General features: G+C 54.4%; 65 protein-coding genes and 1 tRNA gene (2 of these 66 running past the window's edge). 44 read left to right on the top strand and 22 right to left on the bottom strand.

Annotated features, from left to right (window positions below; translation table 11 throughout):
- Both TGAM_RS10955 and TGAM_RS04495 read left to right on the top strand, forming a co-directional pair.
- Positions 1–165, top strand: the final stretch of a protein-coding gene (locus TGAM_RS10955; RefSeq protein WP_015858499.1) for a hypothetical protein. 507 nt of this gene lie to the left of the window's left edge; only the last 165 of its 672 coding nucleotides appear in the window; the start codon falls outside the window, past its left edge; its stop codon occupies positions 163–165.
- Positions 166–206: 41 nt separating this feature from the next.
- On the top strand, positions 207–407 hold the full coding sequence (locus tag TGAM_RS04495) for a hypothetical protein (RefSeq protein ID WP_015858498.1): 201 nt from the start codon (positions 207–209) through the stop codon (positions 405–407).
- Here the strand turns inward: TGAM_RS04495 and TGAM_RS04490 are convergent.
- Positions 394–1,158 carry a tRNA (adenine-N1)-methyltransferase gene (locus tag TGAM_RS04490; protein ID WP_015858497.1) on the bottom strand — a complete coding sequence of 255 codons (765 nt, stop codon included), beginning with the start codon at positions 1,156–1,158 and terminating at the stop codon, positions 394–396. The genes TGAM_RS04495 and TGAM_RS04490 overlap by 14 nt on opposite strands.
- Positions 1,139–1,789 carry a DUF257 family protein gene (locus TGAM_RS04485; RefSeq protein ID WP_238516254.1) on the bottom strand — a complete coding sequence of 217 codons (651 nt, stop codon included), beginning with the start codon at positions 1,787–1,789 and terminating at the stop codon, positions 1,139–1,141. Before TGAM_RS04485 ends, TGAM_RS04490 begins: the two co-directional genes overlap by 20 nt.
- Positions 1,790–1,833: 44 nt before the next feature.
- Here TGAM_RS04485 and TGAM_RS04480 point away from each other — a divergent pair, with 44 nt between their 5' ends.
- Positions 1,834–2,163 carry a signal recognition particle protein Srp19 gene (locus TGAM_RS04480; protein ID WP_015858495.1) on the top strand — a complete coding sequence of 110 codons (330 nt, stop codon included), beginning with the start codon at positions 1,834–1,836 and terminating at the stop codon, positions 2,161–2,163.
- A gap of 1 nt (position 2,164) precedes the next feature.
- Here the strand turns inward: TGAM_RS04480 and TGAM_RS04475 are convergent, their stop codons facing one another.
- The gene (locus TGAM_RS04475) at positions 2,165–2,407 is read right to left on the bottom strand and encodes an Lrp/AsnC family transcriptional regulator (RefSeq protein ID WP_015858494.1); all 243 of its coding nucleotides are present in this window, start codon (positions 2,405–2,407) and stop codon (positions 2,165–2,167) included.
- Positions 2,408–2,644: 237 nt separating this feature from the next.
- On the opposite strand from TGAM_RS04475, the gene TGAM_RS04470 reads away from it, so the two are divergent.
- The 5 genes from TGAM_RS04470 to TGAM_RS04450 all read left to right on the top strand — a co-directional run bounded on the left by TGAM_RS04470 (position 2,645) and on the right by TGAM_RS04450 (position 8,990).
- Positions 2,645–4,792, top strand: coding sequence for an ABC transporter substrate-binding protein (locus TGAM_RS04470; RefSeq protein ID WP_015858493.1), 2,148 nt, complete (start codon positions 2,645–2,647; stop codon positions 4,790–4,792).
- Positions 4,793–4,858: 66 nt separating this feature from the next.
- Entirely contained in the window at positions 4,859–5,860 is a 1,002-nt protein-coding gene (locus tag TGAM_RS04465; protein WP_015858492.1) for an ABC transporter permease, read from the top strand.
- Between the two features lie 11 nt (positions 5,861–5,871).
- Positions 5,872–7,032, top strand: a complete 1,161-nt coding sequence (locus TGAM_RS04460) for an ABC transporter permease (protein ID WP_015858491.1) — start codon at positions 5,872–5,874, stop codon at positions 7,030–7,032.
- Positions 7,025–8,005 (top strand): ABC transporter ATP-binding protein, encoded by a 981-nt coding sequence (locus tag TGAM_RS04455; RefSeq protein ID WP_015858490.1) that lies wholly within the window; start codon positions 7,025–7,027, stop codon positions 8,003–8,005. Before TGAM_RS04460 ends, TGAM_RS04455 begins: the two co-directional genes overlap by 8 nt.
- 10 nt (positions 8,006–8,015) lie before the next feature.
- Complete coding sequence (locus tag TGAM_RS04450) at positions 8,016–8,990, top strand: ABC transporter ATP-binding protein (RefSeq protein WP_048811131.1); 975 nt, start codon at positions 8,016–8,018, stop codon at positions 8,988–8,990.
- On the opposite strand, the gene TGAM_RS04445 is transcribed toward TGAM_RS04450, so the two are convergent.
- A complete protein-coding gene (locus tag TGAM_RS04445; protein ID WP_015858488.1) occupies positions 8,985–9,548 on the bottom strand; it encodes a hypothetical protein in 564 nt (187 codons plus the stop codon). The genes TGAM_RS04450 and TGAM_RS04445 overlap by 6 nt on opposite strands.
- 72 nt (positions 9,549–9,620) lie before the next feature.
- Here TGAM_RS04445 and TGAM_RS04440 point away from each other — a divergent pair, with 72 nt between their 5' ends.
- The gene (locus TGAM_RS04440; protein ID WP_015858487.1) at positions 9,621–11,783 is read left to right on the top strand and encodes an ATP-dependent DNA helicase; all 2,163 of its coding nucleotides are present in this window, start codon (positions 9,621–9,623) and stop codon (positions 11,781–11,783) included.
- Here the strand turns inward: TGAM_RS04440 and TGAM_RS04435 are convergent.
- Complete coding sequence (locus TGAM_RS04435; RefSeq protein ID WP_394295130.1) at positions 11,776–12,123, bottom strand: hypothetical protein; 348 nt, start codon at positions 12,121–12,123, stop codon at positions 11,776–11,778. The two genes, TGAM_RS04440 and TGAM_RS04435, sit on opposite strands and share 8 nt — an antisense overlap.
- 91 nt (positions 12,124–12,214) lie before the next feature.
- Between TGAM_RS04435 and TGAM_RS04430 the strand changes: the two genes are divergently transcribed.
- A complete protein-coding gene (locus tag TGAM_RS04430; protein ID WP_015858485.1) occupies positions 12,215–12,787 on the top strand; it encodes a dephospho-CoA kinase in 573 nt (190 codons plus the stop codon).
- On the opposite strand, the gene TGAM_RS04425 is transcribed toward TGAM_RS04430, so the two are convergent.
- Positions 12,756–13,562: a ZIP family metal transporter gene (locus TGAM_RS04425; RefSeq protein ID WP_015858484.1), complete on the bottom strand. Its 807-nt coding sequence runs from the start codon at positions 13,560–13,562 to the stop codon at positions 12,756–12,758. The genes TGAM_RS04430 and TGAM_RS04425 overlap by 32 nt on opposite strands.
- Positions 13,563–13,632: 70 nt before the next feature.
- Here TGAM_RS04425 and TGAM_RS04420 point away from each other — a divergent pair, with 70 nt between their 5' ends.
- From TGAM_RS04420 to TGAM_RS04380, 9 genes are all read left to right on the top strand, one after another.
- Positions 13,633–14,049 carry an RNA-binding domain-containing protein gene (locus tag TGAM_RS04420; protein WP_015858483.1) on the top strand — a complete coding sequence of 139 codons (417 nt, stop codon included), beginning with the start codon at positions 13,633–13,635 and terminating at the stop codon, positions 14,047–14,049.
- Between the two features lie 83 nt (positions 14,050–14,132).
- Entirely contained in the window at positions 14,133–14,588 is a 456-nt protein-coding gene (locus TGAM_RS04415; protein WP_015858482.1) for a 30S ribosomal protein S15, read from the top strand.
- 28 nt (positions 14,589–14,616) lie between these two features.
- Positions 14,617–16,047, top strand: a complete 1,431-nt coding sequence (locus TGAM_RS04410; protein ID WP_015858481.1) for a single-stranded-DNA-specific exonuclease RecJ — start codon at positions 14,617–14,619, stop codon at positions 16,045–16,047.
- Positions 16,037–16,297: a KEOPS complex subunit Pcc1 gene (locus TGAM_RS04405; RefSeq protein WP_015858480.1), complete on the top strand. Its 261-nt coding sequence runs from the start codon at positions 16,037–16,039 to the stop codon at positions 16,295–16,297. The genes TGAM_RS04410 and TGAM_RS04405 overlap by 11 nt, the downstream gene beginning before the upstream one ends.
- A 15-nt stretch (positions 16,298–16,312) precedes the next feature.
- Positions 16,313–16,915 carry a 30S ribosomal protein S3ae gene (locus TGAM_RS04400; protein WP_014121360.1) on the top strand — a complete coding sequence of 201 codons (603 nt, stop codon included), beginning with the start codon at positions 16,313–16,315 and terminating at the stop codon, positions 16,913–16,915.
- 98 nt (positions 16,916–17,013) lie between these two features.
- Positions 17,014–18,051, top strand: coding sequence for a lysyl aminopeptidase (locus TGAM_RS04395; protein ID WP_015858479.1), 1,038 nt, complete (start codon positions 17,014–17,016; stop codon positions 18,049–18,051).
- A 48-nt stretch (positions 18,052–18,099) separates the two neighbouring features.
- Positions 18,100–18,663, top strand: a complete 564-nt coding sequence (locus TGAM_RS04390; protein ID WP_048811129.1) for an archaemetzincin family Zn-dependent metalloprotease — start codon at positions 18,100–18,102, stop codon at positions 18,661–18,663.
- A complete protein-coding gene (gene cyaB / locus TGAM_RS04385; protein ID WP_015858477.1) occupies positions 18,660–19,208 on the top strand; it encodes a class IV adenylate cyclase in 549 nt (182 codons plus the stop codon). Before TGAM_RS04390 ends, cyaB begins: the two co-directional genes overlap by 4 nt.
- Positions 19,168–20,013: a hypothetical protein gene (locus TGAM_RS04380; RefSeq protein WP_148206264.1), complete on the top strand. Its 846-nt coding sequence runs from the start codon at positions 19,168–19,170 to the stop codon at positions 20,011–20,013. Before cyaB ends, TGAM_RS04380 begins: the two co-directional genes overlap by 41 nt.
- Here TGAM_RS04380 and TGAM_RS04375 read toward each other — a convergent pair.
- Positions 19,963–21,432 carry a TrkH family potassium uptake protein gene (locus TGAM_RS04375; protein ID WP_015858475.1) on the bottom strand — a complete coding sequence of 490 codons (1,470 nt, stop codon included), beginning with the start codon at positions 21,430–21,432 and terminating at the stop codon, positions 19,963–19,965. The two genes, TGAM_RS04380 and TGAM_RS04375, sit on opposite strands and share 51 nt — an antisense overlap.
- Before the next feature lie 96 nt (positions 21,433–21,528).
- On the opposite strand from TGAM_RS04375, the gene map reads away from it, so the two are divergent.
- On the top strand, positions 21,529–22,416 hold the full coding sequence (gene map, locus TGAM_RS04370; RefSeq protein ID WP_015858474.1) for a type II methionyl aminopeptidase: 888 nt from the start codon (positions 21,529–21,531) through the stop codon (positions 22,414–22,416).
- 280 nt (positions 22,417–22,696) lie between these two features.
- Here map and TGAM_RS04365 read toward each other — a convergent pair.
- Positions 22,697–22,783, bottom strand: a tRNA-Ser gene (locus tag TGAM_RS04365).
- Positions 22,784–23,079: 296 nt separating this feature from the next.
- Between TGAM_RS04365 and TGAM_RS04360 the strand changes: the two genes are divergently transcribed.
- Positions 23,080–23,283: a 30S ribosomal protein S17e gene (locus TGAM_RS04360; RefSeq protein WP_014121354.1), complete on the top strand. Its 204-nt coding sequence runs from the start codon at positions 23,080–23,082 to the stop codon at positions 23,281–23,283.
- A gap of 45 nt (positions 23,284–23,328) precedes the next feature.
- On the opposite strand, the gene TGAM_RS04355 is transcribed toward TGAM_RS04360, so the two are convergent.
- Entirely contained in the window at positions 23,329–23,919 is a 591-nt protein-coding gene (locus TGAM_RS04355) for an ArsR/SmtB family transcription factor (RefSeq protein WP_015858473.1), read from the bottom strand.
- Positions 23,920–24,028: 109 nt separating this feature from the next.
- On the opposite strand from TGAM_RS04355, the gene TGAM_RS04350 reads away from it, so the two are divergent.
- Together TGAM_RS04350 and TGAM_RS04345 are read left to right on the top strand one after the other, a co-directional pair.
- Positions 24,029–24,328, top strand: coding sequence for a DUF424 domain-containing protein (locus tag TGAM_RS04350; RefSeq protein ID WP_048811127.1), 300 nt, complete (start codon positions 24,029–24,031; stop codon positions 24,326–24,328).
- A 42-nt stretch (positions 24,329–24,370) separates the two neighbouring features.
- The gene (locus tag TGAM_RS04345) at positions 24,371–25,540 is read left to right on the top strand and encodes a 60S ribosomal export protein NMD3 (protein WP_048811126.1); all 1,170 of its coding nucleotides are present in this window, start codon (positions 24,371–24,373) and stop codon (positions 25,538–25,540) included.
- Here the strand turns inward: TGAM_RS04345 and TGAM_RS04340 are convergent.
- Positions 25,531–27,192: a radical SAM/SPASM domain-containing protein gene (locus tag TGAM_RS04340; protein WP_048811125.1), complete on the bottom strand. Its 1,662-nt coding sequence runs from the start codon at positions 27,190–27,192 to the stop codon at positions 25,531–25,533. The two genes, TGAM_RS04345 and TGAM_RS04340, sit on opposite strands and share 10 nt — an antisense overlap.
- A gap of 163 nt (positions 27,193–27,355) precedes the next feature.
- Between TGAM_RS04340 and TGAM_RS04335 the strand changes: the two genes are divergently transcribed.
- Together TGAM_RS04335 and TGAM_RS04330 are read left to right on the top strand one after the other, a co-directional pair.
- On the top strand, positions 27,356–27,673 hold the full coding sequence (locus tag TGAM_RS04335) for a hypothetical protein (RefSeq protein WP_048811124.1): 318 nt from the start codon (positions 27,356–27,358) through the stop codon (positions 27,671–27,673).
- Between the two features lie 78 nt (positions 27,674–27,751).
- The gene (locus TGAM_RS04330) at positions 27,752–28,222 is read left to right on the top strand and encodes a GbsR/MarR family transcriptional regulator (protein ID WP_048811123.1); all 471 of its coding nucleotides are present in this window, start codon (positions 27,752–27,754) and stop codon (positions 28,220–28,222) included.
- On the opposite strand, the gene tdt (TGAM_RS04325) is transcribed toward TGAM_RS04330, so the two are convergent.
- On the bottom strand, positions 28,209–29,210 hold the full coding sequence (gene tdt, locus TGAM_RS04325) for a TDT family transporter (RefSeq protein ID WP_048811122.1): 1,002 nt from the start codon (positions 29,208–29,210) through the stop codon (positions 28,209–28,211). The genes TGAM_RS04330 and tdt (TGAM_RS04325) overlap by 14 nt on opposite strands.
- A 155-nt stretch (positions 29,211–29,365) precedes the next feature.
- On the opposite strand from tdt (TGAM_RS04325), the gene TGAM_RS04320 reads away from it, so the two are divergent.
- On the top strand, positions 29,366–30,103 hold the full coding sequence (locus TGAM_RS04320; protein ID WP_015858466.1) for a sulfite exporter TauE/SafE family protein: 738 nt from the start codon (positions 29,366–29,368) through the stop codon (positions 30,101–30,103).
- On the opposite strand, the gene TGAM_RS04315 is transcribed toward TGAM_RS04320, so the two are convergent.
- The gene (locus TGAM_RS04315) at positions 30,093–30,509 is read right to left on the bottom strand and encodes a 4Fe-4S dicluster domain-containing protein (RefSeq protein WP_015858465.1); all 417 of its coding nucleotides are present in this window, start codon (positions 30,507–30,509) and stop codon (positions 30,093–30,095) included. The two genes, TGAM_RS04320 and TGAM_RS04315, sit on opposite strands and share 11 nt — an antisense overlap.
- 135 nt (positions 30,510–30,644) lie before the next feature.
- On the opposite strand from TGAM_RS04315, the gene TGAM_RS04310 reads away from it, so the two are divergent.
- Positions 30,645–31,349 carry an ATP-binding cassette domain-containing protein gene (locus tag TGAM_RS04310; RefSeq protein ID WP_015858464.1) on the top strand — a complete coding sequence of 235 codons (705 nt, stop codon included), beginning with the start codon at positions 30,645–30,647 and terminating at the stop codon, positions 31,347–31,349.
- A gap of 2 nt (positions 31,350–31,351) precedes the next feature.
- Positions 31,352–32,305 carry a SufB/SufD family protein gene (locus tag TGAM_RS04305; RefSeq protein WP_048811121.1) on the top strand — a complete coding sequence of 318 codons (954 nt, stop codon included), beginning with the start codon at positions 31,352–31,354 and terminating at the stop codon, positions 32,303–32,305.
- An 8-nt stretch (positions 32,306–32,313) separates the two neighbouring features.
- Here TGAM_RS04305 and tdt (TGAM_RS04300) read toward each other — a convergent pair whose 3' ends face one another.
- The 3 genes from tdt (TGAM_RS04300) to TGAM_RS04290 form a co-directional block, all read right to left on the bottom strand.
- A complete protein-coding gene (gene tdt / locus TGAM_RS04300; protein ID WP_015858462.1) occupies positions 32,314–33,318 on the bottom strand; it encodes a TDT family transporter in 1,005 nt (334 codons plus the stop codon).
- 63 nt (positions 33,319–33,381) lie between these two features.
- Positions 33,382–33,768 (bottom strand): NifB/NifX family molybdenum-iron cluster-binding protein, encoded by a 387-nt coding sequence (locus TGAM_RS04295; protein WP_015858461.1) that lies wholly within the window; start codon positions 33,766–33,768, stop codon positions 33,382–33,384.
- Positions 33,769–33,858: 90 nt separating this feature from the next.
- Positions 33,859–34,197, bottom strand: a complete 339-nt coding sequence (locus tag TGAM_RS04290) for a helix-turn-helix domain-containing protein (RefSeq protein ID WP_015858460.1) — start codon at positions 34,195–34,197, stop codon at positions 33,859–33,861.
- A 126-nt stretch (positions 34,198–34,323) separates the two neighbouring features.
- Here TGAM_RS04290 and TGAM_RS04285 point away from each other — a divergent pair, with 126 nt between their 5' ends.
- The 5 genes from TGAM_RS04285 (at position 34,324) to TGAM_RS04265 (ending at position 38,283) form a co-directional block, all read left to right on the top strand.
- Positions 34,324–35,163, top strand: a complete 840-nt coding sequence (locus TGAM_RS04285; RefSeq protein ID WP_015858459.1) for a sulfite exporter TauE/SafE family protein — start codon at positions 34,324–34,326, stop codon at positions 35,161–35,163.
- A gap of 39 nt (positions 35,164–35,202) precedes the next feature.
- Positions 35,203–35,517 (top strand): hypothetical protein, encoded by a 315-nt coding sequence (locus TGAM_RS04280; protein WP_048811119.1) that lies wholly within the window; start codon positions 35,203–35,205, stop codon positions 35,515–35,517.
- A 31-nt stretch (positions 35,518–35,548) separates the two neighbouring features.
- Positions 35,549–36,547, top strand: coding sequence for an arsenic resistance protein (locus tag TGAM_RS04275; RefSeq protein WP_238516253.1), 999 nt, complete (start codon positions 35,549–35,551; stop codon positions 36,545–36,547).
- A gap of 76 nt (positions 36,548–36,623) precedes the next feature.
- A complete protein-coding gene (locus tag TGAM_RS04270) occupies positions 36,624–37,550 on the top strand; it encodes a daunorubicin resistance protein DrrA family ABC transporter ATP-binding protein (protein WP_015858456.1) in 927 nt (308 codons plus the stop codon).
- A complete protein-coding gene (locus TGAM_RS04265) occupies positions 37,543–38,283 on the top strand; it encodes an ABC transporter permease (RefSeq protein ID WP_015858455.1) in 741 nt (246 codons plus the stop codon). Before TGAM_RS04270 ends, TGAM_RS04265 begins: the two co-directional genes overlap by 8 nt.
- Here TGAM_RS04265 and TGAM_RS04260 read toward each other — a convergent pair.
- Positions 38,276–38,689, bottom strand: a complete 414-nt coding sequence (locus TGAM_RS04260; RefSeq protein WP_015858454.1) for an OsmC family protein — start codon at positions 38,687–38,689, stop codon at positions 38,276–38,278. The genes TGAM_RS04265 and TGAM_RS04260 overlap by 8 nt on opposite strands.
- Before the next feature lie 168 nt (positions 38,690–38,857).
- Between TGAM_RS04260 and TGAM_RS04255 the strand changes: the two genes are divergently transcribed.
- The 6 genes from TGAM_RS04255 (at position 38,858) to TGAM_RS04230 (ending at position 43,210) form a co-directional block, all read left to right on the top strand.
- Positions 38,858–39,127 (top strand): helix-turn-helix domain-containing protein, encoded by a 270-nt coding sequence (locus TGAM_RS04255; RefSeq protein WP_015858453.1) that lies wholly within the window; start codon positions 38,858–38,860, stop codon positions 39,125–39,127.
- A gap of 163 nt (positions 39,128–39,290) precedes the next feature.
- Entirely contained in the window at positions 39,291–40,142 is an 852-nt protein-coding gene (locus TGAM_RS04250; protein WP_015858452.1) for an ABC transporter ATP-binding protein, read from the top strand.
- Entirely contained in the window at positions 40,139–40,837 is a 699-nt protein-coding gene (locus TGAM_RS04245; protein WP_015858451.1) for a fluoroquinolone export ABC transporter permease subunit, read from the top strand. Before TGAM_RS04250 ends, TGAM_RS04245 begins: the two co-directional genes overlap by 4 nt.
- A complete protein-coding gene (locus TGAM_RS04240) occupies positions 40,834–41,538 on the top strand; it encodes an ABC transporter permease (RefSeq protein ID WP_015858450.1) in 705 nt (234 codons plus the stop codon). The genes TGAM_RS04245 and TGAM_RS04240 overlap by 4 nt, the downstream gene beginning before the upstream one ends.
- A 75-nt stretch (positions 41,539–41,613) precedes the next feature.
- Positions 41,614–42,513 carry a cation diffusion facilitator family transporter gene (locus tag TGAM_RS04235; RefSeq protein WP_015858449.1) on the top strand — a complete coding sequence of 300 codons (900 nt, stop codon included), beginning with the start codon at positions 41,614–41,616 and terminating at the stop codon, positions 42,511–42,513.
- A 157-nt stretch (positions 42,514–42,670) separates the two neighbouring features.
- Positions 42,671–43,210 (top strand): TATA-box-binding protein, encoded by a 540-nt coding sequence (locus tag TGAM_RS04230; RefSeq protein WP_048811118.1) that lies wholly within the window; start codon positions 42,671–42,673, stop codon positions 43,208–43,210.
- Between the two features lie 129 nt (positions 43,211–43,339).
- Here the strand turns inward: TGAM_RS04230 and TGAM_RS04225 are convergent, their stop codons facing one another.
- The 6 genes from TGAM_RS04225 to TGAM_RS04200 are packed head-to-tail and all read right to left on the bottom strand — an operon-like array spanning position 43,340 to position 48,507.
- Complete coding sequence (locus TGAM_RS04225; protein ID WP_015858447.1) at positions 43,340–43,810, bottom strand: hydrogenase maturation protease; 471 nt, start codon at positions 43,808–43,810, stop codon at positions 43,340–43,342.
- A 28-nt stretch (positions 43,811–43,838) separates the two neighbouring features.
- Positions 43,839–44,363 carry a 4Fe-4S dicluster domain-containing protein gene (locus tag TGAM_RS04220; RefSeq protein ID WP_015858446.1) on the bottom strand — a complete coding sequence of 175 codons (525 nt, stop codon included), beginning with the start codon at positions 44,361–44,363 and terminating at the stop codon, positions 43,839–43,841.
- Positions 44,363–45,415 carry an FAD-dependent oxidoreductase gene (locus tag TGAM_RS04215; protein WP_015858445.1) on the bottom strand — a complete coding sequence of 351 codons (1,053 nt, stop codon included), beginning with the start codon at positions 45,413–45,415 and terminating at the stop codon, positions 44,363–44,365. The genes TGAM_RS04220 and TGAM_RS04215 overlap by 1 nt, the downstream gene beginning before the upstream one ends.
- Complete coding sequence (locus tag TGAM_RS04210; RefSeq protein ID WP_015858444.1) at positions 45,412–45,891, bottom strand: 4Fe-4S dicluster domain-containing protein; 480 nt, start codon at positions 45,889–45,891, stop codon at positions 45,412–45,414. The genes TGAM_RS04215 and TGAM_RS04210 overlap by 4 nt, the downstream gene beginning before the upstream one ends.
- Positions 45,892–45,925: 34 nt before the next feature.
- On the bottom strand, positions 45,926–47,896 hold the full coding sequence (gene cooS, locus TGAM_RS04205) for an anaerobic carbon-monoxide dehydrogenase catalytic subunit (RefSeq protein ID WP_015858443.1): 1,971 nt from the start codon (positions 47,894–47,896) through the stop codon (positions 45,926–45,928).
- Positions 47,893–48,507, bottom strand: coding sequence for a 4Fe-4S dicluster domain-containing protein (locus TGAM_RS04200; RefSeq protein WP_015858442.1), 615 nt, complete (start codon positions 48,505–48,507; stop codon positions 47,893–47,895). The genes cooS and TGAM_RS04200 overlap by 4 nt, the downstream gene beginning before the upstream one ends.
- 327 nt (positions 48,508–48,834) lie before the next feature.
- Between TGAM_RS04200 and TGAM_RS04195 the strand changes: the two genes are divergently transcribed.
- The 5 genes from TGAM_RS04195 to TGAM_RS04175 form a co-directional block, all read left to right on the top strand.
- Positions 48,835–49,740 carry an ATP-binding protein gene (locus tag TGAM_RS04195; protein WP_148206335.1) on the top strand — a complete coding sequence of 302 codons (906 nt, stop codon included), beginning with the start codon at positions 48,835–48,837 and terminating at the stop codon, positions 49,738–49,740.
- Between the two features lie 79 nt (positions 49,741–49,819).
- Positions 49,820–50,980 carry an iron ABC transporter substrate-binding protein gene (locus TGAM_RS04190; protein WP_015858440.1) on the top strand — a complete coding sequence of 387 codons (1,161 nt, stop codon included), beginning with the start codon at positions 49,820–49,822 and terminating at the stop codon, positions 50,978–50,980.
- Positions 50,981–50,986: 6 nt separating this feature from the next.
- The gene (locus TGAM_RS04185; protein WP_015858439.1) at positions 50,987–52,021 is read left to right on the top strand and encodes a FecCD family ABC transporter permease; all 1,035 of its coding nucleotides are present in this window, start codon (positions 50,987–50,989) and stop codon (positions 52,019–52,021) included.
- Entirely contained in the window at positions 52,018–52,758 is a 741-nt protein-coding gene (locus tag TGAM_RS04180) for an ABC transporter ATP-binding protein (protein WP_015858438.1), read from the top strand. Before TGAM_RS04185 ends, TGAM_RS04180 begins: the two co-directional genes overlap by 4 nt.
- A 54-nt stretch (positions 52,759–52,812) precedes the next feature.
- Positions 52,813–53,198: the 5' end (the start) of an ADP-specific glucokinase gene (locus tag TGAM_RS04175; protein ID WP_015858437.1), read on the top strand. The gene runs 976 nt beyond the window's last position; 386 of the gene's 1,362 nt are visible here — the first part of the coding sequence; its start codon is at positions 52,813–52,815; its stop codon lies off the right edge, out of view.

The following is a 53,198-nucleotide window of genomic DNA, read 5'->3' as shown; positions in this document are numbered from 1 at the left end:
AGCAAGGAGTACCTGGAGAAGTACGCTCCGCTTATTGCAAAAATTCGGCTTGAGCACGGGAGAACTCCCGAGAAGTACGACTACCTCTGGGAGCTTTACCAGGAAGTTAAAGAGCTGTACGAAAAGAGGTTCGGATCAGATAATAAGGGCATGCCGGAACGGTAAACGTTAAAAGCCTGATTGAGAGGAGTGCAGGGGGAAGAAAGATGCGAGAACTTTACAAAATCTTCATAATCCTCACCGCGATATTTATCTTCTGGCCCGTGCTCTACGGAAGCTTGGAGGCCCTCAGGAGAATTCCCGGGAACCCAACCCTCCAGGCGGTGATAGGAACCATAGTCTTCGGACTGCTTGCGTACGCAACCTATGAGGAGAACAGTGAAAAAGAAGACGTTACAGCTTTCTGAGGAAGGTTATGTAGCCAGTGTGAGCGAGCATCGTCGTCTTCGGCCGCATGCACTCCCTCTTTACCTCGTGTTCCCTTACGAGAACCTCCACAACCCTTGGCCTCATGAAGTGCCCTCTGTACTCCTCCAAAGCCTGGAAGAAGCGGTGAACCTGGTTCATACACGGGGTGTAGGCGACGAAGTAGCCCCCGGGCCTCAAAACGTCCACCGCGTACGGGAGGACGTTCTCGGGCTGAGGCAAATCCAGAACGATGTGATCAACGCTCTCCTCCTCTATGCCGTCGTAGATGTTTTTGTTCTTGAGGGTTACTCTCTCGGAGAAGCCGGCAAGCTCGATATTCTTTTTCGCTATCTCGTAGAAGTCCTTCCTGACCTCGTAGCTTATGACCTTGCCATGCGGCCCAACGGCGTTCGCGAGGAATATCGTCAAAGCCCCGCTCCCGGCTCCGGCCTCTATAACGGTGTCCCCCGGTGAGATTCCTGCGTAGGCTATGATTATGCCCGCGTCTTTGGGATGGACTATCTGGGGCCCGCGCCTCATCTTCGCTATTATGTCGTTGATGTCGGGCTTGAGCGCCACGAATGTCTCTCCCCTGTGGCTCTCTATCCTGCTCCCGTAGGGCTTCCCTATGAGCTCACCCAGCCTGAGGATTCCGAGGTCGGTGTGGAACTCCCTCTCCTCAACCTTCACGAGGTAGCGTTTTCCCCTCTTATCGACGAGCAGAACCCTGTCACCGCTTCGTATCGTCACGCTCTTTACCCCCTTTTATGATCTGGCAGCCTTCCTCGGTTATTCTGATGACCCACGAAGATATCTCCTCGAGTATTGCCCTCTGCCGCCCGTCTATCGCATCGATGTTGAGGGGTACCACCGTTACCCAGTCCTCTATGGGAATTGTGCTTATGACGTTTAAGAGGTTGAACAGTCCAGAGGAACCGGTAAAGTACAGGTACTCAGACAGACCGAACACAACGGCGTACCTCGGTTTTCGGGGGAGGCTAAGGGCCCGGTGAACCATGGAGTAGTAAGCCTTGAGAAAACTCTCGGTGTCCGTGTAGACCTTCTCCTGGCCGACGATCCTGCCGTAGCTCGCCCCTCCGGGCCCTATTTTGAACAGGTAAATGTTCTTCTTTGATTCAATGAGCTTTTTGTACTCCTCACTAACGGCCGATCGAAGGTAGTTCCTGAAGGTTATGTCCCCTATCCCGTAAAAGTCAAAGATTATGATGGTTTCATCGTTCAGGATATGGTGTGTTATGCTCTGCCACAGTATCTTCGAGATCGGCACGTTTGAGGTGTACTCAACCAGAACCCTATCGCCCGGCTGGAAGAGGGGGATTATCTTGGATATTTTTTCATATTTTAGCATCGTCCTCACCACAATGGTTTTTAAAGCTTCAAAATTTTAAAAGTTTGGGTGGTGAAATGCCGCGGTTCGTAGTGTGGCCCAGCGAATTTGACGCGAGGCTCTCCAAGAAGTACGGAAGGAGCGTTCCAAAGAACATTGCCATCAAGTCCCCGACCCTCAGGGAGATCGAGGATGCTGCAGTTGCCCTCGGTTTCAAGGTAGTGGAGAAGGATCCATCAAAGCTCAATCCCCGGCTCTCGGGCCTCGAGGAAGAGTATCGCTCAAGGGGTGTTCTTGTCATAGAGGCACCGCACGGAAAGGTGAAGAGCCTCAAAATGATCGCCGAAAAGATACGTGAACTAAGGAAACGGGCAGAGGTAAGGAAACACAAGCGGAAGAAGCGCTGAATCACTCCTCTTCCATTTCCACTACTATTGCGGTTGTCGTGTCTATAACACCGTCGATGTTGTGTATGTCGTGGAGTATCTTTCTGGTTAGCTCTCCAAGGTCGTTTGCCTCAATGTAAACGATCGCGTCATAGGGGCCTGTGACTGCATCCGCCTTGATGACGCCGGGTATCTGCTTCAGGGCCTCTATAACGCTTTCAACTTTTCCGATCTCAATAGTCAACAAAACATAGGCCTTGACCATATCAAATCACCTGTGGAGTTTTTACGGTATTCTCTTGTCTCGGGGGTAATTTAAGCTTTTCGCAATTTGCTCCCGGAGTGCGAAGGCAGAGAACTCAACGGAGCACAGCTTTTACCAATGATTCACTATACATCTCCGTGTCAAAGTGCTGGCTCTTATATCCATATGTGCGCATCGAAAGATTTATTATAGTCATGAGGCACACTTATAGTGCAGATACCCCTGAGGTGATACCCAATGAGAACCAAAAGCCAGGTACTGGCTGTTTTGGTAGTGTTTTTGGTGGCTTTTTCAGTCGTGGCCAGCGGCTGTATCGGTGGTGGCGGAGGCGGCACGAGCTCAAGCCCAACGCAGAGCTCGAGTCCAAGCCAGACTCAAACGTCCAGCACAACTACCACAAGCACACAAGCGAAATTGACACCCCAGATACTCGAGATGGATAAGGTCTACGTTATAGAGACTGACAAGAGTGTTATAATCGTCGGTCCGAAGGGTGAGAACCCAACCGCCCAGATCCCAAGCGGCGTGAAGACCATAAAAATCCAGTACGAGGTAGATACCGAGAATACTCCCGATGTTAAGACCCTGATGGAGCAGGGTCAGGGATTCGGTGCCATTGACCCCGCCTTCTTCCGTGATGAACACGTTGATGCCCTCGTTATAGCCGCGAGGCGCGAGACCAACCCCGAGATCAGAACCGAGATATTCAAGGCCCTCTACATGCTCGGAAACAAGCTCGTGCCAGAGGTAATCCTCGGTCAGAACAAGCAGCTCCGCGTCTACTGGGAATGGGTGAAGGGCCGCTACTACCACCCGACCCTCGCGGAGCGCTACGACCTCCTCAGCGAGGATTCGAACGCTCCGTCCGTCGAGATCGGTATCAAGGACTACAAGAATGGCCCCGATACCTACGTTATAGCCACCATCGGCTGGCCGGAGAGCTTTGACCCGGCCATGACGTACGAGACCTTTGGATGGGAACTCTGGCACGAGATAGGTGACACGCTCGTTACTTACTGGAAGGAGAACACCGAGACCGTAAGCCCTGACCTGGCAGTTGCCTGGGCCCACAACGAAGACGGCACAGAGTGGTACTTCCTTATCCGTGGCGGCGTTAAGGCCTATGACCCCTGGAACGACAAGACCTACCCGATAGACGCAACCGACGTTGCCTTCACGTTCCTCCGCGTCGAGAGGCTTGGACACAGCGTCAGCTGGATGGTGGACAGCTTCATGGACGTCAACAACTCCCAGGCCATGACTGAGGAAGAATTCAACAACTACCTCAAGGATCACCCGCTCGTTGCCGAGTACAACGGTCAGGTTAAGGAGGTTCACTCACTTGACGAACTCAAGCAGTTCTTCGGCTACAACGGCGAGACTGCAGGTGTCTTCAAGCTCGTCCTTCCGAACCCGTACGCTCCGGTTCTAAGCATACTGGCCGACCCGTTCCTCAGCGTCGTCCCGATGGAGTACCTCCTCGGCGACAAGTACCAAGAGGCCCTGCAGGCCAGCAACAACGGCCATGACCCGAGCGCCTGGTGGAACTACCTCCAGTCTGGTAAGGATGACCCAACCCACCAGCTTATGCACCAGAAGCCCGTTGGAACCGGACCGTTCTACGTCAAGGACTACCAGGAGAACAGCTACATAGTCCTCGAGTACAACCCGCACTACTGGAACGCCACCAGCAACCCAGGCCACAAGTACGTTATCTACGTCATCAACAACGACGCTCAGGCAAGGATCAACCTGTTCAAGACTGGCACCGCCGATGTCGTTGCCATACCCCCTGAAAAGATGGAGAGCGTGAAGGGGCTTGAGCTCAACGGCTTCCACTCAGTTGTCAAGACCGACATCCTCCAGCCAATACTGACCTTCCTCGTCTTCAACACCCAGAAGGAGCCCTTCAATGACCCGAAGGTCAGGCAGGCCCTCGCCTATGCAGTTCCGTACGATCAGATAAGGCAGCTCGTCTACCAAGGACTCCTCGAGCCCAACTACGGCCCGATACCCAAGCCGTGGCCGGGTTACATGGAGGAGGGCATCATTAAGTACACTTACAACGTCAACAAGGCCAAGCAGCTCCTCCAGGAGGCTGGTGTTGACCCGAGCAAGTACAAGATCGAGCTCATCTACAACGAGGGCAACAGTGCCCGTGAGAAGATAATGACCCTCCTCCAGAACGTCTGGAGCCAGCTCGGATTCCAGGTCACGGTAAACAGCTACAACTGGCCGACCTACCTCAGCAAGACAGAGCACGGCGACTACGACGTCTACATCGTTGGATGGGTTCCGGACTACCTTGACTCGGACAACTGGGTTGGACCATTCCTCTATGGTGCCACAGAGTTCAAGAGCCTCGAAATCAACGTTTCCGGATGATATCTTTCTTTTCTTTCCCCTCTTATCGAGTATCGAGAACAACAAACTCCAGAGAGGTGAGCAAAGTTGGCGAACCTTAGGAAGTTCCTTGTGAGGAGGCTTCTTACGTTCATTCCAACGATCATCGGAGTTACTCTCATTGTGTTTATAATCGCCTACGTCATTCCAGCCGATCCGGCAAGGGCATGGGCGGGTGGAGAAAAGGCCACCCCCGAGGCCATTCAGAAGATAAAGGAACAGTACCATATGAACGACCCGTGGTACGAGCAGTACTGGTTTCTAATCAGCGGACTTGCCAAGAACAAGATCGTTGACCCAAGAACGTCAAACTACGTGTTTGATGATATTGGAAAGAGGTTTCCGGTGACGTTTGAGCTAACGTTGGTGGCGTTCTTCTTCATACTGATAATAGGTCTTCCCCTTGGTATACTGGCTGCCCTCAAGAGGAACACGTGGGTTGATACCCTCGTCAGGATTTTTGCCCTGACCGGAGTTTCCATGCCGATATTCTGGCTCGGTTACATGCTCATGTACATATTCTTCGTCAAATGGCGTGTTATAACACTCGCCGGTTTTCCTGCCCCTCCAGCCCATGAAATAACCCACATCCCCATGATAGACGCGCTCCTCACTGGAGATTTCAAGATCTTCAGCCAGCACCTTAACAGGCTCTGGCTTCCAGGCCTTACTCTTGGTTTTACGGGCTCGGGCGTTCTTGCCAGGTTCGTCAGAAACTCGTTCCTTGAGGCACTCAGCAGTGACTACGTGGCCTTCCTCAAGGCAAAGGGAGTTCCAAAGCTCAGGATATACCGTCACGCCCTGAAAAACGCCCTCGTGCCCATACTTACAGTTCTCGGCCTCCAGTTCGGTGGGCTGCTCGGCGGAACCCCAATAACCGAGACAGTATTTGGCCTACCAGGGATGGGCTCATACGTTCTCGACGCCATAAGGAACCTTGACTTTCCAGCGGTAGTGGCCATAACCTTCATCTTCGCCCTGATCTTCGTGACTACCAACCTGATAGTGGACATACTGTACGCGGTCGTTGACCCGAGGGTGAGGTACTGAGGTGGTGATAAATGTCACAGGAAGAGTACAAGAAGGGGATTCTTGACAGGTTTGCTGATAATCTCGTCGAGGGGATAGGCTCATTCATATCCCTCTTTAAGAAGGATTGGAAGAGGAAAAACCGCTCGAAGATGGAAGAGTGGAAGCTGATGCTCTACGCCCTCAACCGCTCACCCCCCGGATTAATAGGCCTAGTCCTGATAGGCATGTTCATCTTCCTCGGCATCTTCGGTCCAACTCTCGCACCTTGGAGCTACCGCTACTTCCCCGCCCTCGAGAACATGTCGACTTACCTTGCACCCCCGGGATCCCACGCTTACTTACCGTTTTCCAACAAGACGATATCCTACCCCCTCGGAGCCGACAATTATGGAAGGGATCTGCTGAGCCTGATCCTCTACGGGGCAAGAACGTCCTTCGTGATATCCATCATAGTCATTGTCCTTGGAGTGCCCCTTGGCATAATCCTCGGCCTCATAGCAGGCTATTACGGAGGGAAGATCGACGAGCTCATAATGCGCATAACCGACATGTTTCTGGCCTTCCCGGCGTTGATCCTCGCTATAGCGTTCTCGGCCGTCCTGCCCGAGAGACTTCAATCCTTCATCAGCAGTCACAAGGTCTTTGAGAGCCTGTTCCTAAAGATATTCGCGTTGAAACCGCAGGAAGCAGGAAACCTCGGAAAGCTGCTGGCGGTTATACTGGCAATGGTCATAGTCTGGTGGCCGGCATATGCGAGGATAACCAGAGGTTCAACGCTGACGGAGAGGGAGAAGCTCTACGTTGAGGCGGCAAGGGCAATAGGTCTGAGCTCCAGAACGATAATGTTCAAACATATCCTGCCGAACATCATCGGGCCGATTCTAGTTTACATAACCCTTGACTTCGGTGGAGTTATCCTCATGGAGGCCGGCCTGAGCTTCCTCGGCCTCGGTGCAACACCTCCAATAGCTGACTGGGGTAGGATAGTCTACGACGGCTCCCAGTACTTCCCCGAAAAATGGTGGCTTGTTACGTTCTCGGGATTTATGATCCTGCTCGTTGCCCTCGGATGGAACCTCCTCGGTGACACGCTCAGAGACATCCTCGATCCAAAGATGAGGCGGAGCATAGAGTTCAAGGTGAAGAAGCAGAAGCAGATGGAAGAGAAGGAGGGTGGGGAGAATGCCTGAACCCGTTCTCGAAGTTCGCGATCTCACGGTCCACTTCTACACCTACGCCGGTATAGTCAAGGCAATAGAGGGAGTCTCATTTGATGTTTACAGGGGTGAAACCTTTGCCCTAGTCGGTGAAACAGGCTGTGGAAAGAGCGTGACATCAAGGGCATTGACCCAGCTCATAGAAAGTCCAGGAAGGATCGTGAGGGGGAAAGTTATCTATCACAGGGAAGACGGCTCGACAGTTGACCTGCTCAAGCTCAGTGAGGAAGAGATCAGGGAGATAAGGGGTAAGGAAATAGCGTATATCTTTCAGGATCCACATGCATCACTGGATCCCCTCTACACCGTCGGCTATCAAATAGCGGAGGCAATGGTTGTCCACAGGACCGTGAAGGACTGGAAAGAAGGATTCAGAAGGGCAGTGGACATACTGAGGCGCGTTCTCATCCCCGATCCAGAGAACAGAGTCAAAAACTATCCGCACGAGCTCAGTGGAGGTATGAAACAGCGCGTTGTTATTGGAATCGGGGTTTCAAACGATCCAAAGATCCTGATAGCGGATGAACCCACGACTGCCCTTGACGTTACCGTCCAGGCCCAAATCCTCGACCTCATGAACAAGCTCAAAAAGGAGTACAACACGACCGTGATTTTAATCACCCACAACATGGGAGTCGTCGCAGAGATGGCAGATCGCGTTGCAGTCATGTACGCCGGCAAGATCGTGGAAATAGGCTCAGTGGATCAGATCTTCAAGAATCCCCTCCACCCGTATACAAAGGGCCTGCTGAGGGCTGTTCCAAACCCGCTGGCGAAGATAGAGAGGCTTGAGGCCATACCGGGAACAGTGCCAAACCTGATAACACCGCCCAAGGGCTGCCGCTTCCACCCGAGATGTCCCTACGCGACCGAGATCTGCAGGAAAGAAGTTCCAAAACTGAAGGAGATCGAACCGGGCCACTTCGTGGCCTGCCACCTGTACTGAGGTGATGGCGATGGAACCCCTGCTCAAGGTTGAAAACCTTAAGAAGTACTTCCCCGTCAGGGGGCTCTTCCGGACCATAGGATACGTCAAGGCCGTCGATGGAGTAAGTTTTGAGATAAACAGAGGTGAAACCTTTGGGCTCGTCGGCGAGAGCGGATGTGGAAAGACCACAACGGGAAGAACAATCCTGAGGCTCATAGAACCAACGTCGGGAAGGATAATCTTTGACGGAAAGGACGTTACCAAGCTGAGCGGTGAGGAAATGAAGGCCTTCAGGAGGAGGGCCCAGATAATGTTTCAGGATCCGTACTCCTCCCTGAACCCCAGGCAGACTGTTTTTGAAATCATAATGGAACCCGTTCGCTTCCACGGGATACCTGTTGACGATCCGGAGGAGTTCGTTATAGACCTGCTCGAGAGCGTCGGTCTCAACGAGATGCACCTTTACCGCTATCCCCACGAATTCTCCGGAGGACAGAGGCAGAGAATAGCCCTCGCGAGGCTCTTGGCCCTCAAGCCAGAGTTCATTGTACTCGACGAGCCCACCTCTGCCCTAGACGTCTCGGTTCAGGCGAACATACTCAACATGCTCAAAGATCTCCAGAAGAAGTACGGGTTCACATACCTATTCATAAGTCACGACCTCGGTGTCGTCAAGTACATGAGCCACCGAATGGGCGTGATGTACCTCGGAAAGCTCGTTGAAGTCGGTCCAGCGGAGAAGATCTTTGAGAACCCACTGCATCCCTACACCCAGATGCTCCTGTCGGCGATTCCCGTTCCCGATCCGGAACTGGCGCAGGAACTCAAGAGGAAGCGGATGAAGATAGAGGGAGAACCTCCGAGCCCAATAAACCCGCCGAAGGGCTGCCGCTTCCACCCGAGATGTCCCAGGGTTATGGACAGGTGCAAGAAAGAGGAGCCTCCTCTGGTGGAGGTTGAGAAGGATCACTACGTCGCCTGCTGGCTTTACGCCAAATCATAACCCCCCTTCTTTTTTCAACACTTCATGGAGGGCCCTTCTAAAACCCGCGTCGTCTTCGTAAAGCTGTGAATAAACTGGATCCACGGGTCTACCTTTCACTATCTCCAGCCTGAAAACGGACCATCCGAGGGGCTCAACGAAAAGGTCATCCAGATCGGCAGGGCCCTTTATCCCGAGGACGTGTTCCACTATTGAGAGGGCCAACAGGGCCCGCCTCACCCTCCCGGCAAGTTCCTCGTCCCGCTTCAGGTTCTTAATATAGCCGGAAGGAATACCCAGAAAGCGAAGTATATTCCAGCGTCTCATGTGTCGGCCCCTTTCATCAAAACTTCTGCCGGTGAGTTCGTACAGCTCAAGGGCCAACTCCCTGAGGACTTTCCCCACGTTGCTTGGGGTCACGTAGGAGTCCCCGTAGGCTCGGGGAACAGGTTTCGGTGGCATCTTCCTCAGCAGGGCGGCCCTGTGCTCAACCCTCTCAAGGGCAGGGTAGAAGTAGCCGTCTATCCCATAAACCCCAGATCTCGTTCTGAAGAGCACATAGGGTACCTCTACGGCCATCGCACATCCCGCCTAGTGTAAGACAATAGACATATAAAACCGCCGATCAAAGGGATGTGGAGCTGAGGGTAGATGAAGGTTGATGAACTTCCCGTTGACGAGAGGCTTAAGGCAGTCCTCAAGGAGAGGGGCATAGAGGAACTCTACCCACCGCAGGCGGAAGCATTGAAGAGCGGTGCCTTAGAGGGCAGAAACCTCGTTCTGGCAATCCCAACGGCGAGCGGAAAAACTCTCGTGAGCGAGATAGTTATGGTGAACAAGCTCATCCAAGAGGGGGGCAAGGCAGTCTACCTCGTCCCCCTCAAGGCCCTGGCGGAGGAGAAATACCGAGAGTTCAAGGAGTGGGAGAAGCTGGGTCTGAAGGTCGCGGCAACCACAGGAGACTACGACTCAACCGACGACTGGCTTGGGCGGTACGACATAATAGTCGCCACCGCCGAGAAGTTCGACTCCCTTCTCAGGCACGGCGCGAGGTGGATTAACGACGTTAAGCTCGTGGTTGCCGACGAGGTTCACCTAATAGGCTCCTACGACAGGGGAGCGACGCTCGAGATGATTCTGACGCACATGCTCGGCAGGGCGCAGATATTGGCCTTGAGCGCCACCGTCGGCAACGCGGAGGAGCTGGCTGAGTGGCTCGACGCTTCCCTCGTCGTCAGCGATTGGAGACCCGTTCAGCTGAGGCGAGGAGTTTTCCACCTCGGAACGCTAATCTGGGAGGATGGGAAGGTCGAGAGCTATCCCGAGAACTGGTACTCCCTCGTGGTCGATGCTGTGAAGAGGGGCAAGGGTGCCTTAGTTTTCGTCAACACGAGGCGCTCGGCTGAGAAAGAGGCTTTGGCGCTCTCGAAGCTGGTCTCAAGTCATCTTACCAAGCCTGAAAAGCGGGCCTTAGAAAGTCTCGCCAGTCAGCTTGAGGACAACCCCACGAGCGAGAAGTTAAAGCGGGCCCTCAGGGGCGGCGTTGCCTTCCATCATGCAGGGCTGAGCAGGGTTGAGAGAACCCTGATAGAGGACGCCTTTCGCGAGGGCCTAATTAAGGTAATCACAGCGACGCCGACCCTCTCGGCTGGGGTGAATTTACCTTCATTCAGAGTAATAATCCGCGACACCAAGCGCTACGCGGGCTTCGGCTGGACCGACATTCCCGTTCTGGAAATCCAGCAGATGATGGGTCGCGCTGGAAGGCCGAGGTACGACAAATACGGCGAGGCCATAATAGTGGCGAGAACAGACGAGCCCGGCAAGCTAATGGAGCGCTACATCCGCGGGAAGCCCGAGAAGCTCTTCTCGATGCTCGCCAACGAGCAGGCCTTCAGAAGTCAGGTTCTGGCTTTAATCACCAACTTTGGAATCAGGAGCTTCCCCGAGCTCGTACGCTTCCTTGAGAGGACTTTCTATGCCCACCAGAGGAAGGATTTGAGCTCGCTTGAGTACAAGGCGAAAGAGGTGGTCTACTTCCTAATAGAGAACGAGTTCATTGACCTGGACCTTGAGGACAGGTTTATTCCGTTGCCCTTTGGAAAGAGAACCTCCCAGCTCTACATAGACCCTCTCACGGCCAAGAAGTTCAAAGACGCCTTTCCTGCAATCGAACGGAACCCAAACCCCTTCGGGATCTTTCAGCTCATAGCCTCAACCCCCGACATGGCGACTTTAACGGCCAGAAGGCGCGAGATGGAGGACTACCTTGACCTGGCCTATGAGCTCGAGGACAAGCTCTACGCGAGCATACCCTACTACGAAGACTCGCGCTTCCAGGGCTTCCTCGGTCAGGTGAAGACTGCCAAGGTTCTCCTCGACTGGATTAACGAGGTTCCCGAGGCGAGGATTTACGAGACCTACTCGATAGACCCCGGCGACCTCTACAGGCTTCTTGAGCTTGCCGACTGGCTCATGTACTCGCTCATCGAGCTCTACAAGCTCTTCGAGCCGAAGGAGGAAATCCTGAACTACCTCCGCGACCTGCACCTTCGCCTGAGGCACGGGGTTAGAGAAGAGCTCCTCGAACTCGTCAGGTTGCCGAACATCGGAAGGAAGAGGGCGAGGGCTCTCTACAACGCGGGGTTTAGAAGCGTTGAGGCGATAGCGAACGCAAAACCTGCGGAGCTTTTGGCGGTCGAGGGAATAGGTGCCAAAATCCTCGACGGAATCTACCGCCACCTTGGAATCGAGAAGAGGGTAACGGAAGAAAAGCCAAAGCGAAAGGGGACTCTGGAGGACTTCCTCAGATAGCCTCTCCCTCTCCCCTTCCACTCCAAAGGACGAAAACGTTTCTGCCCGGATTCAAACCGCTCTCGTGGGCCCTCTGATAGAGCTTTCCGCCCGTTCTCTGCCCGAGGAAGTAGGCAAGAACGAAGACGAGTATCAGCGGCGCCCCGCTGGAGTTCCAGCTGAGCCCCGCCAAGTGCCTCAGCACCACGACCAGCGGGACAGGAAGGTGAACAGCCAAAGCCCACTCCAGCCTGTTTCCCGTCCTCTTGGCATGGGCTCTCCAGAAGCCGAACGGTATGTTTACCAGAAACGTTACTATGGGGCCGATGATAAACCAGTTTACGTTCATCTTTCCCACCATGATGGTTTTCATACTGAACCTTAAAAAGTTTTGCCCCCCTAACAGGACTCAACCTTTTTAAATCCTTCCCGAGCTACTCGGGGTGGGCTCAATGATAGTAATAGTCACTGGAATGCCCGGTTCAGGTAAGAGCAGGATTGTGGAGGAATTCGAGAAGAGGGGCTTTCCCAGCGTTTCTCTCGGCGACATCGTCCGCGAGGAGACCGTAAAGCGGGGCCTCGAGCTCACCAAGGAGAACGTCGCCAAGGTAAGTATAAGGTTGAGGCAGGAGCTCGGTCAGAACGCCGTTGCCAAGCTCGCGGTCGGGAAGGTGAGGGTTCTTTTGGAGAAGAGCCCGCTCGTGGTCATAGACGGCGTCCGTTCCCTCGACGAGGTGGGAACCTTTAGGGGGGCCTTTCCTGAGGAAAAAATCATCATCGTTGCTGTCCACACGCCACCAAGGCTCCGCTTCGAGAGGTTAAAGGCAAGAGGAAGGCACGACGACCCTCAAACTTGGGAGGACTTCGAGGAGAGGGACTGGAAGGAGCTCCGCTTTGGAATCGGTGGCGTTATAGCGATGGCCGACCACATGCTGATAAACGACGGCTCGAAGGAGGAGTACGAGAAGAAGGTAAAGACCCTCGTTGAGAAAATCATCCGAGGGCTGAATCGAGGAGGAGCATGACGTAGAAGCCCGCGAAGAAGCCCAGCGTGACGAGGGTCTCGCTCTTCTCCCCCTTGTATATCTCCGGAATCATCTCCTTGACGGTGACGTAGAGCATTGCCCCTCCTGCGAGGCCGAGGCCGTAAGGTAGCGTCCAGGCGAAGGAAGTGAAGAAGACCGCGCCGAGGATTACCATGACCATCTCGGCCAAACCGCTCAGGACGCCGATGAGAACAGGGCCGAGGCTCTTCTTCTGTATGACAGCGAGCGGGAGCGAGACGACGGTTCCCTCGGGGAAGTCCTGAATGCCTATCGCTATTGCCGTAACGAGGCCGACCTCCAGGTTGTAGACGAGGGACGTCCCAACCGCCAACCCCTCGGGCAGGTTGTGGATTATGAGCGCGAAAACGAGGAGCCAGACCTTTCTCAGCTTCTCCTTCATTCCCTTCGGACCCTCGTAGCCCCTGACGAGGTGTTCGTGGGGCAGAAGCCTGTCAACGGCGTAAATCAGCAGGACGCCGAGGGCTATTCCCAGGGCTACGGGCGGAAACCCGGCGCTCTCTATTCCCGGCAGAATGAGCGAGGTGAACGAAGCCACAATCATAACCCCGGCCGCGAAGCTGAGCGAGAAGTCAACGCCTTCAGCCGGGAGCTTTTTTGCGAAAAGCGCCACCATCGCTCCGAGCGACGTCATGAGCGCGACGAATAGGCCCGCGTAGAATGACACCCATATCAGGCTTCCCCCGCTGAGGTTGAGGAGGTACTTAGCGAGTCCCTCGATGAAGCCTTCTAACATATTTCGGCCACCCTAATTATCTGGGCGGTTGGGTTTATAAGCCTTCTTTCGACCTTAGCCCGGTGAGAGCATGGAGGAGCTGTTTGAGGAAGTCGAGCTTGAGGCGTACGTTTACCCGACCGAGGACATCGAGAAGGTAAAGAGGGCCATGCTGAACCTCGTGCCCGATTTAGAGTTCGAGGCCTTTGACCGGGGCGATTACGTAATACTCACGGGAAAGACGAGGAGCAGGAAAGCTCTCAGCAGGCTCTACGAGCTGTTCAGAGGGCAGGCGATACTCGACACGGCAAGGAGTTTCCTCGAGGAGGGCTACTTCGGCGAGGAGATAATCGTCAAGGTGAACAAGCAGGCGGCCTACGCGGGAGTTGTGAACTTCAACGAGGAGAGCCCGCTCGGCCCGATAACGATAATAATCCGCACGAAGAACCCGAGGAAGCTTATGAAGTGGCTCGCCCCGAGGACAAAGGACGGCGTGCCGATTGAGTGAGGAGAAAGGTTTTTAAATTTCCGGCCACTTTCTGAGCCGAAGGGGCGGCTGGCGGGAGCTGGCCGTCACCGGGAGGTGGTTGTATGGCAAGAATGCACGCGAGAAAGAGAGGTAAGTCAGGCTCGAAGAAGCCCCCAAGGAGCGCTCCCCCGGCGTGGGTCGAGTACACGGCGGAGGAGGTTGAGGCTCTGGTTGTAAAGCTCAGGAAGGAAGGTTACAGCGCGGCCATGATAGGGACGATTCTCCGTGACCAGTATGGAATACCCAGCGTCAAGCTGATAACAGGGAAGAAGATCACCAAGATCCTTGAGGAGAACGGCCTCGCACCTGAGATACCGGAGGATCTGATGGCCCTCATCAGAAAGGCAGTCAACCTCAGGAAGCACCTCGAACAGCACCCGAAGGACAAGCACTCCAGGAGGGGTCTCCAGCTCACCGAGAGCAAGATCAGGAGACTCGTTAAGTACTACAGGAGAACTGGAAAGTTGCCCGCCAAGTGGCGCTACGATCCGGAGCAGGCCAAGCTGCTCGTCCGCTGATCCCTTTCCTTCTTCTTGGTGATGCCCAGTGGATAAGAACGCCTTCTTGGAGCGGGCGAGAGAAGGGGCCGAACTCATCAAGATGCACATCGAGTTAGGACACACCATAAGGCTTGTCTCCCACCGCGACGCCGACGGCATAACAGCCGGAGCTATCCTGGCCAAGGCGATAGCAAGGGAAGGTGGCAGCTTTCAGCTCAGCATCGTGAAACAGGTAAGTGAGGAACTCCTCAAAGAGCTCGCCGAGGAGAGGAGAGATGTCTACGTATTCAGCGACCTCGGGAGCGGCTCAATCGAACTGATAGATAAGTACCTTGATTTTGCAACGGTTGTCGTTATCGACCACCACCCGCCCGAGAGGGAGAAGTTCTCAGTTGATTCACACCTTCTCGTCAACCCCGTACCGTTCGGCGCCAACAGCGTCCGCGACCTGAGCGGTTCAGGAGCCGCATACTTCGTGGCCAGGGAGATGAACCGGGCCAACAGGGAGCTGGCCTACATAGCCATTGTCGGTGCCGTCGGGGACATGCAGGAGATAGACGGAACCTTTCACGGGATGAACCTCGATATAATTGAGGACGGCAAAGAGCTCGGCATACTCGAGGTCAGGAAGGAGCTCCGTCTCTTCGGAAGGGAGAGCAGGCCCCTGAGACAGATGCTAGCATACGCCACCAACCCAGAGATACCTGAAATCACCGGGGACGAGAGAAAGGCCATAGAATGGCTCCGGGCGAGGGGCTTTGACCCCGACAAACACTACTGGCAGCTCCGCGAGGAGGAGAAGAAGAGACTTCACGATGCACTCGTTCTCCACATGATAAAGCACGCCGTCCCGAAGGAGATGATAGACCGGCTGATAGGCGACGTCGTAATCAGCCCACTCTACCCTGAAGGGGATGTGAGGCACGAGGCGAGGGAGTTCGCAACGCTCCTCAATGCTACGGGTCGGTTGAACGCTGGAACGCTTGGAGTTGCCATATGCCTCGGCGACGAGGAGGCCTACAGAAAGGCCCGGAAGATGCTCGACGATTACAAGAGGGAACAGATTGAGGCTAGGAAGTTCATAATCCAGAACTGGAGCATGGCTGAGGAAGGAGAGCACGCCTACGTTTTCTATGCCGGCAAGAGCATACGGGACACTCTGGTGGGCATAGCGGCCAACATAGCTATAAACGCCGGTCTGGCTGATCCCGAGAAGCCTGTGGTGGTCATAGCGGACAGCGAGGAGGATGAGAACCTCGTCAAGGGATCTGCCAGAACGACAGAGAAGGCTCTGGCCAAGGGCTATCATCTCGGGGAGGCCCTCAGGGAAGTTGCCGAGAAGCTCGGTGGTGAGGGCGGCGGTCACGCGATAGCGGCTGGGATACGCTTCCCCAAGGAAAGGATAGACGAGTTCATAAAGCTGTTCAACGAGGCTCTGGCAAAGCAAGTGGCCGGAGGAAAGGACAGTGAAGATTGAGGCTCAGGCTGAGATCACCTGGAGGTACGGGGATGAGAAAACTGCGAAGGCCGTTGCCGAGGCTGTTCAGGTTGATAACGAGTCCATGCCAGCTAAACTAAAGAAAAGTTTAAATGTGGAAACCCGATGGGTTGATGGGATCGTAAGGACAAAGATTAAATACTCGGGGGATATTGAGACCCTCATCAAGGCTCTCGATGACCTTGTGTTTTCGGTCAAGATCGCCGAGGAAATCGCCGAAAAGGTGTGAAGTGGAGGTGTTAAGATGGCAAGAGCTAATCCGAGAAGAAGGGCCACCGCGGCCAAGGATAAGTGGAAGATGAAAGAGTGGTTCGTCGTTTACGCTCCCGACTTCTTCGGGAGCAAGGAGATCGGCCTCACACCAGCTGACGAACCCGAAAAGGTCATAGGAAGGGTTGTTGAGACCACCCTGAAGGATCTCACCGGAGACTTCACCAAGGGCCACGTCAAGCTCTACTTCCAGGTCTACGACGTCAAGGGCCAGAACGCCTACACCAAGTTCAAGGGGCACACTCTGGCGCGCTCATACATCCGCTCGCTCGTCAGGAGGAGGACGACGCGCGTTGACGGGATATTCAACATCACAACCAAGGACGGTTACAAGCTGAGGGTCATGGGCATGGTCATCGCCTACAGGAGGATTCAGACCAGCCAGGAGAGGGCGATAAGGAGGATCATCCAGGACATCATATACAAGAAGGCAGAGGAGCTCAACTTCGCTGACTTCGTTCTCCAGTCGGTCAACGGCCAGATAGCTAGCGAAATAGCAAAGGAAGCGAGGAAGATCTACCCGATTAAGCGCGCCGAGATCCGGAAGATCAAGGTTCTGGCCGAACCGGAAGCCTGATCTCTCCCACTTTTCTGATTCATTCGTTTTCCCCATAAGGTAAACCTTATTAAGCCACCCGAACACATTCAGATGAAGATCTAAAGGAGGCGAAAACCATGGTGAACCTCGAACTGCTCAAGAAGATCGTTGAGGCCCCCGGCGTTTCTGGCTATGAGTTCCTCGGAATAAGGGACGTCGTTATGGAGGAGCTCAAGCCCTATGTCGACGAGATCAAAGTGGACAAGCTCGGAAACGTTATAGCTCACAAGAAGGGCAGCGGGCCAAAGATCATGATCGCCGCCCACATGGACAAGATAGGTGTCATGGTCAACCACATAGACAAGGAGGGCTACCTTCACATCGTTCCAGTCGGTGGCGTTGACCCCAGAACCCTCGTTGCCCAGAGGATAAGGTTTTTCACAGAGAAGGGTGAGAGGTTTGGGGTTGTCGGCCACATACCCCCCCACCTTCAGAAACCCGAGGACAGAAAGAAAGCGGCGAACTGGGACACCATCGTTGTGGATGTTGGCGCTGAGGGCAAGGAAGAAGCAGAGGAGATGGGTTTCCGCGTTGGAACCGTTGGCGAGTTCGCTCCGGCTTTTACTCAGCTAAACGAGAACAGGATTGCAACGCCATATCTCGACGACCGCGTTTGCCTCTACGCCATGATAGAGGCCGCCAAGGCCGTTGAGAACCACGAGGCAGACATCTACTTCGTCGCCTCCGTGCAGGAGGAGGTCGGTTTGAGGGGTGCTAGAGTTGCCAGCTATGCCATCGATCCCGAGATAGGCATTGCGATGGACGTCACCTTTGCCAAGCAGGTCGGCGACAAGGGCAAGATTGTGCCCAAGCTCGGTGGGGGCCCGGTCATGGACGTCGGCCCAAACATCAACCCCAAGGTTCGTGCCTTTGCCGACGAGGTTGCAAAGAAGTACAACATCCCACTCCAGGTGGAGGCATCTCCAAGACCGACAGGAACCGACGCCAACATAATGCAGATCAACAGGGAGGGCGTTGCAACTGCTGTCCTCAGCATACCGATACGCTACATGCACAGTCAGGTCGAAACTGCCGACCTGAGGGACATCGACAAGACCATCGAGTTTGCCAAGCACTTCCTTGAGGAACTCAGGCCAATGAACCTCATCCCGTGAGGGGAAAGGTTTATTGGCCTCTCTTTCTTCTCCCTATTGGGGTGGGAGATGATAGCGATCGTTTCTATCGGCCCGGTTGAGAAATGGCTTATAGAGGGGATCCTCGATTTCGTGGGCTATTACTACTCACGCTTTAACCTCAAGGTCAAGTTTTCAGGCAATCTTCCCGGGGAACCCTTCTCCGTTGCGCTCCATCCATCCAGGGGCCAGTACCTCGGGAGGGTATTCCTTCCCACACTCGCCGCCCTGAGGCGAAAAATAGGGGCAACGGCCATACTGGGGGTCACCGATCTCGACCTCTATGAGGAAGGCCTAAACTTCATCTTCGGGCTCGCCAACCGCTCCCTCAGGAGTGCCCTAATCTCCACCCGGAGGTTGAGAAACGAGTTCTATGGCCTGCCTCCTGACGATGATCTCCTCCTTGAAAGGGCCATAAAAGAGGCGATGCACGAGCTGGGTCACGTCTTCGGTCTGGAGCACTGTCCCAATCCGAGGTGCGTTATGCACTTCTCAAACTCCATCCACGACACAGATGTCAAAGGGCCCCTCTACTGCCCAAGGTGTGAGGGTAAACTCAAGGGGAACCTCAGAAAACTGGGGGTGTTGTCGTGATTGAAGTTGAGCTGAAGGGCTACGCGGACGATTCCGTGTTTGAGAGAGTTCGTGAGGAGTTTAGACTAATAAGGAGGGAGTACCACGAGGACACCTATTACCAGCATCCCTGCAGGGACTTCTCAAAAACGGACGAAGCATTGAGAATCAGAATAAGGCGTTTCAACGGCCACTTCGAGGCGTTTTTAACCTACAAGGGACCCAAGATTGACTCAGTTTCGAAGACCAGGGAGGAGATAGAGGTTCAAATAAACGATCCCGATGAACACGCCCGCATTTTAGAGGCCCTGGGCTTCACGGAGGTTCTGACCGTTGAAAAGATCCGGGAGAAGTATTACGTCGAGAAGGGCATTACGCTGACCCTCGACGAGGTTGAAGGGCTCGGTAAGTTCGTCGAGGTTGAAGCCCTAACCGAGGATAAAAGGAAGGTCCCCGAACTCGTTGAGAAGCTGAAGAAGATCCTCTTTGATCTCGGGGTTACGCGCTTTGAGAGGCGCTCCTACCTTGAGCTACTCCTCGGGAGAGCTGAGGATGAAACCCCTTGAAAAGCTACTCGGCCTCTCGGAGGAGAGCTCCGATCTGGACAGACTCGAAAGGATAGAGGACCTGCTGGACGCGGGAGAAATAGAGCAGGCAATAGCCGAGCTCGAAAAAGTCCGAAAAGACGAGAACGTTTACGTTGGAGTCAAGATGATAATAAAGAGCCTCTCAAAGCTCGAACTCGAGCCGGGTTATATAGTTGGATACCTGAAAGCGCTGATACCAATAGTCAACGGGCTCTCGAGCTGGAGGTACAGGGCAATCCTTATGGCGGACATCGCTATGGCTTTTTACCGGGCTGGGGACGACTTCAACGGCGATCTAGCTCTGAAAACTGCCATAAACCTTGCATACGCTTCAGGTGAAGACGTGCTTGTCGAGATACTCAGAGAGCTCATACGGAACGGCCTTCTGGAGAAGGGAGCCTACGCCTTCTCCTTAGTTAAGGACAGGAAGAGACTGGACTTCCTTCTCAGCCAACTCGTGGAGTTCTTTTACCTATCTGGCGACCATGAAAAGGCCAGAAAAGCCCTCAACGCTATAGAGGATCCCTTCCATAAGGCGATTGCACTGTACCGTCTGGCCCTCTATGAGGCTCCCCGAAACAGACTCAAAGCCCTCGCCTTCCTTGAGGAAGCAATAGAAAACGCGGAGAAGATAGAGAACAGGCACGCAAGGCTTGAACTTCTGATAAAGCTGAACGACCTCAAGGCCGAACTGACGGGGAAGGGAGTGAGCCTCGTTGATATTCTAAAGGCCTCACCTCCTCCTAAAGATGGCGGCAACGCTAACGAGGAACACAAGGATTGAGAAGATCTCCAGTCTCCCAGTCCACATTAGGAATATGAGAACCGTCTTAACGTCAGGGGGGAGGAAGGGGGAGGTTATGCCAACGCTCAGACCAACGTTTCCCTGGGCGGAGGCGACCTCGAAGAACGCGTCCACGAGCGAAGCCTTCACCCGGATCATAACGTAAAGTGTCCCCAGGAGGAGGAAAGCAAGGTAAGTCATCGTGAAGCTGGTAACCTCTTGAAGATCCTCAACGGTAAAGACGTAGCTCCCCACCTTCCTCCTGATAACGGCACCTTTGGGAAGAATGGACTGCTGAACCGTCCACTTCAGGCTCTCGTACATGAGGGTAAATCGGATGAGCTTGATTCCACCGGCGGTGCTCCCGGCCCCGCCACCAATGACCATCAGAAGGGCGATAATGAACTTGGAAAGCTCTGGATACTTTGACAGGTCTGATATTCCAAAACCCGTGCAGGTTATCGCCGAAACGGCGTGGAAGATTGCCTGTCTGAGAGAGTCCGCGATACCATCACCGTACCGTACAAGACCGTAGGCTATAATGGATATCGCAGGTATCAAAAAGAGGAACATGTATCGAACCTGAATGTCGTCGAAGAAGGGTCCAAGCCGCTTTTCCTTGAAAACCTTGTAGTGAACCGTGAAGTTAACGGCACCAAGGATCATGAGGAAAATCGTGATGGCCTCTATGCTCATGCTGTGAAAGTAACCAATGCTCGCGTCGTGACCGCTCATTCCACCGGTACCGAGGCCGGTCATGGAGTGCGTTATCGCGTCGAAGAGATTCATGCCGTTGATGTGGTAGAGGTACGCACCGACGAGGGTTAGGGCAAAGTATATCTGGAATATGACCTTAGCCGTGTTCGCGAGGTTTGGAAGGATTCTCTCACTCCTCGCCTCCGCCTTGTACAGCCTGGCCGCGGCGACCCCGGGACGTATCAAGACCGTCAGGGCAACGAGGACTATGCCTATGCCACCGAGCCACTGCATCCAAGCACGCCAGAAGAGGAGAACCCTTGGATAGCTCTCGAGATTACTCATCATAGTTAAGCCCGTTCCCGTCCAGGCGCTCATGCTCTCAAAATACGAATCTATGAAGCTCATCCCCGCAATCTCCATGAAGGGAACAACGCTAACAAAGGACGCGAAGAGCCAGATAAAGGCGGCTGAGATCATGGCCTGTCTCAGGTTAACATCCTCGATTCTCTCCTGATGCCTCGAGAGCCAAGCCCCAAGGAGAATGCTCATAAACCCTGGTATGGCAAAGTAGTAAACGTATCTAACCTCGGACGGATAGAACCACATAAGGAGAACGGGAATCAGATAGGCTATTCCAACACCCTCCAGGATGGCTCCGATTAAATTTCTGACGACGAACAGATCCTCGCCGAGATTAACGTACCTCTTGAATTCGAACATCCGCCCACCGGGATATAGAGGGAGGGCTGGAATAAAAGGTTTTCGAGATCAAAAGGTTTAAGGGTTAGGTCCTCCTAAATCAGGCGGTGCTGAAAGATGGAGGCAATAGAAGCGTTGTTGAAGGCTGGTGAAATAGCGAGAAAGGTCAAGGAAGAGGTCGTTGATCTTATCAAACCAGGGACTAAGCTCTATGATATAGCGGAGTTCGTTGAGAAGCGCATAGTAGAACTTGGGGGAAAGCCTGCTTTCCCCTGCAACCTCTCGCTCAATGAAATTGCGGCACACTACACCCCCTATCGGGGCGACGAGAGCGTTCTCAAGGAGGGGGACTACCTCAAGCTGGACCTCGGCGTCCACGTCGACGGCTACATAGCGGACACTGCAGTGACGTTCCGCGTTGGGATGGGGGAAGACGAGCTGATGGAAGCTGCGAGGGAGGCCCTCGAGAACGCCATAGCGACAGTCAGAGCCGGTGTCATGGTCAGGGACGTCGCGAAGGCCATCGAGGAGACGATAAGAGGTAGGGGCTTCAACCCGATAGTGAACCTCAGCGGCCACAAAATCGAACGCTACAAACTCCACGCAGGGGTGAGCATCCCGAACGTTTACAGGCAGGCGGACACGTACGTTCTCCAGGAGGGAGACGTCTTCGCGATAGAGCCCTTCGCGACGACCGGTGCCGGGCAGGTGATAGAGGTTCCCCCGGCGCTGATCTTCATGTACGTCCGCGACAGACCCGTCAGAATGCTCCAGGCGAGAAGGCTGCTAATGCACATCAAGCGCGAGTACAAAACGCTTCCCTTCGCCTACCGCTGGCTCCAGGGCTTTATGCCAGAGGGACAGCTCAAGATGGCACTGGCACAGCTGGACAAGGTCGGCGCGATATACAGCTACCCGATACTGCGCGAGGTTAGGGGTGGAATGGTGGCCCAGTTCGAGCATACCGTTATAGTCGAGAAGGACGGGGCTCACATAACGACATGAATTCTCTTCTCTTTTGTTTGTTTTTAGAATGACTACAACATCTCGAGTCCCGCGCTTCTATTGGGGATGTAAGAGAAGTATAGGAAGAAGCCCCCTCTAAGAGGATGTAAAATTCCGCATCTCTTTTTCCAACTTTGGCGCTAAGTTACGGGTTCTTTCAAACACACCGAATTGAGTTATGTTTTCTGTTTCCCAACGTCCGAAGGATATTTTTTGATAGTTGAAAACGATAGAAGGGTAGAAATTTGGGTAGGGATCCCCAACGGGCTCGGCAGTTGAGTGGCGCCGGGGCAGGGATTTGAACCCTGGCGGGCGGACGCCCACGGGATCTCGAGTCCCGCGCCTTCCCAGGCTAGGCTACCCCGGCGCTCACCAATGACGAGAAAGGAATGGAGTTTATAAATTTTTAGGATTCAGGTTCGGGGTCTAACTCTGTCCTCTCAATTGACAGAAGAGCTCAGCCATTTCGAAATGATTAACTTTGGCTTTGCACTGGTGAGGTGCTACTCCCTCAGCATCGTCTGGCCAGAGAAAACCTCAATCCACCTCGGCGAATGAATTTACGAGAAGCTGAGAAAACGGTAGCTTTTTCTCCCCCAGGGAAAACTTTTAAAAAGATTCCCCGGATTGGGTTACGGCTTAAGCTAATCCGAGGTGATGAGAATGGGAAACATAAAGCAGGCTTTCATCAAGAGGACCGCTCGCGAGCTCTTTGATAGGTATCCTGACAAGTTCACAAGGGACTTTGAGCACAACAAGAGGATGGTTCAGGAGCTCACAAACGTAACGAGCAAGACCATAAGAAACAGGATAGCGGGATATATAACCAGGCTCGTCAGAATGAAGGAAGAGGGCAAAATTCTCTGATCAGGGTATCAAGTGTCTTCTTCATTTTTCAGCTTTTTCCGCTTCCTAAAAGTCGTTAAGGTTCGTTGAAATTCTCCTCGGGAGTTTTGGACCCAGCTCGTGCATTATTTCCTCAAAGAGTCGTTCATCCTCCTGAGCAACCCTCCTAAGGAGGTTCTCGATGTAGGTCTCGACCATAAGCCTGACTTCTTCAAGTTCCCTTTTGACTTCCAGCATCTCGTTAAGTCTCGTCTCAAGGCTATCGAGGAACTCAACGAGCTCTCTCACTTTCTCCTCCGTTGGCTCCGTGGACTTTATTAGCCTCTGAGCTTCTGAATAAACGCTGGTCTTCCTGACTTCCTTGGGCTCGTAGAGCTCCGTCCCAAAGAGGTAGGGAGTGAGCATTACCTCAAGCCTGAAGCCTCGCCTTATGGTGTAATACTTTCTTGGCCGTCCCCGGGGTATTTTTTCGGTCCTCTCCTCTATCAGACCCGCGCTCTTGAGGATCCGCAGGTGCTCCAGTACCGCCTTCTGACCAACTCCAAGCTCCTGGCTCAGCTCACTGACGAAATAGGGCCTTTTGGTGAGAAGGATGAGTATCCTTCTTCTGGTTTCGTTCCCAAGGATATCAAGGAGCTTTCCCATCTCTGATTCCATAATCTCACCCCCAACTCACTTACTAACTTAATGTTAGAAAAACTGCCTTTAAGTTTTTTGGTTGGAGCAGGTTTATAAGATGCACCTCACACCACAGCGGGGGATGGGAATGATATACGTCAGGATCTACCGTGTCCAGGGGGAGGTACTCCTTGCGGCCTGTGACGAAGAACTGCTTGGAAAGACATTCCGGGAGGGCGAGCTAAAGCTCGAGGTCAAGGAGCGCTTTTACAAGGGCGAACTTGTTGAGGAGGCAAAGCTCGGGGAGCTCCTCAAGGAGGCCACGATAGCGAACTTAACAGGGGAGCGCTGTGTCACCAAGGCCATCGAACTCGGCTACGTTAACCCCGAAAGGGTTCTCAGGATTGAAGGCGTTCCCCACGCCCAGATGGCGAAGCTCCTCTTCTGAGACTTTTTAAACCCTCATCCCAACTCGAAACTGGTGAGAGGAATGGGCGAGAGATTTTGTTATCGGTGTGGAATAAGCGAGGAGGAAGGAGGTCCGCTCATCGAGGGGCTCTGTCAGGTCTGCTACCGCAAGGAGAATCCAGTCCTGCTCATAGGCGACGAGATAAACACGGAGCTCTGCCAGAACTGCGGGAGCTACAAGAAGAGAGGGGTTTGGGTTGACCCGAGGAGCTACGAGCTTGAGGAGCTCATCTTTGAGGTCGCCGAAAATGCCCTCCTTGAGGAGCTTGAGGATTCCTTCAGCGAGAAAATCAGGGAATACGAGGTCGTCTCACCTGAGGATATGGAGGAGATAGAGGATTTGTCCGTCGGCAGGGCAGTGGTTTCCTTCGAGCCCCTGGATTTTCACATTGAGCACTTTCCTGCGATAATCGTCTATGAGGTTCGCGTTAAGGCCAAGACCCACGAGCTACAGAGGGAGCTCCACGACGAGAGGAAAAAGGTCACCGTCTACGTCCGCCAGACCGTCTGTCCCCGCTGTCAGAAGTTCCTCGGCGGCTACTTCGAGGCCATCCTTCAGGTTCGCGCCGAGGGGAGGCCCCTGAGTGAAGAGGAGCGGAAGGCCATCGGGAAGCTCGTCGAGGAGAAGGTTGACGAAATAATGCGAAAGGACAGGATGGGCTTCATACAGGACACAATAGAGAAGGAGGAAGGCCTCGACTTCTACATGGGCTCCACGAGCTCCGCGAGAAAGATAGCGCAGGCAATCCGCGAGCGCTTTGGCGGGACGATAAGCGAGGCTTACGAGCTCGTTGGTCTCGACAGGCAGACGAGCAGGGAAGTTTACAGGACGAGCGTGAGCGTTAGGTTGCCAAAGTTCAGGAAGGGCGACATCGTGGCCGATAGAAGGGGCAACGTCTACGAGGTTGAGCGCGTTGACGGCAAGGGCCTGACGCTCAAGAACCTCGAGAACTGGGAGAGCGAGCACCTCGACTGGAAAACCGCGAAAAGGGAGCAGGTGGACACTGTTGAGCACGAGGAAAGCGAGGCGATGGTGACGAGCATAGGGCGTGACGAGGTTCAGATGATGGACATGGAGAGCTACGAAACGTACGAGCTCAACCGGCCACCTTTTGAGTTGGGTGAGGGTGAGGTCTACAGGATGGTCGAGGTAAAGGGAAGAAAGTACTTCAGGAAAAGAAATCAGGCGTGAACTTCCTGCTTTTCTCCGATTTCAATCAATTTTTCGGCGATGTGCTCAACCGCCCTGTAGTAGCTCGGCACGTAGAGGCTCGGCCCGCGGAGAACTACCGTCTCATCGACCCAGTTGACCTCTGTGAGCCCCTTCGGCTTGCCGTGTTTGACTATTTCCTCCCAGAGACGCTTGTTTATGATGCATCCTGGGTCATCGCCCTTCAAGTCGAGCGTGTAGTGGTAGGCCCTCGCGCGACAGCCGCCGCAGATGTACTTGTAGGGGCACTTTCCGCACTGGCCCTCCCAGCTGTCCCTGTCGCGGAGGATGTTGAATATCCTGCTGTTCTCCCATATCTCTTTGAACGGCCTGTGCCTGACGTTCCCGACTGGCAGTGGGAGAAAGACACACGGCACAACGCTTCCGTCGGGCTCTATCCCCGCGTAAATTCTTCCGGCTCCACACCCCCCTATGAACTCTGCGAGAGTTTTCACGGCGTTGTTCTCGCCTATGTAGAAGTGCGCCGGCGTGACGCTCTTTCCCTGACTCATGAGCAGGGTAACGCGCGCGTACTGCGGCGCCGTTGTGAGTATCTCAAGCTTCCTCTTCTTCATCTGGCGGTAGACTTCCTTCATGAACTCCTCGCGCTCCTCCGGCGAGAGGTCCACCTTAATCATGTCCTCTGCCCTTCCCGTCGGCACGAGGTTGAAGAATATGACACGCTTGACGCCTATGCTCTCCGCCAGGTCGAGTATGTCGTCTATCTCCTGATAGGTTTCCTTGTCCATTATCGTGGCCATCCCGTGGCTGAGCCCCAGTTCGACCGCGTTTTCTAAGGCTTTTACCGCGTGCTCCCACGCCCCTGGAATCCCGCGGAACTCGTCATGCTTCTCGGGCTTTGCGGAATCAACGCTGACCTCAACATACTTTATTCCCGCCTTAACTGCCTTCTCAAGCTCCTCCTTCCTGGCGAAAGTCCAGCCGTTCGTGGCGACCGAGGTGTGTATCCCCCTGCTCGACAGCTCCCTGACGATTCTGAGGAAGTGCGGGTGTATCGTCGGCTCACCGCCGCTTATCGCAACCGCCGCGACACCGGCTTTGTCGAGCTGGTCAACTAGATTCAGTTTCTCTTCAAGGCTGAGCTCACTTGGAAGTGGCCTGTCTGCTCTCTGGTAGCAGTGCTTGCACCTGAAGTTGCACATGTTGGTGAAGTTCCACACTATCAGGAAGGGCCCGGCAAGGCGCTGGGGAACGGTTACTCCGTACTTCGCTATGCCCTCAAGGACGACCCAGATTCCACGCCTTATGTGCGGGTCACGCAGAAGGGCTTCCTTGGCGGCCTCCTCGTCGCCGTGGGCGAGCTTTATGCCGAGCTTGAGCAGGAGCTTTATCGTGTCCGCCTGGAAGCGAACCATCATCGGCGCGTTTATGCTCTCGCCCGCGTAGATGCTGAGCGCCCAGTATAAAGCTGGAAGCTCGCGCCCGTTGATTTTGTACTTTTTGAGGCTCGGCCTTATGAGTGCCCTAGCCAGGGGATTTCCAAGGATGAGCTTGAAGGCCCTCAGCGCGGTGGTCACCTGACTTCCACCTTCTTCGGATTCAGCCTCCTCCACATCCACCGAGGGATTCATAGCGTTTGGGAAGGGTTCTTTTATCGTTTTTGGAGCCTTCATGTATCTCACCCCCAATATGTGGTACTCACCATTGCGTTTAAAGGTTTCGACATAAAAGAGTTATAGCTTATGTCGATTTTTTCTGATATGTTAGACATAACCAAAAAATTTAAATAATCGGGTAGACAACAGTTAATTGAAAGAACTTTGGGAGGTGAAAGCCATGGCCTCTGCGAAAACCGGTATGTGGACCGCCCTGCTGGGTGCCCTTCTGATACTGATAGACGGAATAGCTGTCCTGAGCACGGGGAACTTCTACGGCTGGCACTACGGTAGCGCATCAACTGTCGGCTGGGTAGAAATAATCCTCAGCCTGATGATGATGGGCCTGGCGTATTACTACAAGAGCAACAAGAGCCTTGTGGGATGGAGCGTAGTGATTTTAGCGCTGATAACGATGCCCTTCGACGGTGGCTTCTGGTTGATAGGCGCAATTGTCGCCCTGATAGGCGGAATCATAATAGCAACCGCCAAGGAATGAATCCCGGTTCCTTTTAGTTTTCTGCTTTCGTGCCTTTACATTTATAAGTTCTTTTTCGATTTTTAGAGGGGGATGTGGATGAGGGCCAGAACGGAGCGCAGGAAGTTCATAGAGATCGTCGAGCGAATCATGGTTCGCTGGGGTTACACGGCGACCGATGGAAAGGTGTATGCAATCCTACTGCTCTCTAACAGACCGATGACGATAGCCGAGCTCGCGAAAGAAACGGGTTTGAGCCGCTCCTCGATATCCGTCGCCCTAAGCCGTCTCGTCAGGGAATACCTCGTAACCTGCAGGAGGGAAGGCAGGACGAAGTACTTCACTGCGGTTCCCGCCTTTCTGGAGAAGTTCCTCCGCCAGCCGAGGGAGACACTTGAACGCGAGGTTCGCCCGCTGGAGAAAATAGTTGAGGCCATGATTGAAAAGAGCGACGACGAGATGAGAGGCAGGCTGGAGGCGATTCTCAACGACCTGAAAAAGCTTGAGTGCGTCCTTGAACGCATAATCCGTCTGGAAGAGGAGGAAAGCGAGTGCCTCACGAGCTCGTGAGGCCCATCTTTAAAGTTTTTGTGAAGGTAACCGACCAGAGGGCGAGCAGTAACCATAGCAGGCAGTAGCCGAAGAGCCTCATCAGCTCAAGCTCGAAGACGCTTCCCAGGTCCATTGTTGCGTTTGTGAAGGCTCCAAGCGGGAAGATGAAGGCCCACCAGGCGAGGCTGTAGGGCAGGCTCATGTTTCTGATGTAGTGGAGAGTTAAGGCCACCGCCATAACCAGCCACCAGAAGCCGAGCCCCCACAGGAAGAAGGCGAAGATGAAGAGCGGGTCCTTCGAGGTCGCTATGCTCGAGTTGTTCACGAGGGCGAAGAGGGCAGTGATGCTGGCTCCGATGGGTCCGAGGTTCATCCATATGAGCGGGGCCATCTGCGGTGGCATCAGCTCGTGCCTTATGAAGCGGAGCGTCACGACGGCATAGAGGACGAGGTACAGGAAGAAACCCGCGCCCCAGCCGAGGTAGTTAACGATTGTGACGAATTCCTGAGTGTAGCCCTTTGTCGTTCTCATGAAGGCCGCCCCGAAGGGGAGTATAACGAGGGCAACGGGCGGGATATACCAGGCGGGTGAGAGGTGCCTGAGGTCAACTTCACCCGCTATGAAAACCTCGTAGGACATCCAGAACGCGAAGATGAACGTCAGGACAAGCCCCCAGAGCCAGAGGTACCACGCCACAGTCTGGTTGTGCAGTACCGCCAAGAACTGGGCCGCTAAAACAATCGTGGCCGCTCCACTCGTTCCGTAGAAGTGCCCCTTTGATGGGTGCCTGAGGTCTTCCAAGGCGTCCTTCCTGTATAGAATCCACCTCAGAATCCACGGGATGAGTAGAGCTACGTAGAGGACGACGTTCAGGTACGTCAGGGCGATTCCCACTTCCTTCAGGGGGCTCCAGTATGAGGAGTACTTGTAGGAGGCAATTGCCACCGCACCGGTTCCCATGACGCTCGCGAACCACGCTGGATTGAAGTTCCTAGCTCTCTCCATATGATCATCCATCCCTTACTTTTTTTCAATCCAGAATTAGGATAGCTTAAAAATTTTTGGTCCCAAAATATTTGATGTGTTAGATTCACCGGACACAAAAGCTTATAAACCGCTTTTCTTTCATTTGGGTGGCAAAAGAAAATGAGGTGAGTCTAATGAACTACCCAGAGCTGGCACTCATAGCCTTCATCCTGAGCATCGTCTTTTCAATCGGTGGGGTGGGTTCAGCGATAGCGATAGTCCCGGTTATGGGCTGGCTTGGAATACCTCTCATGACGGCCAAGCCCACTGGTCTCTTCATAAACACGCTCTCGATGCTTTCGGCAACTCTCAAGAACATAAAGCACGGGAAGCTCGACCATCGCTTTGGGCTCCCGATTTTAATCGTCGCAACGGCGATGGCCCCTGTTGGAGCCTACGCGGGCAAGTTCATTCCCAAGGTCTACGTCCTCTGGGTTTTTGTCGCGTTTCTCATCTATTCGGGCACGATGATGATTTTCTTCAGGCCCAGAAGAAGGGGAAGCGGTGGAAACCACATCGTCGAGGGCTCTGTCATCGGTGGAATAGCGGGCTTCCTCGGCGGCCTCCTCGGCGTCGGTGGGGGCGGGATAATCAGCCCCGCTCTCATAATGCTCGGATACGAGCCGAAAAAAGTCGCCGCAACGACCGCGCTGGTCGTGTTCTTCTCATCGCTGAGCGGGTTCCTAACCTACTGGGGGATGGGAACGCTGGACTGGGAACTGCTCCTCTGGGTTTCGATTCCCGCCATAGCTGGAGGCTGGCTGGGAACGCACCTCATGCACTTCAAGATGAGCTCGGAGCAGGTAAAAAAGGTGATAGGGGTCATAATGTACCTCATAGCCCTGAAAACGCTCCTCGTGGCTATGGGTTAAACTCGCTCTCGGTTCCCTCCACCTTTTCTTCCTTCTTCTTTCTCAGGGGCCTCGTTATCTCGAAGGCCTTGCTTATTATATTGTTCTCAATGACCAGCCTCTTGATGTACTCCTTCGGCGGGAACTCTATCGCGTCGCAGGGGCAGAGCGTTGCACACGTTGAACAGCCGACCATGCAGTTGTAGGGCCTCGCAACAACGGGCTTCCCTTTCTCCCTATCCCAGTCGAAGACGCGCCTTCCGCAGGTTATGAAGCAGATTCCACACCCCGCGCATCTGTCGTAGTTTATCCTCGGGTACCACTCTATATCCTTCCTGTCAACGCCCCACCAAGGGATGACGCTCAGGTCTTTGACGGGCCTTCCAAGGGCATCCTTTCCTATGACGGGAGCTTCTCCTCCGGACATTTTATCACCTCCATAGAGAGTTGTCCAAATTGGTTTAAAATAATTTTCATATGTTTTTGTTCTTAACCAACGGTTCTGGACGAACTTGGCCAGAAAATTTTAAGTTCTCTTCAAATGAAATCTCGGCGATGAAAAATGCTCTGCCTGAGGAACGTTGAATACTCTCAAAACGGCAGGAGGATACTCCACTCGATAAACATGACCTTCAGGGAGGGAATGAGCTACTCGATACTCGGGCCCAACGGCGCGGGGAAATCGACGATAGCCCGTATTCTGATGGGGGAGCTTAGACCAACCTCGGGCCAGGTTCTCCTCGATGGCGAGGACGTAACCGGGCTGAACGTTACTGAGAGGGCAAAGCGGGGGATAAGCATGGCCTGGCAGGAGCCTGCCCGATACGATGGAATAACCGTGAGGAACTACCTCACCCTTGGCGGGAAGCTCAAAATTGGTGAGGACGAGATAAGGGAAGTCCTTGAGCTCGTTGGCCTTCCCTACGAACTCTACGCCCATCGTTTTGTGGACAAAAGTCTGAGCGGCGGTGAGAGGAAGAGGGTGGAGCTTGCGTCGCTCCTCCTACTGAAACCGAGGTATGCCATCCTCGACGAACCCGACTCTGGCCTCGACATAACGGCGGGGAAGCTGATAGAGGTAATCCTCGATCGCTTCCGGAAGTGCGGAACCACGGTAATCCTAATCACCCACCACGAGGGGATTGCGCTCAAGACGGACTTCGCCTATTTCGTCTGTGGCGGGAGGATCGTCAGAAAGGGTTTCTCGCAGGAGGTTGTCGACTACTATCGGAAAACCTGCAGGAGATGCTCCTTTGCGGAGGGCTGAGTATGGCGATAAAGGTTGATCTCACCAGGGAATACGAGGCGCTGGTTGAGGCCTACCAGCGGGAGGGCCTCGATACATCCCTCTTCGGGGACAGGATAGCGGCGATAATCATCAGCGGGGACAAAATCATCGGCCTCAACAACGTTCCGGGGGTTGAGATAAGGGGCGAGGAGATTGAGAACGGCGTTAGGGCTGAAGTTAAAATAGCCGAGGGTGTTGAGCTTCCATTCCCAATACACCTCTGCACGGGCTATTTGAAAAGCGAGGGCTACCAGAGGGTTATCTTTGACATAAACGTTGGCAAAAACTCGAAGGTCAGGTTCACCTCCCACTGCATCTTTCCCTACGCCAAGGACTTTACCCACGAGGCAATAACGAGGATAAAAATCGGGGAAGGTTCGAGCGTGCTCTACGACGACGAGCACGTCCACGGCGAGGGCGTGAGGATGGTTGGTAAAACAGAGGTCGAGGTCGGCAAAAACGCCCGCTACACGGGGAAGTTCACCCTGACGAAACATAGAGCAAAGGAGCTGAAGCTTGAGATGGTCGCGAGGCTCGGTGAGAGGGCTGTTCTCGAGCTTGAGACGAAGGTCAAGGCCGTTAAAGATGATTGTGTTGAGATGAAGGAAGTCGCCTACCTGGAGGGAGCCCACTCGAGGGCGAACCTGAGGAGCACGGCAATAGCCTTCGACAGGGCGAAGGTAAACGTCATAAACGAGGCCTATGGCTTCGGTGACTACGCGAAGGGGCACGTCGAGTGCCACGAAATAGTTAAGGGCGACGCCGACGTCCAGACAGTTCCCCTGCTGAGGGTGAAGAACGAGAAGGCCGAGCTTACTCACGAGGCCTCGATAGGCAGGATAAACGAGGCCCAGCTCATCCAGCTCATGGCCAAGGGCCTGACCGAGGACGAGGCGGCGGAGCTTATAATAAAGGGCCTCCTCGGAGAATGGTAAAAAGAAAATCATTCGAGGAGCACGTGCTTTGCTGTTTTCAAACCCGTTACCAGCCATATGGTGAGGAGAAGCCAGTAGAGGGCGAAGCCGAAGCCGTCTATTACCCCTATGCCAAAGGCCGTGCCAACGTTGTGCGTTGCCCCCACGTAGGCCCCGAGCGGGAAGATGAAGGCCCACCAGGCGAGGCTGTAGGGCAAGCGAAGGTTCCTGATGTAGTATAGGGTCATTATGATGGCCATCGCCAGCCACCAGACGCCGAAGCCCCAGAGGATTAAGCCAAAGGCGAAGAACGGTTCTTTGACAGTAAGGAAGTCGCTGGCCTTAACGAGCGCGTAGAGCGTTGAGGTTCCAGCTCCAATGGGACCGAGGTTTATCCACACCGCTGGGGCCATACCGCAGGGCATCGGCTCGTGCCTTATGAAGCGGAAGAAGACTATCGCGAAGAGGCCGAGGTAGAGGAAGAAGCCCGCACCCCAGGCGAAGTAGTTGACCGCGTAGGCAACCTCCCTAAACGTTCCCGAGAAGCTCGATATCAAAGCCGCGCCGCTCATGGGAATCACGATTAAGCCGACCGGGGGAATGAACCAGGCCGGGGTAACGGACTTTAGGTCTATCTCCTTCTCAACGAACATCAGGTAGGGGATGAGCAGGGCAAAGAATATCGTTAGAACTGCTCCCGGAATCCAGAACGCCTTCGCTATTGCAGTCTTCTTGAGTATGAAGAGGTAATCCGCCGAGAGTACGAGCATGGCCACGGCTATCGTCCCGTAGAAGTGGCTCACCATTGGATGCTTGAGGTCTTCCAGGGCGTTTTCCGTGTACTTCACCCACCTGAGGAGCCATGGGATTAGGAGGATGAAGAACAGGAGCGTGTTGAAGTAGACGAGAAACTCCGCCAGTCCACCTAAGGCCGGAATCCTCGATGAATAAGCTTTGCTGGCCAAAGCGAGAGCTCCCGTTCCCATAACGCTCGCGAACCAGCTCGGTGCGAAGTCCTTTACGCTCACCTTCATCTGCTTCACCGGGGGAAACTCATATGAAAAAAATTTAAAAACTTTCCTGAACGCCTCCCAAACTCAGTGGCGGTGCCCTTCCCTTTCCTTTTCGCGCTCTATCTTCTCCTTCCAGTGGGGATCAACCTCAAGAACCTGATGGATGAACGCCTCGACAACGTCCCTTATTTTTCCATAGGCACCAGTAACGACCTCTATGCCGAGCTCGTTGAAGAATGAGATAGCTCTCTGACCCATTCCGTAGGCGATGACGACCTCCCCGCCGTGCTCCTTGACGAACCTCGGAAGGTCGCCGGGCCCGTGCTCCTCGAAGGGAACCTCAACGACCTCGAAATCCTTTATTTCGCCGTCTTCAACGTCCACGAAAACAAAATACCTTGCCCTGCCGAAGTGCCCGCTAACTTCGCTTTCTAAGCCTCTGTCATCCACAGCCGGAACCGCTATCCTCATGCCACATCCCCCGCTTAATTGAAATTTTTTTCTCATATAAGCTTTGTGCATAGGCACAAAACAACGAAACTCCGCTTCAAGGCAGGTAACTCACTCCCTGAATATCTCCCCCGTGACGAGATCTATGCCGACCTTCCTGACCTTAAGCTTCCAGAGCTTCTCGGGCGCTCCGCCACCAACCTCTCTGTAACCCGCCATCTCGATTATCCCCATGTCCTCGAGGGCAGAGAGGTGGTAGTAGAGCGTTGAGCGGGGCATGTTGAGGCCCCTCTCCTGAAGGGCCTGGTATATCTCGTTTGTCCCCTTTATGCCATCGCTCAGGATTCTTATGATGCTCCGCCTAGGTTCGGCCATCAAGGGCTTGAGGGTCATCATGAGGTTCTTCAAAACTGCCATGTCACCCATCATCCACTTCGGCACCTTCACCACCGTTGATTATTACCTCTTTATCTTTATAAAATTACCGCTTTCAGGCGAGTTTAGCTCGAATGTTATAGAAAACTTTATAAAGACTTTTGTGATATTACAAAACAGAGAAGACGGAGGTGATGGAGGATGTTTGGGATGGTGATACTCACCTACATCCTCGCGAGCGTGTTCGCGATAGCTGGAATGGGAGCGGCGGGAGTGCTCATACCCAACTACATAGCCATGGGGCTGGGCGTTCACGCGGCCATGCTGCTCGGGCTGACCCAGAACACGGCGGAGCTGACGGTGGCAACCGCCATGAACTGGAAGAAGGGCCTCATAGAGTGGAGGAAGGTTGCAAGGGTTCTCGTTCCCGCGGCGCTCTTCGTGCCTCTGGGGGCGTACGTGAACGTCCACATTCCAAGGGTCCTCGTGCTGGTGGTCTTTGCTTTGTTCCTGCTTTTTGCCCTCTACCGCATGCTCTCCAGCGGGATGGCGGAAGGCGACGACGGCTGGAAGATCTACGCGCTCGGGGCCGTCGAGGGCTTCACCGCGGGACTCATAGGCATGGACGCGGCCCCAATAGCGCTCATAGCCTTCTCATACCTCTTCAGAAACCCGAAGAAGGTCTCGGCGAACACGGCGGCAACTGCGCTCGGAGTTTCGGGCGTTACCCTGCTGACGTACGTCCTCTTACTACCGAAGATACCCATAGCGATTGAAACCCTCGCGGCGGTGGGGACTGCTGGCTTCCTCGGCGGGATAACGGGCTCGCTCCTGATGCACAGGATAAAGCCACTCTACGTCCGCTACACGATGCTAGCAATACTCTCGCTGGCCCTCGTTGAGATTGTGATGAAGATATTCGAGGCGAACGTGCCCGAGACGCTCCACGTGCTCAGCGTGGAGGCCGTGGTGGGCGGCTTCCTGGCCTTCCTGTACGGAATGGGAAGGCGCATGGCGAGAAGGCCCTCCCCCGCCCCGTGACCCTTTCGTTGTTTGAGCAAAAAGAAGGAGGTGGTTGAGATGCCGTTCGGTGTTCCCGGATGGAAATGGAAGGTTGGAAGGTTTGGCTACGTGATGGGAAACGAGCCGAGCTACGAGGAAATTAAGGCAAAGGCGAAGGCACTGCTCGAGAAGGCCACGAAGGGGCCCGCGTGGCACTGCCGCTGCGGAACCTTCCACGTCCCCCTCCTCGTTGACGGGGAGATAGTCGGGGAGCTCTGGGAGGACGTCGAGCCGAGAGAACTCGAAGTCGGCGCCTACTGGCACGGGAAGTGGGGGACGAAAGTCCAGCTCGTGAAGGACGGAAGGGTGGTGGGCCTCCTATGGCTCGCCTGAGCCTTTATTTTTCCAATGGGAGGTGGTTGAGATGAAAATTGTGAAGTTCCTGAAGGATAAGATGATTTACATCGTCTTCACGCTCATTATCCTATCGAGCTACGCCGGCGTTCATCACAGGGATGTCTTCCTGTCCCTCAAATGGACGCTGCCGATTGCACTCTTCATGATGCTCTTCCAGCCGATGGTCTTCATGGACATAAAAAAGGCATTTGCGACGAGAACCGAGATAAAGACGAAGTATCTCATAGCTGTGACGGCCTTCTACGTCATCATCTTTCCGGCTTTAACGTGGCTTCTCATCAAGTTCTGGCTCGCGGTAATGCCGAACACCGACCCGAGGCTGCTCGCTGGGATCGTGCTGATAAGCCTCGCTCCGCTCCCGAGCTCGGCTCCAGCATTCACTAACCTCGCGGGCGGAAAGTTCCAGCTGACGCTCGTCGGCGTCGTGTGGACGTTCGTCCTCTCGCTCTTCGTCATGCCCGTCTACGCTAAGCTGCTCCTCCACACACTCATAAAAGTCCCCACGTGGCTGCTCCTCAAGTCGCTCGTCCTCTACATCATAGTGCCCCTCGTGGCGGGCCAGCTAACGAAGTACGCAGTTCTGAGGTGGAAGGGAAAGGATGCCCTCATGAAGCTCAAGGAGCCCCTCGTGGGCCTCTCGCTCCTCGGCATGTACTGGATGATAACCGTGGTCTTCGGCATAAACGGGAAGATTATAGCCGAGAAGCCGGAGGTTATAGTCGTCGGAGCGCTCATAATGAACGCATACTTCCTAACGCGTGCGGCCATAGCTTACTTCACCGGAAAAGCGCTTGGCTTTCCTCTGGAGCACATTATATCGCTCGTGTATTCAACCGGTTCCAACATGACCCTCGCGACGGCGATGGCAATAGGGACGTTTGGTCCCCTCGCGGCCGTTGGAACGGCTTTAGGAGGCCCCTTCAGCGACATGATACTCATGATACTCTTCGTAAGGCTCTTCGCCCTACTGAGGGCAAAGAGCGTGTCTGGAGAAGATGAAACCTGAGAAATACCGGAACTTAGAGAATGCTTCCCCAAAGGGTTTTAACCCATGAACCCTACTTCATCCGGGTGCTGAAAACATGAAGGCCATAGAAGTCGTCGGACTCACCAAGTACTACGGCTCCTTTCTCGCCGTTGATAACGTGAGCTTTGAGGTTAGGAAGGGGGAGATCTTCGGTTTCCTCGGCCCGAACGGGGCGGGAAAGACGACAACAGTCAGAACGATTACCGGTATTTTAAGGCCGAATTCAGGAGAGATAAGGGTTCTCGGCTACGACATGCTTGACGAGAGGGAAAAGATAAGGGCGAGGGAGAGGACGGGAATAGTCCCAGAGATGGCCAACCCCTACGTGGATTTAACGGCGATGCAGAACCTCAGGCTCATGGGCGAGCTCTACGGGATGGGAAGGAGGGAGATAGAGAGGCGCTCGGTTGAGCTTCTCAAGCTCTTCGACCTCTACGAGAAGAGGAACGTGAAGGTAAAAGCTTTTTCCAAGGGCATGAAACAGCGCCTTATCCTCGCGATGGCGATGATAAGCGACCCAGAGCTTTTAATCCTCGACGAACCGACGAGCGGGCTCGACGTCCTGAGCGCACGCCTGATAAAGGACGTCATCCGCGAGGAGAAGAGGAAGGGGAAGACGATATTCATGACGACCCACAACATGGTTGACGCAAACGAGCTGTGCGAGAGGATTGGAATCATAAGGAAAGGGCGACTCATAGCGATTGACACGCCCGAGAAGCTCAAGCAGCTGGTCAAAGGAAGTGTCTCGGTCGAGGTCAGCTTCGAGCCCATGAAACTCGACCCCTCGGAGATAGCCTCGGCAACGAGGGTCGAGCTGATGGGGGACAAGGCGAGGGTTTTCACGAACGACCCAGATGCAACGGTTAAGGAGCTCGTCCACTACGCCGAGAGAAATAACCTGCGGATAGTGAGCCTCAAAACGCTGTCGCCCTCACTGGAGGACGTCTTCATCAAGCTGGTGGGTGAGGGAAATGATTGAAACGCTCAAACGTTCCTTCGCCATAGCGAAGAAGGACATGCGCATCTTCTACCTCAAGGGACCGGTTGTAATAATGGGCCTCCTCTTCCCCTTCTTCCTATTCTTAGCTTTCATGATAGGGCGTAACCTCTCTGGCGACCATCTCCTCGTTGGTCTAACTGCCATGACGGCCTTCTTCACGTCAACGGCCGTCGGCCCCACGATAATCCCGTGGGAGTGCAGGGGAAGAACCTTCGAGAGGCTCATAACCGCTCCAGTTTCACTGACGACGGTGCTCCTCGGCGACTTCCAGGCTTCCCTCTACTTCGGGCTGGCGATAACGTTCGCGATAGCGGTTCCCGCGATGCTCTACCTCTCAGTCCGCCCTGCTATCTGGCTCTTCATACTGTCCACGCTCCTGGCCATCGGGTGCTTCTCTGCGATGACGGTGCTCATGTCCTCCTACCCTCCCACGGACGTCCCAGCCGACGTCATGATGCTGTCGTCGCTCGTTAAGTTCTCGCTCCTCTTCATCAGCGGAATCTTCGTTCCAATTGAGAACCTGCCGGCCTACGGCAGGTGGATTTCCCTCGTCTCGCCGCTGACATACTACGTTGACGCCCTGAGGCACTCCCTCGGTAGTGGATATTTGCCAGTGTGGCTCGACCTTCTGATGCTGGCCCTGTTTGGCCTCGCGTTCTTTCTCACGGGCACGGCAATCCACAGAAAAGTTCTGGAGAGGAGGTTCACTTAGGCCTGATTATTTCAACCTTTCCCTTTATCTTCTTCGCCCCGACGGTGTTGAAGACCGTCCCGTACTTCTCGGCGAGCTCCTTGACGCGGAGTATCTTCTTCTCGGGCTCGTCCGTCACGATGCAGACTTCGTATGTAATTTCCCTCAGCTGGGGCTCTTTTCTGTCCCTCCATCCCGAGACGGTTATCTCCATACCATCCACCTTCAGGCGCATCTTCTTGATTAGTCTGCCCCAGTTCACTGTCAGACAACCGCCTATGGCCGCCAGCAGATATTCGGTCGGGTTCGGCCCGGTGTTGTTGCCGTCCGTGTTCGTGTCTATCCTGAAGGAGAACTCCCTAACCTTCGCCTCACTCCCAACGTTGCCATCCCATTTGAGTTCGGCGTTGTATTCAAGGCGCTCCATATTCATCCCCCACCTGCTATGAAGTTCCCTTCAAATAAAACCCTTTTCTATGTCAGAAGTTGCACGGTGGAAAGGGCGTACAAAACCTAATAACCTTGTCCTTCAACCCTTTTCCGGATTCTCATAGACAGAATCAACTATGAGTTTTTTGACGCCTTCAAATGGTTCATGGAGCTGGTCGAGTGGGGCTACGGGGACACCTACTTCTTCCTCGGGAGCGACGTGATGAAGCTCGTTGAGATAAAGTTCAAGGAAGAGGTGAACCCGGAAGAAATCACTAAAAGACTCCTCGAAATCCCCCACGTCAAGGACGCAAAGCTCATCGGAAAGCAGCTTGAAACACTGCTCCTGGCATACAAGAGCGGCTACTTCGACAGTCCGGGGAGGGTTACTCTAAGAGATCTCGCCGAGATGCTGAACTCGGCCCCTCAACGGTGAAGGAGCACCTTCCTTAGGATTCCTTCGGGGGTTGGCTCCTGTTATCCTAGAATTTTGGGAAATTCACTATTCCCTAACAAATTTGCTATTGGGTCATATACTCCCGCACATGTGCAGGACTAACTATAACTACTTTGAGGCCCTATTTTAAATTGGTGAAAACATGCCGGTGATTGAGGTTGCGAACGTTAAGAAGTACTACGGCGAAGTCAGAGGTGTTGATGGACTGAGCTTCTCCGTAGAGAAGGGCGAGATATATGGCTTTCTCGGACCGAACGGGGCTGGAAAGACTACGACCGTCAAAATCCTCGTGAAGATCATCAAGGACTACACTGGAGAGGTTAGGGTGCTCGGCAAAGATTTGAGGGAGTGGGGTAAGGAGTACTACAACAAAATCGGCGTTTCCTTCGAGTTTCCGGCCGTTTATTCAAGGCTCACCGCCAGGGAAAACCTCGGGTTCTTCGCGAGCTTCTACAAAAAGCACCTCGACCCCACCGAAGTGCTCAAGATGGTCGGCCTGGAGGAGAAGGCGGACGAACTCGTTAGTGGCTTTTCGAAGGGCATGAAGAAGAAGCTCGACCTCGCGAGGGCTCTGCTCCCTGACCCGGAAATTCTCTTCCTCGACGAGCCGCTCGAAGGCCTCGACCCGGCGAGCGCGAGGAGGATAAAGGACCTGCTCCTGGAGATGCGTGAAAGCGGAAAGACGGTCTTCCTGACCACCCACAACATGTACGTGGCCGACGAGCTCTGCGACAGGGTCGCCTTCATCGTGGACGGCTCCATAAGGCTTGTGGACAACCCCGGCGAGCTGAAGGTGAAGATGGGCAAGCGGCTCGTTAAGGTGGAGTACGTCGCCAACGGCAGTGTTGCCGTGAAGGAGTTCCCGCTGGAGAACATCGGCCAGAACGAGGAGTTCCTTAGGGTCATTAGGGAGCACGAAGTTAGGAGAATAAACACGGAGGAGCCCACCCTGGAGGAGATATTCCTAAAGGTGACGGGGAGGAGGCTCGTATGAGGAATATCGTCAGAACGAACATTGTTCTCGGGGTGAGGAGCTACGTTTATCCCATATACCTGCTCGTGGCCTTAGCTTATGGCCTCATGCTCCTTGCCTTCCCGGAGCGCTACCTCCCGACGATGGTGCCGATCTTCCTCCTTTTCGAGCCGGGGCTCGTTGGCTTCATGTTCGTTGGCACGGAGATATTCGCCGAAAAGAAGGACGGCGCGATAGGCGCTCTGGCGGTCACACCGATAGACTGGAGGAGCTACATCCTGGCCAAAACACTCCTCCTGAGCCTGCTCTCAGTCATCGGGGCGGTGCTCATAATGGCAGTAGGCACCCGCTCCCTCAACGGGCTTCCGTATGTGGTTGTTGGGACCTTTCTCGTCTCCATAGTTTACACGCTCCTTGGAATAGCGGTCTCGGCCAAATACCGCGACCTCGACGACTACTTCATCCCGATACTGGGGGTTCTGGTGGTCTCGCTCCTGCCCTTCGCGCACTACCACGGCTATCTGACGGGTGACGTCTGGAAGGTCCTCTATGCAGTCCCGAGCTATCCGGCGATATACTTCTTTAAGGCGCCCTTCGAGGAGATAGCGAGGAAAACGCTGGCCTATTCAGCGGCAGCCCTGCTCGCCTGGTCTGGAATAGCCTATCAGCTCGCTAAAATCCGCTTTTACAGGTATGCGGTGGAGGGATTAAGATGAGCTTTGTGGGGAAGTTCCTTTCCATCTACAAGACCGACCTTAAGCTCCTCCGCAGGGACCCCATGCTGGTCTATTCCGTGGCAATGACTCTGGTGTTCCTCTTCATAGTCCGGTACTTCAAAGACCGCATCGGGGTTTACTACCCGACGCTCACCCTGCTGGTGATGCTGTTCATCCCCATGATATTCGGCATGATTCCGGGCTTCATGATGGCCGACGAGAAGGAGGACAAGACCATACAGGCCCTTCAGGTGATTCCCATCTCAAGCGAGGCCTTCCTCGCCTACAGGCTTACGTGGGCCTCGGTGGTTACGGTGGTGATGACCGGCCTCGCACCCACAATCCTCGACATTGAAATCTCGCGGAACGGCCTGCTGGCGCTCATGGCTCTCTTCGTGCTTGAGGTCTGGATTTACGGACTGCTCATCACAGTCTTCGCCGAATCGAGGATGCAGGCGCTGACGGTGTCAAAAATCATTGGCTGGCTCCTCATGCTACCGCCGCTGATAAAGCTGGTCGTGGAGTGGAGGAACCTCTCAACCGACTGGAGCAAGTTCACGGCGTTCCTACCGACCTACTGGCTCTACAAGGTGTTCGAGGGGATTCCACTCAACGATTACGGCGACTTTCCGACCGCTGTGGTCGTGCATCTGGTCTGGCTCGTTCCGCTGGTGGTGCTCTTTAAGAGGAGGGTGCTGTGAGATTCTTTTCCACCAAAATCTTAGCGTTCGAAAGCCTTATTATATGCCGGGCAAAGCCACCTTACGGGGATTAAAATGGGCCACCACCATCATCACCACGCTCATAAAGTAAAGGGAAGGTTGCTCTTCTCCTTCGCCCTCAACATCGTCATAACCCTCGCCGAGGTAGTTGGGGGTATTCTCTCGGGTAGTCTGGCCCTTCTCAGCGACTCAGTCCACAACTTGGGCGACAGCATGAGCCTGCTCGCGAGCTACTTCGCAGTAAAAATCGGCGAGCGGAAGGCCAACGAAAAGTACACCTTCGGCTACAGGAGAGCCGAAATCCTCGTGGCGTTCGTCAACTCGGCAGTTCTCGTGGGAGTTTCGTTGCTCCTCCTCGTCGAAGCCTACAGGCGCTATAAGAACCCCAAACCAATAGACGGCCCGCTTATGTTGGTTGTGGCTTTAATCGGCCTCTTCGCCAACCTTTTCTCGGTTCTCCTCCTGCACAGTCACGCGCACGGCCTCAACGTCCGCTCCGCGTACCTGCATCTGTTGAGCGATACCCTCTCCTCGGTGGCCGTCGTCGCGGGTGGAATCGCGATAATAAAATGGAACGTCCTCTGGATTGACCCTCTCATCACGGTTCTCATAGCGCTCTACATCCTCCGCGAGGCGTACGAAATCCTCAGGGAAAGCATCGAGGTGCTCATGGAGGCATCCCCCGAGCTCGACCTCAGGGCGATAAAGACAGAGCTCGAATCAATCCCCCGCGTTAAAAACGCCCACCACTTCCACGCCTGGCGCGTTGGGGAGGATGAGGTTCACCTCGAGTGTCACCTTGATGTTGAGGATATGCCCCTGAGCGAGGCGCAGAAGATTATCGACGAGGCCGAAAAGAGGCTGAGGAAGTTTGGAATAACCCATATAACCGTCCAGCTCGAAGTGGACAGGTGTAGGGGCAAGAACATCATCTGCACCGGGAAAAATGATTAAGGTCTCGATTTTGTGCGTGAGGCACGCCAAGCTGTTATGAACGCGAAAAATCAATGCCATTTAGCTCTGATGATTGTCGAAAGAAAGAGATGAGCACCTGGAGATGAGCTTCCGTTAAAGTTAAGGTTCCATTGCGAACTTCAAAGCGGTGGGCAAAATGTCCCTAAAGGTCGAGAACGTTGTGGCTTCCATTGACCTGCACGGGGAGATAGATGTTGAGAAGGTGGCAAGTAAACTGGACTCAGTGCAGTACAACCCTTCCGTATTCCCCGGAGCCGTTTACAAGATGGAGTCCTTTGGGGTGACGTTTTTGATATTCTACTCAGGGAAGCTCGTCTGCACCGGGGCAAAGAGCGTCGAGACGATTAGGAAAGCCACCGAGAAGCTAAAACGGACGCTTGAATCCATGGGCATGAAATTTAAAGGAGAGCCTGAGATACAGGTTCAGAACATCGTGGCCGCGGGCGACCTGGGCTTTGGGACGCTCGACCTCGACATAGTTGCGCTAACACTCCCGAACGTCGAGTACGAGCCCGAAATCTTTCCCGGTGTGGTTTACAGGGTCAGAAACTCCAGGATGACAATCCTCATCTTCAACAGCGGGAAGGTTGTGGTTTCTGGGGCCAGGACGGAGGAAGACATCAGAAGGGCCGTTGAGGAGCTCACCAGGGATTTTGAAAAATACGGCCTGATATAATATGGGAGGAATGAGGTCATGGCTTTCTCTTCGTTAAATTCACGCGAGCAGTCCAGAACCGTGAAAGTGTGGAGATGAGAAAGGACATGGGGGAACTCCTGAAAGATAAAGATGTCTAAGAACTCAAAGTCAGTCGAAGATGTCGTGAAATGCGATTGAAAGGGTTCTAACACACCGCTTCACGGCCTCCGTTACTTCCTTCTCGTTTCCGGGCTGACAGCCGAGAACGACTATTCTCGTCCTCGGAAGGAGCTCGCTCACGTGCCTGAGCGTGACCTCAAGCTGGGGCCTGAACTCTTCTGGAACGTCTTTGAGGGCCTCCTGAGGCTCGGCAACGACGAGCTTTCCAGGCTCCGCTCCAATCTCAAGGGGTACCGCCACTATCAAAAGCTCCGGGGCAAAGCGAACGGTGACCCCTGCCTGGCTCTCGGGAACCTCCCTGCAGTTGAGGGGCAGGAAGTTCGGGTTCCTGACCGCTATCATCAGGGCCTCAGCGAGGTAGGCACCGAAGCCATAGTCGCCTTTCTTCTCGTTCCCTATCCCCCACAGGACGACTCTCCTCGCCTTCCCGATCACGTCTCTAAGGCTAACGGCTTCCATCTTCGACACCCGCCGAAACAAAAAAGGATCAGAGAACCGAGTAGCCCGAAACGATGCTCTTCTTCAGCTCCTCGTCACTGAGCTCTCTCTGGTGCTCGGGGATGTTCTTGGCGCGCCTCTCCTTGACGAGTTCGAGAACCATCTCGAGCGGACCGTACTGAATAGCCTCTGCGGGGCACATGAGGGCGCAGGCCGGTTCGAGCCCTTCCTCGCGCCTCTCGGCGCACATGTCGCACTTGGTTATCGCCTTCACCTTGAGGCTGTAGAAGGGAACGCCGTAAGGGCACACCTGGAGGCAGGCGAGACAGCCGATGCACTTGTCCTCGTGGATTCTAACTGCACCGTCCTCGTCACGGTATATCGCGTGGGTGGGGCACACCCTCAAGCAGGGCGCATCGTCGCAGTGCTTGCAGTTTATTGGGACGTACTGCTTGTTTTCGGTGACGTAAATCCTGATGTTAGGGCTCCCGTCGTGTATGAAGGCGCAGACGGTTTCGCAGGTCTCACAGCCGATGCAGGTGAGGTAGTCGAGGTAGAGGTACTTCCTCTCCATCAGAGCTCACCCCTGAGCCACCTGTCAATTGAGACCGCCGCGTAGAGGCCGTCCTTTATGGCCCTGCCCACTTTGGTTGGGCCGTTGACGACATCGCCAGCCGCGAAGATTCCCTCAACGCTCGTCATGTGCCTGGAATCGACGACTATCCTTCCCCTCCTGTCCGTCGCCAGGTAGGAACCGTTAACGGGCGGTGTTGGAGCCATGCCTATTGCGAAGACGAGGTAGTCGAGCTCGACCTGGAACTCTGAGCCGGGAATCGGGATTGGCCTCCGCCTTCCGGTTTCATCGGGCTCGCCGAGGCGAGTTCTGAGAAGCTCGATGGCCTTGACGCGCCCGTTCTCGCCTATAACGCGCTTCGGCGTTACGAGCTCGAACCACTTGACCCCCCTGTTCCTGAGGATGTTTATCTCGTAGGCTCCAGCTGGGGCTTCTCTTATCGTCCTGCGGTAGAACATCTCGACCTCTGCACCGAGGCGGTTGCACTCGAAGGCAACGTCAACCGCGGTCAGTCCCGCCCCGATTATGCCGACCCTCTTGCCCTCTAAGTCGGGAACCTTCTCCTTGGGCACGTAGCCGAGCTCGTGGCCCTTTATCCAGAAGAGGAGCTCGAGAGGTGAGAGTATACCCTCGAGGTCGTCTCCAGGAATCCCAATCCTCCTCACGTTCCATATCCCCGTTGCTATCAGCACGGCGTCGTACTTTTCCTTCAGCTCGCTGAGCTTTACAATTCTCTCGTAGAACTCGTCGCCCTCGTCTTCCCTCCCCCCTTCCATGACCTTCGTCCTCGGGTAGTAGGTTACCTCGAACTCCTCCTCCAGCTCCTTCGCGCCGAGGCGGACCCTCTCAACCGGGATTCTAAACTCGGGGATGACGAAGAGCATCAACCCGCCGGGTTCCGGCATTTTATCGTAGATATCGACGTCATGGCCCTTGCAGACGAGGTAGCCAGCCGCTGTAAGTCCCGCCGGCCCAGCACCGATAATCGCGACCCTTTTACCTGTTCTTTCTGGTTTGCTCCTGCAGAGAAACGAAAACTTCATGCCCCTCATTTGAGCACCCCCCCGAAGAACTTCAGGTACTCGCTCGGGAACTCCTTGACGCGGTCGTGCTTGCACCTGTCGCACATGAACACTATCTCCGGGTGGTCGTAGAAGCGCTCCAGCTTGTGATACAGGAACTCGGCGGTTTTGACGGTGTAGTCGAGCTTCTTACCGCAGACCTGACAGTGGGCGTACTCAAACTCCAGGTCGAGCCTTTCTGGCCTTCCCTCAATCGCGTTGGTGGGGCATATGCTGTTGCACTCGTAGTTGCACTCCCCACAGAGCTCGGGATGGAACGAGATGACCCTTTTATCATTGTCCATGACGAATATCGCGTTATGGGGACACACCTGGGCACAGAGTCCACAGCCGATACAGGCCTCGGCTTTGAGGGTTCCCCCCTTTCCAGATGCTTCTGGAGTCTCAGTTGAGGAGTCTGGAGCCTCCTTTTTCCTACCCAATAACTCTCTGATGTGCTTGAACATTCTCTCACCTCAAAAGAGGGATAAAAGAGGGAGCTCAGATGCCGAGCTCCTTCCTCTTCTTCATGATGTGCTCGTACATCAGCTTTGCCGCCTTGTACGGGTCGGGTTCGACAATGAAGGCCGCTCCAACGATGTCGTAGAGGTCCTGGGTGAGAATCTTCACGACCTTCGGCCCGCCGAGAACGGGCGGAACGACACCGAGGTGCGTTGTTATTCCGCTGGCGACGAAGTAGGTTCCTATCGAGACAGCCTTCTCGGTCATTGCCTCCGGGGCGGAGCCGACAACGGGCAAAGCCGAGATCGGCACGTTGAGGTCCCTCGCCACCAGGTCTGCCAGGACAAGTATCCTCGTACAGTCAACGCACGAGCCCATGTTGAGAGCCGGTGGAATGCCCCACTCCTTGGCGAACTCCCTCAGGCCGGGACCGACGTTCTCGGTGTCCGCGTACTCGGGCAGGAATATGCCGTACTTCATAGCCGCGGTCGCCCAGCAGCCGGTTCCCACGAGGAGCACGTCCCTCTTCATGAGCTCGTTCGCTATCTTGATGTGGTTGTGGTCCTGCTTCACCTTCGGGTTGTTACAGCCGACCAATCCGGCTACACCCTTTATCTTGCCCTCGACGATGGCCTCTTCAATGGGCTTGAGTGTACCACCGAAGTGCTCGAGTATTGCCTCGACGCTGAAGCCGACGTAGCCGGACATCTTCTCCTTGGGTATCTCCACCCTCTGCTTCGACCTGTTCGGGAAGTTCTCGACTGCAGTCCTGACGATTTCCTTCGCTATCTCGTCCGCCCTCCTCTCGTCGAACTTGATGTGAATTGCACCTGGGAAGGTGGCTATCGGGCTGGTGTCTATTATCTTGGTGTGGAAGCACCTGGCAACGTCGACAGTTGCGGGCATTATACACTGGACGTCAACGACCATGGCCTCGACGGCGCCCGTAACGATTGCCATCTCCTGCTGGAGGAAGTTGCCCGCTATCGGTATTCCGTGCCTCATGAGAACTTCAAGGCCAGTACAGCACATTCCGACGACGTTTATGCCCTTGGCACCGAGCTTCTGGGCGAGCTCTATCAGCTCGGGATCCTGGGCCGCCTCGACGATTTTCTCCGAGAGAACCGGCTCGTGACCGTGAACGACTATGTTGACGTAGTCCTCCTTGAGGACGCCGAGGTTGGCCTCGGCCTTTATGACCTTTGGAGTTCCAAAGAGCACATCCTGGAGCTCAGTGGCTATGAGCGAGCCACCCCAGGCGTCGCCAAGGGCAGTCTTGAGGCCGTGGAGGAGTATGCTCACCGGGTCGTGGTCGGTTCCTATGTGGGTTCTGTGGAGGCTCTCGACTATCTCCCTGTCTATGCTCCTCGGGAGTATTCCGTTCTCAAACCAGGGCATGCCGGCCTTTTCGGCAGCCTTTTCAAATATCTCGTAGGTCTTCGGGTTGAGGTAGGCCTTGAGGAAGGCCAGGGGCTCCTCGTCCTGCTTTCCAAAGTCGTTGAGGGCAACTTCAGCAACCTCCTTGGCGAGCTCGCGGATGCTCTTCCCCTCGGTTTCTATGCCGAGCCTCTTAGCAACGGCCTTGAGCTTCTCCGGGTCCCTGACCTGGTAGGGCAGTGTATTTGAGGCCATGTTGTCGAGCTCGAGGACGGGCTTTCCTTCCTTCTTGAACTTTTCGGCCATCTCGGCCGCGACGAGGAGTGTTAGAGCAACGTGCCTTCCGTGGTCGCTGTGTGCGGCGGCACCGGCCGCTATCATCCTGAGGAGGTTCCTAGCAACTATGGTGTCAGCGTCGGCACCGCAGACGCCCCTCTTCGGCTCTCCGCCGAAGGGGTTGATCCTGCACGGTCCCATCATACAGTTCCTACAGCAGATTCCTAGGAGGCCGTAACCGCACTGGGGCTGCTGCTTTTCGAGCCTCTCCCAAACTGTCTCAATGCCCAGCTCCTGGGCGCGTTCATACATCTTCTGGGTGGTCGGGTCTATAGATACCTCCTTATACTTCTTCATTTTGACTCCCCCTCATTAATCCGAATAACCTCGGCCTGAAAAGACCTAAACAGCTCCCAACCGTTGTATTCCTCCTTGTATTCGCCTTCCTTCAGCTTGATTATCTTCTCGGCGGTCTCCTTCCTGACCTGCGAGACCACCTCGTCAATCGTTCCGAACATCAGTGCGCCCGTCTTACAGGCCTCAACACAGGCGGGCGGCCTTCCTTCGGCCCTCCTGTCTGGGCACATGTCGCACTTGAACATCACGCCGTTGAGGGTGTCGAACTCGGGGATACCGAAGGGACAGACTATTGCACACATCTTGCAACCGATGCACTTGGAGGTGTCCACTAAAACCGCGCCGTCTTCGTCCTTGAAGATGGCTCCCGTCGGGCAGACTTCCATACAGGGTGCGTTTTCACAGTGGCGGCAGTTCATGGGGACGTTGTAGGCGCCCATCGGGAGGATGTGTATCCTGGGCTGGGGCAGTGGGTCCTCGAATATCGCCGAGAAAAGGTTCTTGCTCTTTGAGTGCTCCACTGCACACGCTATCTCACAGTGCCGACAGCCTATGCACTTCGCTGGGTTTATGAAAATGGTAGGCTTTGAATCTGGAGGCATGGGAATCACCGAGGTTTATGTAACAAATTTGTATATAAATGGATTTCCGTTTTAAATAAAAACCGAGAAATTGTGAAATAAAATGTTACATTTTTCTTAAATTTTGCCCCAATGGTCTTATCCAACCCACTGACTGAACAGTCAGAGGTCAAATTATCCAAAAGTGTGAAACCTAAGGTTATACATTAGAGGATTGAAAAGATCATGAGTTCTTAAATGTTCATTAGAGGGCAAATTTATTCATGTGGGGCCATAAAAGTGTATACAAGCTTGGTTTTAGATTCGAACCTAAAAGCATTTATACGAAAGTTTTTCAAAATTTTTTCGGTGTTGGCAATGAGAGAGCCTCTCAAAGGTAGAGAAGACGAAAGGCGGAAGAAGCTATTTCAAATAGCCGAGGAGTTACGAGAACGAACCAAAAAGCAGGCCCCCGAGGAGGGATTCAGGGTCGTAATAACGGGTAAGGGCGGCGTCGGCAAGACCACGATGACAGCGCTCCTTGCGAGGTTGCTTGCGCGCGACGGCTACCGCGTTTTAGCCGTTGATGAGGATCCCCAGATGAACCTCGCACATGCCCTCGGCGTTCCCAAGGAGGTTAGGGATAAAATCGTGCCCCTCAACAAGAACCTTGATTATATCGAGGAAAAGACTGGCGCAAGGCCCGGGACAAACTGGGGGCTGTACTTCTCGCTGACCCCAGATGTAAGGGACGTGGTTGACAGGTTCGGTGTCGTGGGTCCCGATGGCGTTATGCTCCTCGTCATGGGAAGCGTGGTTCAGGCAGCCGCCGGCTGTCTCTGTCCGGAAAATGCACTCCTCGATGCCGTTGTCAAGTATATAAACCTCAGGAAGGGAGAGATAATCCTCATGGACACTCAAGCGGGCCTTGAGCACTTCGGAAGGGCCCTAGCGAAGGGCTTCAAACAGGCCGTCGTCCTCACCGAGCCGACTTACAATTCGGTCCAGGTGGCGGTTGACGCCGCAAGGCTCGCGAGGGAGCTCGGCATCAAGTACGTCCACCTCGTGATAAACAAGGTGAAGAAGGAGAGCCAGATTGAGAAAGTCGAGAGAATACTAGACGAGCTTGGCTTTAACGACTTCATGACCAAGACGATAATCCCCTACGATGAGCTCGTGGAGGAATACGACCCCGAAGTCGAGGCCATACTTGGAAACCCCGAGTCTCCAACCTATAGAAAAGCCCTAGAGCTGAAGGAGATTCTTCTGAGGTACGCCGAGTGACCTTTCCCCACTTTTCTGTATTACCAAAATCCCGAAAATGTTTAAAAGGATAACACCAATTTTGGAATTGGTGATACAGATGAGGAAGGCCCTCGCGCTCCTCGTAATCCTGCTGGTTCTTTCAACCGCCGGGTGCATTGGCACATCAACCTCAAGCTCCTCAAAAGCCAGTGTATCTTCTCCAACGAGCTCAAGCGCGGGTTACATCACGATTACAGACACCCTCGGAAGAACAGTAAAGGTTCCTGCAAACGTGAGCCGTATCGTAGCCGTTGGGCCTGGAGCCTTGAGGATACTCGTCTACCTCAACGCGACCGATAAGGTGGTTGGAATCGAGGAGCTGGAGAAGCGCTACCCCTACGGGAGGCCCTACGTCTTAGCTCACCTCGAGCTTCTCAACTTACCGGTAATCGGCCCGGGCGGCCCCGGAAAGCTCCCCGATATGGAGGCACTCGTTAAGGTTCACCCCCAGGTGATATTCTGGGTCTTTGCGAGCAAGGAAACGGCCGATGAAGTCCAGGAGAAGACGGGAATCCCGGTCGTGGTCCTCAGCTACGGCACGCTGGAGAACTTCACGGACGAGACCTTCTTCAAGTCGCTCCTCTTAGCTGGAAAAATCCTCGGGAGGGAGGAGAGGGCCAGGGAGATAATAAAGTTCATCAGGGAACAGCAGGCCTACCTTGAGAACCTCACGAAGGGCCTTGAAAGTCCCAAGGTCTACCTCGGAGGAATAGGCTACAAGGGCGCCCACGGGATAACGAGCACCTCAGTTTACTACACCCCCTTCACAGTCCTGCACCTCGACAACATCGCCTCGAAACTGACGAGCACGAACAGGCACGGCTGGATTCAGGTGGATAAAGAGTGGCTCCTGAAGGAAGACCCCGACTACATCTTCATCGACGAGGGTGGTCTGAAGATAATCCTCGACGACTACAGGAGCAACCCCGACTTCTACAACTCTCTCAAGGCCGTCAGGGAAGGCAACCTCTACGGCGTCTTACCATACAACTTCTACAACACCAACATCGGGATAGCGATTGCGGACACATACTACATCGGAAAGGTTATCTACCCCGAGCGCTTCAAGAACGTTAACCCCGCCGAGAAAGCGGACGAAATATTCACCTTCCTCGTCGGGAAGCCCGTTTACAGGGAGCTCGCCAAGGAGTTCGGCGGGTTCGGGAAGATAAATCTCGCCAGCGGGAACGTTACCTACGGCCTGCCGACGAACCCGTGATGCCCCATGGACTACAAAGCGTACAGGAGAAGGAAACTCATCCTGTGCATTGCCCTCTTCCTTTCCCTGTTAGCTGTTTCTTTATTCTCGCTCTCAAGCGGGCCCTACCACGTCCCCCTCAGGGAAGTCCTCGCCGTTCTCCTCGGCGGGGGAGGCAAAGACGACCGCCTCGTGCTCCTCGGGATAAGGCTTCCAAGAATAGTCGCTGGAATCCTCGTAGGGGCTTCAATGGGAGTCGCTGGGGCAGTTCTACAGGGCTACCTCAGGAACCCGCTGGCAACGCCCTTCACGATGGGCGTCTCGCACGGGGCGATGTTCGGGGCTTCCCTCGCCATAATCCTCGGCGCTGGCTACTCGCTCAACTCGGGGCAGGTCTTCCTCAACAACCCTTACGCGGTAGTCCTCTTCGCGTTCCTCGGGGCGATAAGCGCAACCCTCGTGATTCTCGCTCTCGCGAGGCTCCGCGGTCTGAGCCCTGAGGCGATAGTTTTAGCAGGAGTCGCGATGAGCTCCCTCTACTCAGCTTTAACCACCCTCGTTCAGTACTTCGCCAACGAGCTTCAACTTGCTGCGATGGTCTACTGGAGCTTCGGAAACCTCGCGAGGGCAACGTGGCGGGAAAACGCGATAATGGCGGTTGCGTTCGCTCTCATTTTCGCATACTTCCTCATCAAGCGGTGGGACTTGAACGCCTCGACCCTTGGAGATGAGATAGCCAAGAGCGTTGGGGTCAACATCGAGAGGGAAAGACTAATCGGAACCCTGCTCTCAGCCTTCATAACCTCCGTAACGGTGGCCTTCGTGGGGGTAATAGGCTTCGTTGGCCTAATCGCCCCCCACTCGATGCGCCTCATCGCTGGCGGTGATTACCGCTCGCTGATTCCCCTCTCGGCGTTAGCGGGAGCACTGCTCCTCGTTTCAGCCGATACAGTTGCGAGGCTAATCGTTTCACCTATGACACTCCCCGTTGGCGTCATAACTTCCTTCCTCGGCGCGCCTGCGTTCATATACCTCCTCGTGAGGATGGAGGGGCGGAGATGATTGAGACGAGAAACTTAAGATTCTCCTACGGCGAGCGCGAAGTCCTGAGGGGAATAAGCCTGGAAGTCGGGGAGGGGGAGTTCGTGGCAATCCTCGGCCCGAACGGGGCCGGAAAGAGCACACTGCTCAAATGTCTCGCCGGAATCCTGCGTTGCGAGGGAGTCTTCCTCAAGGATAGGTCCGTTCGGGACTATTCGCCGAAGGAGCTTTCGAGGGTTTTAGCTTACGTCCCCCAGAGGGTCGAGCCAGGGTTTTTGACGGTCTTCGACACCGTTCTCCTCGGCAGGAGGCCCTACATGGGGCTGACGCCGTCGGAGAAGGATTTAGAGGTCGTCGAAGAAGCCCTGAAGAGGCTCGGTATTGAGGAGTTGGCCCTCAAGAGGACGAACGAGATAAGCGGTGGTGAGCTCCAGAAGGTCAGCATAGCGAGGGCTTTGGCTCAGGAACCGGAAATCCTTCTGATGGACGAGCCTACCAACAACCTCGACCTCAAAAGCCAGCTTGAGGTCATGAGGCTCGCGAGGGAACTGGCGAAGGGGGGGAAGACCGTTATAATGGTCATGCACGACGTGAACCTGGCCCTTCGCTTTGCGAGGAGGTTCGTCTTCATGAAGGACGGGAGAAAAATAGCAGACGGAGGCCTTGAGGTTCTGAGTGAGAAGCTTTTTGAGGAAGTTTACGGCGTTAGGGTGGAGATAGGAGAAATAAGAGGAGTCCCTGTGATAGTCCCCCTGTAGGCGGGAACGAAACCCTTATTAGTTCCAATTACTTTTCACTCCCGGTGATACATAATGTGGGACAGGCTTTACGCTTCTGCCTTTGAGAGGGTTAGGGCCAACATGGGCAAGGTTAATGGTGTTCTTCTGGCTTACAACACAAACATCGATGCCATCAATTACCTTGAGAGGCGCGACCTTGAGGAGAGAATCGAGAGGGCTGGGATGGAGGAGGTTCTCCGCTACTCCGAGGAATTACCAGAGAGAATCACGAGCGTTCCCCAGCTCCTAGGCTCAATCCTCTGGAGCATCAGGAGGGGCAAAGCCGCTGAGCTGTTCGTCGAGAGCTGTACCGTTCGCTTCTACATGAGGCAATGGGGCTGGGACGAACTGAGAATGGGCGGTCAGGTCGGCATAATGGCAAACCTCCTTGGTGGAGTCTACGGCGTTCCGGTAATAGC

Origin of the sequence: Thermococcus gammatolerans EJ3, assembly GCF_000022365.1 — an archaeon.
GTDB lineage: Archaea > Methanobacteriota_B > Thermococci > Thermococcales > Thermococcaceae > Thermococcus > Thermococcus gammatolerans.
Note: the sequence above shows the minus strand (reverse complement) of the source record. Positions and strands in the feature narration are given on the sequence as shown.

Excerpts from the sequence above, each read along its gene's own strand:
- TGAM_RS04495 (WP_015858498.1), top strand. The coding sequence starts at position 207 with ATGCGAGAACTTTACAAAATCTTCATAATCCTCACCGCGATATTTATC.
- TGAM_RS04480 (WP_015858495.1), top strand. The coding sequence starts at position 1,834 with ATGCCGCGGTTCGTAGTGTGGCCCAGCGAATTTGACGCGAGGCTCTCC.
- TGAM_RS04475 (WP_015858494.1), bottom strand. The coding sequence starts at position 2,407 with ATGGTCAAGGCCTATGTTTTGTTGACTATTGAGATCGGAAAAGTTGAA.
- TGAM_RS04470 (WP_015858493.1), top strand. The coding sequence starts at position 2,645 with ATGAGAACCAAAAGCCAGGTACTGGCTGTTTTGGTAGTGTTTTTGGTG.
- TGAM_RS04460 (WP_015858491.1), top strand. The coding sequence starts at position 5,872 with ATGTCACAGGAAGAGTACAAGAAGGGGATTCTTGACAGGTTTGCTGAT.
- TGAM_RS04455 (WP_015858490.1), top strand. The coding sequence starts at position 7,025 with ATGCCTGAACCCGTTCTCGAAGTTCGCGATCTCACGGTCCACTTCTAC.
- TGAM_RS04450 (WP_048811131.1), top strand. The coding sequence starts at position 8,016 with ATGGAACCCCTGCTCAAGGTTGAAAACCTTAAGAAGTACTTCCCCGTC.
- TGAM_RS04445 (WP_015858488.1), bottom strand. The coding sequence starts at position 9,548 with ATGGCCGTAGAGGTACCCTATGTGCTCTTCAGAACGAGATCTGGGGTT.
- TGAM_RS04440 (WP_015858487.1), top strand. The coding sequence starts at position 9,621 with ATGAAGGTTGATGAACTTCCCGTTGACGAGAGGCTTAAGGCAGTCCTC.
- TGAM_RS04435 (WP_394295130.1), bottom strand. The coding sequence starts at position 12,123 with ATGGTGGGAAAGATGAACGTAAACTGGTTTATCATCGGCCCCATAGTA.
- TGAM_RS04430 (WP_015858485.1), top strand. The coding sequence starts at position 12,215 with ATGATAGTAATAGTCACTGGAATGCCCGGTTCAGGTAAGAGCAGGATT.
- TGAM_RS04425 (WP_015858484.1), bottom strand. The coding sequence starts at position 13,562 with ATGTTAGAAGGCTTCATCGAGGGACTCGCTAAGTACCTCCTCAACCTC.
- TGAM_RS04420 (WP_015858483.1), top strand. The coding sequence starts at position 13,633 with ATGGAGGAGCTGTTTGAGGAAGTCGAGCTTGAGGCGTACGTTTACCCG.
- TGAM_RS04415 (WP_015858482.1), top strand. The coding sequence starts at position 14,133 with ATGGCAAGAATGCACGCGAGAAAGAGAGGTAAGTCAGGCTCGAAGAAG.
- TGAM_RS04400 (WP_014121360.1), top strand. The coding sequence starts at position 16,313 with ATGGCAAGAGCTAATCCGAGAAGAAGGGCCACCGCGGCCAAGGATAAG.
- TGAM_RS04395 (WP_015858479.1), top strand. The coding sequence starts at position 17,014 with ATGGTGAACCTCGAACTGCTCAAGAAGATCGTTGAGGCCCCCGGCGTT.
- TGAM_RS04390 (WP_048811129.1), top strand. The coding sequence starts at position 18,100 with ATGATAGCGATCGTTTCTATCGGCCCGGTTGAGAAATGGCTTATAGAG.
- TGAM_RS04375 (WP_015858475.1), bottom strand. The coding sequence starts at position 21,432 with ATGTTCGAATTCAAGAGGTACGTTAATCTCGGCGAGGATCTGTTCGTC.
- map (WP_015858474.1), top strand. The coding sequence starts at position 21,529 with ATGGAGGCAATAGAAGCGTTGTTGAAGGCTGGTGAAATAGCGAGAAAG.
- TGAM_RS04360 (WP_014121354.1), top strand. The coding sequence starts at position 23,080 with ATGGGAAACATAAAGCAGGCTTTCATCAAGAGGACCGCTCGCGAGCTC.
- TGAM_RS04355 (WP_015858473.1), bottom strand. The coding sequence starts at position 23,919 with ATGGAATCAGAGATGGGAAAGCTCCTTGATATCCTTGGGAACGAAACC.
- TGAM_RS04350 (WP_048811127.1), top strand. The coding sequence starts at position 24,029 with ATGATATACGTCAGGATCTACCGTGTCCAGGGGGAGGTACTCCTTGCG.
- TGAM_RS04345 (WP_048811126.1), top strand. The coding sequence starts at position 24,371 with ATGGGCGAGAGATTTTGTTATCGGTGTGGAATAAGCGAGGAGGAAGGA.
- TGAM_RS04340 (WP_048811125.1), bottom strand. The coding sequence starts at position 27,192 with ATGAAGGCTCCAAAAACGATAAAAGAACCCTTCCCAAACGCTATGAAT.
- TGAM_RS04335 (WP_048811124.1), top strand. The coding sequence starts at position 27,356 with ATGGCCTCTGCGAAAACCGGTATGTGGACCGCCCTGCTGGGTGCCCTT.
- TGAM_RS04330 (WP_048811123.1), top strand. The coding sequence starts at position 27,752 with ATGAGGGCCAGAACGGAGCGCAGGAAGTTCATAGAGATCGTCGAGCGA.
- tdt (WP_048811122.1), bottom strand. The coding sequence starts at position 29,210 with ATGGAGAGAGCTAGGAACTTCAATCCAGCGTGGTTCGCGAGCGTCATG.
- TGAM_RS04320 (WP_015858466.1), top strand. The coding sequence starts at position 29,366 with ATGAACTACCCAGAGCTGGCACTCATAGCCTTCATCCTGAGCATCGTC.
- TGAM_RS04315 (WP_015858465.1), bottom strand. The coding sequence starts at position 30,509 with ATGTCCGGAGGAGAAGCTCCCGTCATAGGAAAGGATGCCCTTGGAAGG.
- TGAM_RS04310 (WP_015858464.1), top strand. The coding sequence starts at position 30,645 with ATGCTCTGCCTGAGGAACGTTGAATACTCTCAAAACGGCAGGAGGATA.
- TGAM_RS04305 (WP_048811121.1), top strand. The coding sequence starts at position 31,352 with ATGGCGATAAAGGTTGATCTCACCAGGGAATACGAGGCGCTGGTTGAG.
- tdt (WP_015858462.1), bottom strand. The coding sequence starts at position 33,318 with ATGAAGGTGAGCGTAAAGGACTTCGCACCGAGCTGGTTCGCGAGCGTT.
- TGAM_RS04295 (WP_015858461.1), bottom strand. The coding sequence starts at position 33,768 with ATGAGGATAGCGGTTCCGGCTGTGGATGACAGAGGCTTAGAAAGCGAA.
- TGAM_RS04285 (WP_015858459.1), top strand. The coding sequence starts at position 34,324 with ATGTTTGGGATGGTGATACTCACCTACATCCTCGCGAGCGTGTTCGCG.
- TGAM_RS04280 (WP_048811119.1), top strand. The coding sequence starts at position 35,203 with ATGCCGTTCGGTGTTCCCGGATGGAAATGGAAGGTTGGAAGGTTTGGC.
- TGAM_RS04275 (WP_238516253.1), top strand. The coding sequence starts at position 35,549 with ATGAAAATTGTGAAGTTCCTGAAGGATAAGATGATTTACATCGTCTTC.
- TGAM_RS04270 (WP_015858456.1), top strand. The coding sequence starts at position 36,624 with ATGAAGGCCATAGAAGTCGTCGGACTCACCAAGTACTACGGCTCCTTT.
- TGAM_RS04265 (WP_015858455.1), top strand. The coding sequence starts at position 37,543 with ATGATTGAAACGCTCAAACGTTCCTTCGCCATAGCGAAGAAGGACATG.
- TGAM_RS04260 (WP_015858454.1), bottom strand. The coding sequence starts at position 38,689 with ATGGAGCGCCTTGAATACAACGCCGAACTCAAATGGGATGGCAACGTT.
- TGAM_RS04255 (WP_015858453.1), top strand. The coding sequence starts at position 38,858 with ATGGAGCTGGTCGAGTGGGGCTACGGGGACACCTACTTCTTCCTCGGG.
- TGAM_RS04250 (WP_015858452.1), top strand. The coding sequence starts at position 39,291 with ATGCCGGTGATTGAGGTTGCGAACGTTAAGAAGTACTACGGCGAAGTC.
- TGAM_RS04245 (WP_015858451.1), top strand. The coding sequence starts at position 40,139 with ATGAGGAATATCGTCAGAACGAACATTGTTCTCGGGGTGAGGAGCTAC.
- TGAM_RS04240 (WP_015858450.1), top strand. The coding sequence starts at position 40,834 with ATGAGCTTTGTGGGGAAGTTCCTTTCCATCTACAAGACCGACCTTAAG.
- TGAM_RS04235 (WP_015858449.1), top strand. The coding sequence starts at position 41,614 with ATGGGCCACCACCATCATCACCACGCTCATAAAGTAAAGGGAAGGTTG.
- TGAM_RS04230 (WP_048811118.1), top strand. The coding sequence starts at position 42,671 with ATGTCCCTAAAGGTCGAGAACGTTGTGGCTTCCATTGACCTGCACGGG.
- TGAM_RS04225 (WP_015858447.1), bottom strand. The coding sequence starts at position 43,810 with ATGGAAGCCGTTAGCCTTAGAGACGTGATCGGGAAGGCGAGGAGAGTC.
- TGAM_RS04220 (WP_015858446.1), bottom strand. The coding sequence starts at position 44,363 with ATGGAGAGGAAGTACCTCTACCTCGACTACCTCACCTGCATCGGCTGT.
- TGAM_RS04215 (WP_015858445.1), bottom strand. The coding sequence starts at position 45,415 with ATGAGGGGCATGAAGTTTTCGTTTCTCTGCAGGAGCAAACCAGAAAGA.
- TGAM_RS04210 (WP_015858444.1), bottom strand. The coding sequence starts at position 45,891 with ATGTTCAAGCACATCAGAGAGTTATTGGGTAGGAAAAAGGAGGCTCCA.
- cooS (WP_015858443.1), bottom strand. The coding sequence starts at position 47,896 with ATGAAGAAGTATAAGGAGGTATCTATAGACCCGACCACCCAGAAGATG.
- TGAM_RS04195 (WP_148206335.1), top strand. The coding sequence starts at position 48,835 with ATGAGAGAGCCTCTCAAAGGTAGAGAAGACGAAAGGCGGAAGAAGCTA.
- TGAM_RS04190 (WP_015858440.1), top strand. The coding sequence starts at position 49,820 with ATGAGGAAGGCCCTCGCGCTCCTCGTAATCCTGCTGGTTCTTTCAACC.
- TGAM_RS04185 (WP_015858439.1), top strand. The coding sequence starts at position 50,987 with ATGGACTACAAAGCGTACAGGAGAAGGAAACTCATCCTGTGCATTGCC.
- TGAM_RS04180 (WP_015858438.1), top strand. The coding sequence starts at position 52,018 with ATGATTGAGACGAGAAACTTAAGATTCTCCTACGGCGAGCGCGAAGTC.